Source organism: Pseudomonas sp. TE31087, assembly GCF_057284075.1.
Genome location: NZ_JBXVNN010000001.1, coordinates 3,386,596 through 3,443,078 on the forward strand (window position 1 = coordinate 3,386,596; position 56,483 = coordinate 3,443,078).

Sequence of the window (56,483 nt, forward strand, 5' to 3'; positions counted from 1 at the left end):
CCCACCAACAGCCCGCGGTTGTAGTTCTGGCTGGCCAGCAGCGGTCGAGGCAAGGTCGCCATCAGCGAACACATCACGCCCATCAGGATCACCGCCGAACGCGCGCCATCCCAGGCGCTCTCGATCCACAACCCGCCAATCAGCAACAGGGCCAGGCAGGCGCGCACGGCGTTCATCGCCGCCAGCGGCCAGTCCAGGTGCAAGGCGCTGGCGCGCCCCTGCTGCTGGGGACAACTGGCCAGACGGCCCTGCTGGATCGCCTCGTTCAGCTCGATCAGCTCGTCCAGTTGCTGCAGCAGGCGCGCCTGCTCCCAGCGCAAGGCCCAGGCCAGGGCGCGCAGGTGCGGGGGCAATGGCTCATTGAGAAACTCCGCACGGTCGGCGGCGTCATCGAAGCCCTTGTGCAGGGTGCGCAGGGCCTCGCGATCCGCTGCCGAGAGCGCCATACCGTCACGTGCCAGCGCATCCAGGCTCGCCAGTTCGGCGTCGCGCAGCAGCTGGATATCCGCGGGCAGCGGCCCCTGCCAGTGCGCCTTGATCAGTTCACGCTGCTGGCGCAGCACCAGCAGTCGCGAAACCAGCAGCACCAGCTGGTTGGCGAACAGTTGCACCAGTCCATCGCCGCTGCGCAGGTGCGGGGCATCGAAGTACAGGTGCCGACGCAACCCCTCCAGCGCGCTGACCTCGGCGATCAACCGGGCCTGACGCTGACCGAATGCGGCCTCGTCCTCTTCGGTGCGGATCACCTCGGCGGCATGCTGGGCGATCAGTTTCAGCAGGCTGTCGACTTTGGCGAAATAGCTGTTGGCCACCGCCTGCGGGCGGGCCGTCAGCAGGCTGACCACGGCCACGCAGGCCACCGCCAGCAAGGTCTCGGTAACCCGTGTAACGGCCAGCATGAAGGTGCCCTCGGGCTCGGGTACGGCCAGCATGGCCACCACCACCGCGGTAAAGCCGCTGAGCACGAAGGCATGGGAATCGGTATAGCGCAGCAAGGTGCCACCGGCGGTGCACAGCCCCAGCCACAGCGCCAGGCTGACCAGCAGGGTGTACGGCATCTGCGCGAACAACGCCATCAGCAGCACGGCCACCGCCGCGCCGACCACGGTGCCGAGCACCTGCGCGAGGCTGCGCTTGAGGGTCATGCCGGCCAGCGGCAGGCTGATGATGATCACTGTCATCAGCGCCCATTTCGGTTGTTCCAGGTCGAACAGGAACGCCAGGTAGAGACACAGCAGGCCCGCCACCACCGTGCGCAGCGCGAACAGCAGCACATCGCGTCCGGGGCGCAGGGCAAGCCTGAAATAGGCAATCAGTGGAGCCATCCATTACCTCGTAACCGACAAGGCGGGTCCGGGCCCCGGCACCGGGGCCCGGACACACCGTCACTTGGCCAGCTTGCTGTAGCTGGTCATCAGGTTACGGTAGTCGGGAATATGGTTGGAGAACAACGTGCCCAGCCCTTCGATGTCGTTGCGCCAGTCGCGGTGCAGCTCGCAGGCCACGCCGAACCAGGTCATCAACTGCGCACCGGCGGCCTCCATGCGACGCCAGGCCGAGTCGCGGGTCAGTTCGTTGAAGGTGCCGGAGGCGTCGGTGACCACGAACACATCGAAACCCTCCTCCAGCGCCGACAGCGCCGGGAAAGCCACGCACACCTCGGTGACCACGCCGGCGATGATCAGCTGCTTCTTGCCGGTGGCCTTCACCGCCTTGACGAAGTCCTCGTTGTCCCAGGCGTTGATGTTGCCGGGGCGGGCGATGTAGGGCGCATCGGGGAACTGCTCCTTGAGCTCGGGCACCAGCGGGCCGTTGGGACCGGTCTCGAAGCTGGTGGTGAGGATGGTCGGCAGCTTGAAGTATTTGGCCAGGTCGGCCAGCGCCAGCACGTTGTTCTTGAACCGGTCCGGGTCGATATCGCGCACCAGCGACAGCAAACCAGTCTGGTGATCGACCAGCAGGACTGCGGCGTTGTTCTTGTCCAGACGCTTGTATTGGAATGCCATGGTGGATCTCCTTGCTTGGATAGGGAACAGCCAGGTTCAGTTGCGTTGCGAGTCTAGTTGCTCATGACCGGTGACGACGGCCTGGGCCTTGGTGTAGCTCTCGATCAGCAGTTGGTAGTGCGGGAACACCGCGCTGTAGGCCTCGGCCCACTGGGCGGCGTCCGGACGGTTCCAGGTGCGTTGGACCTCGGAGCAGACGGCGGCGGTGTCCATCGGCACCACGCCGGCCTGGACCACCCGCGCCAGGGTCACTTCCTGGGCCATCTTGGAGTAGGTGCCTGACGCATCGATGACAGCGAACACCTGGTAGCCGGCGGCCACCGCGCTGATGCTGGGGAAGGCCATGCAAACGCTGGTGATGGTACCGGCTATGATCAGCTGCTTGCGCCCGGTGGCCTTCACCGCGGCGACAAACTCGGGATTGTCCCAGGCGTTGATCTCACCCTTGCGGGCCACGTATTGCGCATGTGGCGCGGCCTCGTGGATTTCCGGGATCAACGGGCCGTTGGGGCCCTGGGGTACCGAGGCGGTGGTGATGACCGGGATCTTCGCCAGGCTGGCGACCTTGGCCAGGGTGATGGCATTGGCCCGCAGCTCGGTCATGGGCATGTCCTTGACCGTCTGGAACAGGCCGCTCTGGTGGTCGATCAGCAGCATGGTGGCGTTGTCGGGGTCGATGCGTGGCACCTGGCCTTCGAAGTTGGCGGCTTGCGAGAAATTGCTCATCGTTCTCTCCTTCAGGTGTGGAGAACAGGCCATCCTGGCCGCTGCGGTCTGGCCGCGCCCCACACATCCACAGTGGGGACTATGAGAGTAGGCAACGCAGGCTGAACGAAGCGACCGTCAGTCGGCGAGCCGTGGGAGATGCCCGTGCGGCCTGGGGCCAGACGGGCGACAGGGCTAACGGTAGAGAGGAGAGACGCGGGCCGGTAGACCCATGGGTGAACCCTCAGAGTTGCGCTGGGGGAACGATGATGAAGTGCCTGCCCCAATCACCAGCCTGATGGATCGGCAACTTTTAGCAGCGCTACTTGGTCGGTTACTTGGTCGGTTACTTGGTCGGTCAGCCCATTGGTTCACGATTTCCTGAACTGATTATTTGCCCACAGCGATTTTTCCCCTCGCCCACCGCCACCAGAATCGCTTCACCAACAATCACAATAAACCGTGAGGCCACTCCCGTGGACCAGACACTCCAGGTACGGCAGGCCGCCGCCGACCTCGTCGCCGCCTTCGCCAGCAACGACAGCGCCCGCTACTTCGCCTGCTTCAGCGAAGACGCCACCTTTCTCTTCCACACCGTGCCGCAACCGCTGCTGTCACGCCGCGCCTACGAAGAACTCTGGGCCAGCTGGCAGGCGGGCGGATTCGCCGTGCTCGGCTGTGAGTCCAGCAACGCGCAGGTGAGCCTGAAGGGCGACGTGGCGATCTTCATGCACGATGTAGCCACGCGCCTGCGCGTGGCCGGCGAAACCCTCGACCTGAACGAGCGCGAGACCATCGTCTTCCGCTTGCACGGGGAACGCTGGCTGGCCTGCCACGAGCACCTGTCGGTCATCTCGCCGGCCTGATTCCCTTAAGCGGCCCTGCCGCACTGCCATCGCACCCACAACAAGGCCGCCCGACGGCCGACAACATTCGCGCTGGAGCACCACCATGAGCCACTCGACCGGTATCGAGACCAATGGCGTCGAACAGATCCCCGACGATCAACGCGACGCCGCCCCGCTGGACCTGTTCCGCCTGATCTTCGGCGGCGCCAACACCTTCGCCACCGCCGTGCTGGGCAGCTTCCCGGTGCTGTTCGGGCTGTCATTCCAGGCCGGGGTCTGGGCGATTTTGCTCGGCGTCGGCGTGGGCGCGCTGATCCTCGCGCCGATGGGCCTGTTCGGCGCGCTCAACGGCACCAACAACGCGGTATCGTCCGGCGCGCACTTCGGCGTGCACGGGCGTATCGTCGGCTCGTTCCTGTCGTTGCTGACCGCCGTGGCGTTCTTCTCGCTGTCGGTGTGGAGCTCGGGCGATGCCCTGGTCGGCGGCGCCAAGCGCCTGGTCGGCCTGCCGGAAACCGACCTGACCCTGGGCCTGGCCTACGGCCTGTTCGCGGTGCTGGTGCTGGTGGTGTGCATCTTTGGTTTTCGCTTCATGCTGTGGGTCAACAAGATCGCGGTGTGGGCCTCGAGCCTGCTGTTCCTGCTGGGTATCTTCGCCTTCGCCGGGCCCTTTGACGCGGGCTACGCCGGCAGCGTCAACCTCGGCCAGGCCGGTTTCTGGGCGGCGTTCGTCGGCGCGGCGATCCTGGCCATGAGCAACCCGGTGTCGTTCGGCGCGTTCCTCGGCGACTGGTCGCGTTATATCCCGCGCGAAACCGCCAAGTCACGCATCATGCTGGCGGTGATCCTGGCCCAGGCCGCCACGCTGATCCCGTTCCTGTTCGGCCTGTGCACCGCCACCCTGGTGGCCAGCCAGGCGCCGGACTACATCGCCGCCAACAACTACGTCGGCGGCCTGCTGGCGATCTCGCCGGGCTGGTTCTTCCTGCCGGTGTGCCTGATCGCGGTGATCGGCGGCATGTCCACCGGCACCACGGCGCTGTATGGCACCGGCCTGGACATGTCCAGCGTGTTCCCGCGCCTGCTCAGCCGCGCCGCCGCCACCCTGCTGATCGGCGTGCTGGCCATCGGCTTCATCTTCGTCGGCCGCTTTACCTTCAACCTGGTGCAGAGCGTGTCGACCTTCGCCGTGCTGATCATCACCTGCACAAGCCCGTGGATGGTGATCATGATCCTCGGCCTGATCACCCGCCGCGGCTTCTACCACGCCGACGACCTGCAGGTGTTCACCCGTGGCCAGCAGGGCGGTCACTACTGGTTCGACCATGGCTGGAACTGGCGCGGCATGGGCGCGTGGGTCCCCAGCGCGGCCATCGGCCTGTGCTTCGTCAACCTGCCCGGGCAGTTCGTCGGCCCGCTGGGCGAACTGGCCGGCGGCATCGACCTGAGCCTGCCGGTGACCCTCGGCATCGCCGCCGTGCTGTACCTGATCCTGCTCAACCTGTTCCCTGAACCCGCTGGCGTGTACGGCCCCCGTGGCCCGCGCTGGGTGCGCTGCAAAAGTACGCCCGTAAAGCCCGTGACCACCGCCGAAATGGCCTGACTGGAATCCGACCATGACCACACCTCACTACATCGACGGCCGCTGGGTCGAAGGCCAGGGCAGCGACTGCATCGTTGTGCACAACCCGTCCGACGGTCAGCCGTTCGCCGAACTGATGGCCGCCAGCAGCGCCCAGGTCGACCAGGCCGTGGCCGCCGCGCGCCGTGCTCTGGCATCGTGGAAGACGGTCAGCGCCGCCGAGCGCGCCACCTACCTGCGCGGCTTCGCCGAACAGCTGGGTCAGCGCCGCGACGAACTGATCGCCCTGCAGATGCGCAACAACGGCAAGCCGCGCCACGAGGCCGAAATCGACCTGGACGACGCCATCGCCACCTTCGCCTATTACGCAGACCTCGCCGAGCAACTGCCGGCGAAGAACCGCGACGTGCCCCTGGCCGCGCCGGGCTTCACTGCCCGCACCCGTCTGGAACCGGTGGGCGTGGTCGGCCTGATCGTGCCGTGGAACTTCCCGCTGGTGACCAGTGCCTGGAAGCTCGCCCCGGCCCTGGCGGCCGGCTGCACCGTGGTGCTCAAACCTTCCGAGGTCACCCCGCTGATCGAGCAGGCCTACGGCCAGATCGCCGAGGTGCTGGGCCTGCCGGCCGGCGTGCTGAACATCGTGGGCGGCAAGGCCGAGACCGGCGCCGCCCTGAGTGGCCACAACGGCCTGGACAAGCTGTCGTTCACCGGCAGCAACGGCGTTGGCAGCCAGGTGATGCGCGCCGCCGCCGCCCAGTGCCGGCCGGTGACGCTGGAGCTGGGCGGCAAGTCGGCCATCGTGGTGTTCGACGATTGCGATGTCGACCAGGCGGTGGAGTGGATCGTCGCCGGCATCACCTGGAACGCCGGGCAGATGTGCTCGGCCACCTCGCGCCTGCTGGTGCAGGACGGCATCGCCGACGCCCTGCTGCCGCGCTTGCAGGCGGCGCTGGAAGCATTGCGCGTGGGCAACCCGCTGGCGGAAGAAGTGGACATGGGACCGCTGACCAGCCAGGCGCAGTGGCTCAAGGTCGCCGGCTATTTCGCCACCGCCCGCGAAGAGGGCCTGAAGTGCCTGGCCGGCGGCAAGGCGCTGGACCGTGACGGCTGGTTCGTCAGCCCGACGCTGTACGTGGATGTGCCAGTGAGCAGCCGCCTGTGGAGCGAGGAGATCTTCGGCCCGGTGCTCTGCGCACGGCGCTTCGGCAACGAGGCTGAGGCCATCGCCCAGGCCAACGACAGCCGTTTCGGGCTGGTGGCCACCGTCTGCTCCGCCGACCTGGAGCGCGCCGAGCGCGTGGCCGACGCGCTGGAGGTCGGGCATGTGTGGATCAACTCGGTGCAGGCGGTGTTCGTCGAGACCTCGTGGGGCGGGACCAAGGGCAGCGGGATTGGGCGAGAGCTTGGGCCTTGGGGGCTTTCGGGGTATCAGTCGGTGAAGCATGTGACGCGGTGTTTGGGGTGAGTAGCTGAGCCCTTTCACAGGGTGCGTGAGGCTGGCAGGTGTTCGACGGCAGCCTTGCAGCGCCTGCGAGATCGAGCGCCGCCCGCGCGGCGCATCGCGACGCAAGGCCGCTCCCACATTTGTTGCAACGTACCGAACCTGTCAGGCCATGGTTGCCCGCCTTGGTGCCTGTCTTGAGACAGGTGAGGCGCCAGTGGTGCCTACACTGAAACCGCGTCGTACCAACAAGGCGGACCCGGTAATGGCACAGGATTGACTGGCCCGAAACAGATGTAGGAGCGGCCTTGCGTCGCGATGCGCCGCGCGGGCGGCGCTCGATCTCGTAAGCGCCTCAAAACAAACGTCGTACACCTGGACGCCGGCACGCGACAGTCTTCAGTATCCTCGAAAGCCCAGCCCTCCATTCCCATCGAGGGCCAAGCCCGCTCCCACGACAACCCGCGCTACTTCTGCCCAGCCTCATTGATCCAGCGGGCAATGGCGCACTTGCGATCTGATCTTTTGCATCACCTGCCACACTCAAATCCAACGCTTCGGCCTACTCAAAAGGTTTTGAAGGCATTGGTTTTCCTTGGGTGGGTAATATCCGAGGTTGTCGATGAACGCTTCAAACATCTCATCACCGACCACGAATGGCTGAGGCTCCAATTCATCCACCTCCGAGACAGGATTGTTCGGCCTTTCGTCATACGCAAGATTCGTGTCTTTCAAAATCACCTCCTTGGAAGCAATGACCAGAACCACATCGCCAGGCCAATCATTCTGGCCAATCTCAGAGCGATAAAAACCCTGCCTGTGCAAATCAGCCTTGCCTGTCAGAGATTTCCGAACCTGAAACAAAGTGCTTCAAAGCAGAACAGCTTGGGAATTACCCTACGCACGCTGCCGACGCGTCTGAATTGTCGAGGACCAACAGCAGGACTAACTTCCCTAGGTCGTCTTACCGGCGACCAGGGGTGAGAGCCTGCCACCGTCGAAATGAAGCACGCAGCACTGCCATGGCGGCTGTGCGCGGGCAGGCCCAGGCCTGGCCGGCATTTGCTCATTTCGACCGGTCTCTCACCCCGCGTACGGCTGCCACCCTCATCCTGTGAGAGGGATCTGGAGGCGGCACCTTTCCAATCGAAATGAGTGCTTCCCATGAAAAAGATCGTTCCTGATCCACCCCCTGCCAAACCGCTCAACCGCCCCTTCTTCACCATCAACGACGATATGCCCACCACCGAGGCGCTGCTTCACGCCATCCAGCTGATGCGTGGTATCGAAGACACCATCGACGAGTACTGCTGCGCCCTGGCCGGCGAACCCGGACTGGGAATGCTGGTGAACGCCGCGCACAACGTGCAGATGGGGCGGGCGTTGGCGGAACATGCGCTGAACCGCTGCTCTTGCGGCTGACGCCAGGAGACCTGCCCTGCACGATCCCTGTAGGAGCGGCCTTGTGTCGCGAAAGGGGCGCGAAGCGGCCCCAGGGTCTGCGCCACAAGACAGATCGCCGGGGCCGCTTCGCGGCACAAGGCCGCTCCTACACAGGCAGGTGTAATTCCCGAACACGCGGCCCCGGCACCCCGTGACTTTTGCCCCGCCCTGCGAAGTCACACCTCCTGGTAGCCCCACAATCACAACACCAGGCCAGCCCACCCATGCATCCTCTTCGCACCGCCCTGCACAACGAACTGCACGCCCGCCCGTCGCTGTATTTCGACGACCCGGCGCATGTCTACCACCTTGCCGTGCTCGGCGACGCCAACGCCTGCCAGGCCCTGCTGCAACGCTGCTGCCCCGAGGCCCCCGACACCCATTCGGCCCAGGGCATCACCCGGCTGGACGGCCACCCGTTCAAGTGGGAACGCCACACCGAATTCTTCACCCTGACCCTGGTGGTGCCCTGCACGACCCACGACAGCGACTGGCAACCCCTGCCCGCCGTGCTCGCCGAGGCCATCGCCCCACAGGCGGCGCAGGTGATCAACGCCGTGCAGGTGCTGGTACGCGACGAGAAGGACCTGGACCTCGCCCGTTATGGCTTCAAGGACCCCTGCGGCTCCAGCGTCGGCGGTGGCGATGCGGTGGTGTGGAGCGATTTCCGCCTGACCGAGGACGGCACCAACCGCTTGCTGTTCATCAACCGCCGGCTCAACGCCTATCGCCAGGGCCGCATGATCCGCCGCCTGCTGGAGATCGAGACCTACCGCATGATGGCCTCGCTGACCCTGGACACGGCCAAGGCATTGAGCCAAGAGCTGGACGGTTTCGACGCCACCCTGGTGAGCCTTTCCGAACGCGGCGCCAGCAGCGCGGCCCACGATTCCAAGGCCCTGCTCGAAGCCATCGCCCACCTGTCGCGCCAGGTGGTCGACCGCACGGTGCAGACCCGTCACCGCTTCGGCGCCAGCCAGGCCTATGCGCAACTGGTGTTCGAACGCCTGGGCGAGCTGCGTGAGAGCCATGTCGCCGACTGCCAGCGCCTGGGGGTGTTTATCGAGCGGCGATTCAAGCCGACCCTGCGCTACTGCGTTGCCACCGAGCAGCGACTGGAGCAGCTGGCGAAGAACGTCGCCAACCTGGGCGACCTGCTGCAGGCGCGGGTGCAGGTGGAGATGGAGGAGCAGAACGCCGAAATCCTGCGCAGCCTCAATGCCCGGGCCGACGCCCAGGTGAAGATCCAGCGGGCGGTGGAAGGCTTGTCGATCATTGCCATCACCTATTACCTGCTGAACCTGTTCAAGCTGCTGTATGGCGGGTTGAATGTGCTGGGGGCGGGACTGACGGCGCGGGAGGCGATGCTGGGCATGGCGCCGGTGGCGGGGTTGGTGCTGCTGGTGATCCTGATGAGGATTCGGCGGGCCAAGCAACATTGAAAACGGCGCGGAGCCAACCCGCGTCATCAATTCTTGCACGATTTCTGTAGGAGCGGCCTTGTGCCGCGAAAGGGCCGCGTAGCGGCCCCAGATTTCAGTGTTGAGCAAAGATCTCGGGGCCGCTTTGCGGCCCTTTCGCGGCACAAGGCCGCTCCTACAAGAGCCGAGATGGCCTCACGCCGGCTCGTCGGCCGGTCGCCCATTTTCCTGCACCAACACCATGCTCTGCGGCGACGACAGTGCAATGCCTTCGTCTCGCAAACGCCCGAGGATGGTGAACAGCAGGTCGCTGCGCGTGCCCGACACCTGCCGGGGCGACGCCACGTAACCGCTCACACCGATCACCATGCCGCTGCTCGTCAGGTCCTTGAAAGTCACCGACGTGGCCGGCGCATCAAGGATCGACTCATGCTCCTTGTACGCCGCCAGCAGCAGCTCGCGCACATGGTTGGCATCGGTTTCCAGCGGCAGCGTCAGGGTAACGCTGACCACCCCCAGGGCATTGGCCATGGTCACGTTGCGCACGTTCTGCGAGATGAACTGCGAGTTGGGCACGATCACCGTCGAGCGGTCGGACATCTGGATTTCGGTGGCGCGCACGTTGATCCGGCGAATATCACCCTCGACACCGGCCAGGCTCACCCAGTCGCCCACCTTCACCGGACGCTCGGTGAGCAGGATCAGGCCGGAGATGAAGTTCTGCACGATCTGCTGCAGGCCGAAACCGATACCCACCGACAGCGCACTGACCACCCAGGTCAGGCTGGTCAGGTTGATGTGCAGGGTGGACATCACCAGCATGGCCAGGAACAGGAAGCCCAGGTAACCGACCAGGGTCACCAGCGAGGCACGCATGCCGGCGTCCATGTCGGTCTCCGGCAGCAGGCGCTCGCTCAGCCAGCGCTTGACCACGCGGATGGCGAACCAGCCACCGAGGAAGATCGCCACGGCCAGGAAGATGTCCTGGGGCACGATGTTCAGGTTGCCCAGCACCTTGCCGCCGGTGCCGTCCCAGTCCGCCAGGCTCAGCAGCAGCTCGCCCGGGCTGGTGCCCGAAGGCATGAACACCAGCAACGCGGCGGCGAACAGCAGCAGCGTGCGGCCGATGCCCGCCAGCACGGTGCTGGCCTGGGCCTGGTGGCGTTGCTGCAGGCCGAGCGCCGAGGCCAGCGCCAGGCCACCGGGCTGGCGCGGCGACAGCAGGGTTTCGCACAAATCGCCGAACACCGTGACCAGCAGGTAGGCACAGACCACCACCACGCTGATCCACAGCAGCTTGGCGGTAAGGAAGTAGGCCAGCGTCAGGTAGCCGGCCAGCAGGGTCAGCAGGATCGCCAGCACCCACACCACGATCACGAACGGGATCAGCCCGGCCAGGCCCTTGGGGCGTTCCAGGTCATGCTGGCGGTGGGCACGGCGATAGCGCAGCAGGGCCACGACGAACAGCAGCGATACCACCAGCGCGGTCAGGCCGTTGGTGGCCAGGGTCAGCGCCAGGCTGGTGCCGATCACGCTGTTGATGCGCTCCTGGGTCAGCAGCACCATCAGCGCCAGGGCCAGGACCTTGGGGAACCAGCCCAGGGCACTGGCCACTTCGTCGGCGATCGGCGGCAGGCGCCAGGACGGACGCTGCAACATCAGCATGGCGCGGCCCAGGCCCGAAATGAAGGCACTGAAGATCACCAGGGTGAGGATGTGGTTGGTCAGGCTGGCGAGGTCCGTGCCAAGGTCCGCACTGCTCTCCAGGCCCCAGCGCAGCAACGACACCGAGCCTGAGATGGTGCCCAGGGTCGCCAGGCTGACACTCAGCGCCAGGGCGCTGCGGCGCAGGCGGCCTTCGGGCAGCCAGCGGATCATCGCGTCGGCCAGCAGTCGCTCCAGCACTCGCCGCACCAGGGTCCAGACCAGTACCGCCGCCACCAGAGCTGTGATGAACAGCCAGCGGTGCTCGGCGCTGAAGGCGCTGGCCATGGCGTCCGACACCTCGCCACGCAGGTCGCGCAAGCGCGCCACATCATCGTCGGTGGGTCGGATCAGGCTCGACCAGAACGCCGGGCTCAACGGGCTGGCGGCACGGCTGGTGATCTGCGAGTTGAACAGGCTGCGGCGCAGGTTGACGATCTGCGTCGACAGGTCACGGGCCGACTGGGTCAGCGTGGTGGCGTCCTTCTGCTCGGCGACCACCTTGTTCTTCTCGTCGTTGAGCTGCTTGCGCTGGCGAGTCAGGCTCTCGGCCTCCTCGGCCATCGGCGGGCCAAGCACGTTGAGCTGGTCGTCCAGGCGCTGCACGTCGGCGGTGCGCTGGGTGACCAGCACATCGGCCTGGCGCTGCACCTGCAAGGCCGACTGGCGCAACTGCGCGAGCAGGTCGTCGTTGGCGTTGCTGGTGACGCCCTGGCGGATCTGGTCGAGCCGTTCGCTCAACTCCTCCAGGCTGGCGTTCTCGTCCAGCACCTGCTGCTCGGCCACGGCCAGGCGCGATACCGGCGTGGCCGGCTGGGCCCAGGCCGGCACGGCCAGGCACAACAGCAGGGCGAAAATCCCCGCATAGAATCGGTCAAGGCTGACACGCCTCATCGAATGTTCCTCTACACAACTCGACAGGGCGTGAATTCTACGCGGTCTGGAGGCTCAGGAGAGTGCCGTCTCTCGGTCCAGCAGCTGGCGCTTGCGTTCGATGCCCCAACGGTAGCCGCTGAGGTCGCCGTCGCGGCGCACCACCCGGTGGCAGGGAATGGCCACGGCGATCGCGTTGGCCGCGCAGGCCTGGGCCACCGCCCGCACGGCCTTGGGCGCGCCGATGCGCTCGGCGATGTCGGTGTAGCTGACCGTGGTCCCGGCCGGCACCTCGCGCAGCGCCTGCCAGACCCGCTCCTGGAACGCGGTGCCCTGCACATCCAGCGGCAGTGCCAGGCCCAGGGCCGGCGCCTCGACGAAGCCGATCACCTCGGCCACCAGGCGCTCGAAGGCATCATCGCCGCCGATCAGCTGGGCCTTGGGGAATTTGTCCTGCAAATCCTTGAGCAAGGGCTCGGGCTCGTCACCGAGCAGGATCGCGCAGATGCCCCGCTCGCTCTGGGCCACCAGGATCGCGCCGAGAGCGCATTGGGCCAGGGCGAAGCGGATGGTCGCGCCCTGGCCGCCGGCACGGTATTCCCTGGGGCGCATGCCCAGGCGCTCGCCGGCGCTTTCGTAGAAGCGGCTGTTGGAGTTGTAGCCGGCGTCGAAGATGGCTTCGGTGACGCTGCCGGCGGCGTCCAGGCGCTCGCGCAGACGCTGGGCGCGGAAGGCCGAGGCGTAGGCCTTGGGGGTCAGGCCGGTCTCAGCCTTGAACAGGCGGTGCAGGTGGAACGGGCTGACGTTCAGCTCGCTGCCGAGCTGGTCGAGGTTGGGTGCGTTTTCGCTGGCCTCGATCAGGCGGCAGGCGCGGGCCACCAAGTCTGTGCGCCGGCTGCCCTGCCCGCCCTTGCAGCGCTTACACGGGCGGTAGCCGGCGGCCTCGGCCTGGGCGGCGGCGCTGAAGAACTCGACGTTCTCGCGCTTGGCCAGGCGCGACTTGCAGGCGGGCTGGCAATACACGCCGGTGGTGCGCACGGCGTAGACGAAATGGCCGGTGGCGGCTGTGTCGCGGGCCTGCACGGCGTGCCAGCGTTCGGCGTCGGTGGTGTAGGTGGTCGGGGCGGGCTTCATCAGGGGCCTCTCCTGGGATTCGATACCGTCAGCCTGGCAGGGTGGATGATGCGTGGAACTCCGATTCTTGCGGTGTTTTCACGGGCCCTATCGCGGGGCAAGCCCGCTCCCACGAGAGCATGGTCCATCTTTGTGGGAGCGGGCTTGCCCCGCGATAGGGCCATGCAGGCGGACGACACTTCAAGCCCGCCACAGGTACCAGGCCGCCACGGTGCGATGAGGGCTCCACGCCCCGCCCAATACCCGCATCTGCGCAGGTGTCGGCGCCTTGTCCAGCCCCTTCATGCGCCGATACCCCTCGCGCACGCCAAAATCATCCACCGGCAGGATATCCGATCGTTCCAGGCTGTAGATCAGCAGCATTTCCACGGTCCAGCGCCCCACCCCGCGCAACGCCACCAGGCGTTCGACCAATGCGGCATCCGACATGCGCAGCGCCTCGTCCCGGCTGGGCACCACGCCCGCCACACGCGCCTGGGCGATCCCGTGAACCGTGGCGATCTTGCTCGCGGAGAACCCACAGGCGCGCATCGCCTCCGGCGTCACCGCCAGCAACTGTTCGGGCGCGGGAAACGCCCCCTCCGCAAACAGCGCCAGCAATCGCCCGAGGATCGCCTCGGCCGCCCGCGCGTGCAACTGCTGGTAGGCGATGGCCCGCACCAGCGCCTCGTACGGCTCGCGCCCGGGCGTGGCACGGTGCAGGCAAGGCCCCACGGCGGCAATATGCCGCGCCCAGTCCGGGTCCTGCCCGGCCAGCCAGGCGGCGGCATCGTCAAAGGCCTGCGGGGAAAGGTCTGCAAGGATCATCAAGGGCATTCGCTCACGTCACGATCCTCCAGCCTAGCGCAACCGTTCATCGGTGAAACGCTCAATCTTGCTCATCGAATTACTGGCATACCATTGATCCGCCCGCAACGCCCCGCATAGAATTGAGAACTATTAACAATCACATTATCCGGGCAGGCTCTCCAGACGATGCAGATCGAAGACACGCTGAAACCGGCCGAGGTCGATCTGCTCTATCAGGCGCACCACCGCTGGCTGCGCGGCTGGCTCGGTGCCCGGGTCGGCTGCCGGGAGCACGCCGCGGACCTGGCCCAGGACACCTTCGTGCGCCTGCTCAAGGCGCGCCAGGTCTCGCCGCTCAAGGAGCCACGGGCCTACCTGAGCAGCATCGCCCGCGGCCTGATGATCGACCAGTTCCGCCGTCGCGCCCTGGAAAAAGCCTACCTCGAGAGCCTGGCCAACCTGCCCGAGCTTGAAGCCCCCAGCGAGGAACAGCGCCTGCTGATCCTCGACACCCTCGAACGCCTCGACCGCGCCCTGCAACGCCTCAAGCCACGGGTGCGCCAGGCGTTCCTGCTGGCCCAGCTCGACGGCCTCACCCTCACCCAGGTCGCGCAACGCCTGGACGTCTCCCGGGCCACGGTCGAGCGCGACCTGGCCAAGGCCCTGGGTGTCTGCTACCGGATCCGCTACGCCGATGCCTGACCAAAACCCGACCCAGGCCCAGGTCGACCAGGCCATCGAATGGCTGGTGAAACTGCGCTACGACAGCCCCGGCCCACGCAGCGAGCAGCAGTTCCAGCGCTGGCTGGCCAGCCACCCGCAGCATGCCCAGGCCTGGCAGCGGGTCAGCAGCCTCGGCGACGAACTGGCCAGCCTGCCCGCCGAGCTGAGCCGTCAGACCCTGGCCGGCAGCGAACGCCGCCGCATGAGCCGGCGCGACCACCTCAAGCTGCTGTCGCTGCTGGCGCTCGGCGCCAGCGTCGGCTGGGCCGCGCGCGAGCCCCTGGGCCTGCCGGCGCTGATGGCCGACAGCCGTACAACCACCGGCGAGCGCCGCGAGCTGCTGGCCAGCGACGGCAGCCTGGTCCGCCTGAACACCGCCAGCGCCATCGACCTGCGCTACAGCGCCGAGCAGCGCCGGCTGACCCTGCTGCGCGGTGAGGTCAGCCTGGACGGCAACGCCAACGACAACCGCCCGTTCAGCATCGACACCCGCATCGGCGCCCTGAGCACCCAGGGCGGCCAACTGCTGCTGCGGGAAAATGCCCAGGGCCTGCTGCTGGCCGTGCGCCGGGGCGAGGTGACGCTGTTCCCCGCCTCTGCCGCCGCGCATCAGGTCAAGCCCGGCGAAGTGCTGCAGGTATTCGCCCAAGGCGACTTCCAGCCCGCCACCCTGCACAACGACCCCTGGGGCTGGACCGATGGCGTGCTCAGCGTGCAACAGATGCCCCTGGGCGAGTTCATCGACGAACTGTCGCGCTACCGCCCCGGCCTGCTGCGCTGCGCGCCGGAAGTGGCCGGGCTCAAGGTCTCCGGCACCTTCCAGCTGGCCGACACCGACCAGATCCTGCTGCTGGTCGCCCGCAGCCTGCCGGTGCGCGTCGACTACCGCACACGCTTCTGGGTGAGCATCGACGCCGCCTGAAAACATCGCAAAAAATAAATGAGGTGGAATCTCATTCTCGTCCGGCCTGAAGGAAACAAGCCCGAACAGTGGTCTGCCAACCTTCAGGAGCGCTTCATGATCCGCCCGTGTTCCCCCCGCAACGCCACCCTGCGCCATGCCATCCGCGCCGCCGCCCTGGGCCTGGGCGTGGCCTGTGCCGGCCTGCCGCCGACCCTCGCCCTTGCCGCGCCCGCCAGCCAGAGCCAGCAGCGCGACTGGAATATCCCGGCCGGCCCGCTGGCCGCCGCGCTGGACCAGCTGGCGCGCCAGGGCGGGCTGAACCTGTCGTTCGACGCCACCAGCCTGCGGGGCAAGACCACCCAGGGCGTGCAAGGCCGGCATGACAGTGCCCAGGCCCTGCAGATCCTGCTGCAAGGCAGCGACGTGCAGGTCCAGCAGGAAAGCGACAAGAGCTTCCTGCTGCTCCCGGCCCTGGACGTCGGCGACGCCCTGCAGCTGGGTGCCACCAGCATCTCCAGCAACCGCCTGGGCGAAACCACCGAGCATAGCGGCTCCTACACCACCGGGGCGGTGACCATCGGCAAGACCCCGCAAAGCATCCGCCACACCCCGCAGTCGGTGACCGTGGTTACCCGCCAACGGATCGACGACCAGAACATCACCAACCTCACCAACCTGCTCGAACAGACCCCCGGCGTGGTGGTCAACCTCACCGACAGCGAGCGGGTGCAGTACTACTCGCGCGGCTACCAGATCGACGCCATCCAGTACGACGGCGCCACCGTGGTGCAGAGCAGCGGCGGCGGCTCGTTCATCCAGAGCGACTCGGCAATCCTCGACCGCGCCGAGGTCCTGCGCGGCGCCACCGGCATGCTGCGCGGCGCCGGCAACCCCTCGGGCACCGTCAACCTGGTGCGCAAGCGCCCCACCTACGAGTTCCAGGGCGAAGGCAGCGTCACTCTCGGCACCTGGGACGCCCAGCGCTACGTCGCCGACCTCTCCGGGCCGCTGACCGAGACCGGCAACGTGCGTGGCCGGGTGATCGCGGTGCACGACGAGAAGGACCACTTCCAGCAATCGCGCCAGGAGCGCAAGGACGTGCTGTACGGGGTGATGGCCTTCGACCTCGACGACAGCACCACCCTGACCACCGGCCTGGAATGGACCCAGCTCGACGCCACCGGCGCCTGGGGCAACCTGCCAGCCGACTACGACGGCTCGCCGCTGCCGTTCGGCCGCAGCACTTACCTGGGCGCCGACTGGAACCGCTGGAACCGCAGCAACCTGCAGACCTTCGCCGAGCTCGAGCACCGTTTCGACAACGACTGGACGCTCAAGCTGATGGCCCAGCGCACCCACTTCGAGCTGGACGACAACGGCTTCAAGCAGACCTACTTCAGCCGCGCCACCGGCACCGCCAACCCGACCCGCAACCCTTACCTGATGAGCTACCAGGTGACCGAAGGCGATGGCGGCGAAAGTCTGCAGAACAACCTCAGCGCCACCCTCAACGGCCCGTTCGACCTGCTTGGCCGCACCCACGAGCTGATGCTGGGCGTCGAGCGCATCCGCAACGACTCCTACGCCTCGGCCACCAACAATGTGCAGTCGGGCGTGTTCGACATCCGCACCTGGGACCCGAAGACCAGCCTGGCCAACCCGCACATCGACATCACCGCCCACCCGGTGCGCACCCGCACCACCCAGGAAGGCGCCTATGCCACCTGGCGCATCTCCCTGGCCGACCCGCTGACCGCGATCATCGGCGCCCGCGCCAACTGGTACGACTACGAGCAGGAGAACAACACCAAGGCCAGCGGCAAGTTCAGCGTCGACAACGAGCTCGTGCCGTACGCCGCGCTGATCTACGACCTCAACGAGAACTTCAGCACCTACGCCAGCTACACCGAGATCTTCAACCCGCAGACCAACACCGATGCCGCCGGCTCCGTGCTCGAACCGGTCACCGGCGAAGCGTACGAGACGGGGATCAAGGGCGAGTTCTACGAGGGCCGGCTGAACACCTCGCTGGCGTTCTTCCGCATCTACCAGGTCGGCAACGCGCTGGACGACCTCAGTGGGCCAAACCCGTGCCTGCCCAACTACACCAGCGGCTACTGCAAGGTCGCCGCGGGCAAGAACCGCAGCCAGGGCTTCGAACTGGAGATTTCCGGCGAAGTGCTGCCGGGCTGGAACGTGACCGGTGGCTACACCTACAACACCACCGAGTACCTCAAGGACACCACCGGCAACAACGGCAACCCGATCCGCACCACCGACCCCAAGCGCATGCTGCGCCTGTTCACCAGCTATCGCCTGCCGGGCGAGCTGCAGGCCTGGACCGTGGGCGGCGGCGTGCAGGCGCAGAGCGACATCTACAACCGCAGCGGCAGCGCCGAAGCCTCGCAGTCGGGGTATGCGGTGTACAACGCGATGGTCAACTACCGCTTCAACGACAACTACTCGCTGCAGCTGAACGCCAACAACCTGTTCGACAAAAAGTACTACCGCCAGGTGGCGCCGACGCCGACCGGCTACTACTGGGGCGATCCGCGCAATGTCTCGGTGACCCTGCGCGGCACCTTCTGAAGCGCATTGGCTGCCGCATCGGGAGCCAGCGCGGGTTTCAGACTGCGGCGCGCAACGCCCGCGCCGCCGCCACCATGTTCACCAGCGCCGCTTCGGTCTCCGGCCAGGCGCGGGTCTTCAGGCCGCAGTCCGGATTGACCCACAGGCGCTCGGCCGGAATCCGCCGGGCCGCCTTGCGCAGCAAGTTGACCATCTCGTCCTTGCTCGGCACCCGTGGCGAGTGGATGTCGTACACCCCCGGGCCGATCTCGTTCGGGTAGTCGAAGCGCTCGAAGGCCTCCAGCAGCTCCATGTCCGAGCGCGAGGTCTCGATGGTGATCACATCGGCATCCATCGCCGCGATCGACTCGATCACGTCGTTGAACTCGCTGTAGCACATGTGGGTGTGGATCTGCGTTTCGTCACGCACGCCCGAGGCGCACAGGCGGAAGGCCTCGGTGGCCCACTCCAGGTAGCGCGGCCAGGCACTGCGGCGCAGCGGCAGGCCTTCGCGGAAGGCGGCCTCGTCGATCTGCACGATCCTGATGCCGGCGGCTTCCAGGTCCACCACCTCGTCGCGGAGCGCCAGCGCTAGCTGGCGGGCCTGTACTTCGCGGCTCACATCCTCGCGCGGGAAGGACCACATCAGCATGGTCACAGGGCCCGTCAGCATGCCCTTCATCACCTTGCGGGTCAGGCCTTGGGCGTACTTGATCCAGTCCACGGTCATGGCCTTCGGGCGGCTCAGGTCACCGAATATCACCGCCGGTTTCACGCAACGCGAGCCATAGCTCTGCACCCAGCCGAAGCGGGTGAACACATAACCGTCCAGTTGCTCGGCGAAGTACTCGACCATGTCGTTGCGCTCGGCCTCGCCGTGGACCAGCACATCCAGGCCAAGGTTTTCCTGGATCTGCACCGCATGGCGGATCTCGCTGTGCATGGCCTCGACGTAGTCCGCCTCGGTCAGCTTGCCCTGCTTGAACGACTGGCGCGCCAGGCGAATCGCCGAGGTCTGCGGGAACGAACCGATGGTGGTGGTCGGGTAGGCTGGCAGGTTCAGCCCGGCACGCTGCTTGGCAATGCGCTGCTCAAAGGCGGTTGCACGCTGGCTGTCGGCGGGCTTGATCGCGGCGACGCGGGCCTGCACCGCCGGCTTGTGGATACGCGGCGAGGTGGCGCGGGCGTGCTGCACGGCGCGGCTCTGCGCCAGTGCTGCGACGACATCGGCCGCCTCGGGCTGGTTGAGCGCCTTGGCCAGCAGCGCCACTTCCTGGCACTTCTGTACGGCGAAGGCCAGCCAACTCTTCAGCTCGTCATCGAGCTGGTCTTCACGCGCCAGGTCCACCGGGCTGTGCAGCAGCGAGCACGACGGCGCCACCCACAGGCGATCACCGAGGCGTTCGTGGGCATGGCGCAGCACGTCCAGTGCCTTGTCCAGGTCGCAGCGCCAGACGTTGCGGCCGTTGACCACGCCCAGCGACAGCACCTTGTAGGCCGGCAGGCGGTCGAGGATGGTCGGGTACTGGTCCGGGGCCCGCACCAGGTCGATGTGCAGGCCATCGACCGGCAGGTTGGCGGCCAGGCCCAGGTTGTCTTCCAGGCCGCCGAAGTAGGTGGCGATCAGCTTTTTCAGCGGTGCGCGCTGGAGGATGTTGTAGACGCGCTCGTAGGCGTTCTTCCAGTCCTGCGGCAGGTCGAGGGCGAGGATCGGCTCGTCGATCTGCACCCACTCCACACCCTGCACGGCCAGGCGGTTGAGGATCTGGTCATAGAGTGGCAGCAGGCGGTCGAGCAGCTCCAGCTTGTCGAAGTCGGCGCCCTTGGTCTTGCCCAGCCACAGGTAGGTCAGCGGACCGATCAGCACCGGCTTGACCGCGTGGCCCAGGGCCTTGGCTTCCTCAACCTCATCGAACAACTGCTCCCAGCTCAGGGCGAACTGCTGGTCGGCGGTGAATTCGGGGACCAGGTAGTGGTAGTTGGTGTCGAACCACTTGGTCATTTCCTGGGCATGGGCACCGCCGCAGCAGTTGTCGCTGCCCTTTGTTCCTACGGCACCACGAGCCATGGCGAACAGGGTCTGCAGGGTCGGTTTGGCACCGTCGTTGGCACGGAAACGCTCGGGGATCACGCCGAAGGTCAGCGAGTGGGTGAGCACCTGGTCGTACCAGGCGAAGTCGCCCACCGGCAGCAGCTCGATGCCCGCGGCCTGCTGCACCTGCCAGTGCGCGGCGCGCAGGCCACGGCCCACGGCACGCAGGCCGGCTTCGTCCAGCTCGCCCTTCCAGAAGGCTTCCTGGGCTTTCTTCAGCTCGCGGTCGCGGCCAATGCGCGGAAACCCCAGGTTGTGTGCCAGTGCCATGTTGTCGTCCCTCGAGCCTTGAATGTGAATGAGGGGATTCTGGGCGCTGTAACAAGGTGAGACAAACTCATTAAATTTGAGATGAACTCAAGATTTGTTCATGATGACTGGCAGCAATGATGAACCCTGTAGGAGCGGCCTTGCCGAGGCGTCGGACCGGTCGGAAAGGGCCGCAAAGCGGCCCCGGCGATTTATGCATGAACGCTGAAATCCTGGGGCCGCTGCGCAGCCCTTTCCGACCGGTCCGACGCCTCGGCAAGGCCGCTCCTACAGGGGTCTGCGTCGCCTGATAGAGCCTTGTGGATGTCTCAATCAACACATTCCCCCGCGCAATCAGACATGCCCCACCCGCCAATCTGCCGCACACTGCCACCCTGCCCCAACCCGGTAGCCCGCACCCCATGAGCCTGCTGAAAACGACCCTGGACGCCAACGCCTTCGCCTGCATCCTGGAATTCGTCCCCAAGCCCGGCGCCGAGCGTTTCGCCACCCTCGAAACCCTCATGGCCCGCACCCGGCTGTGCGGCTGGCCCATGACCGTGGCCATCGGCGACCGCGTCGCCAGCGCCCTGGACATGTCGCCGCTGGACGCCTTCAGCAGTCTCTCGAACCCTGTCCCCGCCCTGCTGCACTTCTCCGGCAAGGACCGCGAACGCCGCGACCTGCTGGCCCAGCTGCAACGCATGGATGCCGCCGGCCTCGACCAGCTCCTGCTGCTGACCGGCGACCGCCTGCCCGGCCACAACCCGGGCGAACGGCCGGTACGCTACCTGGAATCCGTGGCCGCCTTGCAGATCGTCCGCCAGGCCCGCCCCCACTGGCTGCTGGCCGCCGCGCTCAACCCATTCAAGTACCAGGAGGCCGAAGGCGGCGCGCAGTACTGCAAGGCCGAAAAGAAACTCGCCGCTGGCGCCGACCTGTTCATCCTGCAGCTCGGTTTCGATATCGACAAACACCGGGAAGCCTTCGACTGGATGCAGCGCCAGCCCCGGCCCAAGCCGCTGATGGCCTGCATCATGGCGCTGACCGAAGGGCGCGCCGGGATGCTCGATCATGTCGCCGGGGTGACCGTCACGCCGTCGATGCGCGCGCTGCTGGCCGCCGAAACGGCGGTGTCCAAGGCCTACGCCAGGGAACGCGCCAACCATCGCCTGGCCTTGCAGGTGATCGGCCTGAAATTGATGGGCTATGCCGGCGTGCACCTGTCCGGTATCCACGAGGTGGCGCAGTTCGAGGCGCTGGAGCAGGCCATCGACGCGTTGCAGCCGCAGTTCACCTCACTGCAGGACTGGACCCCGGCTTGGCAAGCAGCCTGGCAGGAACCCGGCCTGGCGCCGGTCACCTTCCATCCCCCCGGACACGCCTGGCGCCTCGGGCAATGGCAGATCACCGCATCGAACAAGGAAAAGGTTCGCTATCACCTGCTCTCGGCGATGCACCATCAGCTGTTCAGCCGCACCACGGCCTTGAGCAAGGCCTTCGGCTGGGCCGTGACCCGGCCGCTGTGGGCCAACCCCACGGCGGCGCAGTGGCTGCATCAGCTGGAGCGACGCATCAAACGCCCGCTGGTGGGGTGCGATACCTGCGGCAGCTGTCGGTTGGAGGACACGCTCTACATCTGCCCCGAGACCTGCCCCAAAGGCCTGGCGAACGGCCCCTGCGGAGGCACGAACCTGGACCGTTGCGAGTTTGGTGACCGGGAGTGCGTGCACAGTGCCAAGTATCGGCTGGCGGTGAGCGTGGGCCGGACCGAGGTGTTGCGCGAGCGGTTGATTCCTTGCGTGCAGATGGAGAACCGGCATCGCAGTTCGTGGCCGGTGTGGTTCGAGCCTGCACCACTTGCCACTGCCGAGCCCACACCGATGAGCGACGACGACCTGCTTGCCAAAACGCGGCAGCGCCTGGCTGCGCCACAACGAGTGAAGGTCTCACTGGACGACCTGTAGCCAGGCACCAGCGGATCAGCCTGCGTGCTGAGCCAGTGAAACCTCCACCCCCTGCCATTCCCCACCCTGACCAGAAACAACCAACAACCGATTCCCGGCCCCTGAAGCTGCCACGACACACCGCCCCTGCTCGTCCCAGAACGCGCTGCGCCCAGCTGCCGCCCAGCCGCCCGTGGTGCCGCCATGGTTGGCCATGAGCACGGCCATGGCATGCCGCTGTGCATAACCCTGCAGCAACGCGCTATCCGCCGGATACCCACCCTCCCCAATCAGCACACCCGTCGCATACACCTGCGCACCGCGCTGCGCCGCCTGGGCAGCATGCTCCGGATGGCTGAAATCGGCGCACACCGACAAGGCCACGGACAGCCCGGCGACGGACAAAAGCTCGCCGCCGCTCCCCGCACTGAAGAACACGTCCTCGCCGGTATGCAGGTGCTGCTTGGTATAGACCGCAATCGAGCCATCCGGGTGGAGGATGCAGGCCGCAATCCGCGGCTTGTCCTGGCCCGGCACCTTGAGCGGCATGCCGACCACCGTGGTCATGCCTGCTGCCTGGGCCAACTGGCGCAATGGCGCCAGCAGCGGCGTGTCCAGGTCCTGCGCCAGGCCACTGGCCAACGCGGGGGCGTAACCCGTGAGCGACAGTTCGGGGAAGAGCAGCAGGTCCACGCCATGCTCATGGGCCTGGCGCATGAACGCCAGGTGCAAAGCCAGGTTGGCAGGGAGGTCGCCATCACGAATGGCGCATTGGGCGGCGGCAAAAACGGCTGGTGGCATGGGCGTCTCCTGACAAGGTAGGCAGACTCTGCTCGGCTGCCGCTCAAAAGACAACCGTTGCATCAACGGTGGGATCAGCGTGGGAGCGGGCTTGCCCCGCGATGGCCCGCAAAACGCAATGCTGCTCGACGCTCAGCCCTGTAACTTGCCCACCACATCCAGCATCCCGAGCCCGGCTCGAACCCTGCCTTTTACCCAAGGTATACTCCCGCCCCGTCGCGCCCAGAGTGGCGCGTTGCCTTCATGCGCAGGATGCCCTATGTCAGTTCAGCAACACGTTGCCGCCGCCGATACCACCCTCACCGCCACGTCCGAATCACTCAGCCGCGCTCTTGAACAGGTACAGCAGGCCGAAGCCAGCCTGCACCAGCGCAGACGCCAGGTCACCCTGGCATTCATGGGTGTACAGACAGCCTACTGCGGCTACCTGATGCTCAAGTGGATCTGGCAGGGCCATTACATCGGTGGGCCGATCTATGCCGTGTTGCTCTGGTGCCTGTTGTGGCTGCTGTATTACCCGGTGTCGGTGCTGTGGTACCCGCGCCAGCGCGCGCTGGACAAGGCCTGGCGCACGCTCGATGCGGCGCGGATGGAGGAAGGCAAGGCGTTCCTGGCCAGCAAGGCCTTGGGCGCGTATCGCTGGGTCTGCCGCGGTGGGCGCATGCTGGCGGTGTTCCCCGACAGCCGTATGCTGTATGTACTGGCCCCGGAGGTTGGCGAGCGCCATGCGCTGATGGACGCGCCACGAGTGGTCAAGCAAGTGCGCGTGGACGAACAGGCCGTCACCCGCAGCACCACCCAGACCACCACCAAGCACGGCTGGCGCAACGTCTACGCGTTCAACAATCAGTTCGGCATGATCGGCGGCGGCAAGTCCCGCTCCACCTCGACCACCACCCACGACACCGTGCGCACCTTCACCCTGCACGTGCAGTTGCAGAGCGCCGGCCAGCATCCCTACTGGATTCAACTGCCCTTCGCCGATGACTGGCAGGAAGCTCGCAACTGGCAATTGCTAATCGAGCAGGCAACCGCCCGCTGACCCCTTGCATCGCCCCCTGTAGGAGCGGCCTCGTGTCGCGAAGGGCCGCAAAGCGGCCCCGGCGATCCAGCGGCCAATACATGACGGGCGCACAGGTTGAACAGCCCACTATCGATAGAACTCATCCAGCCGCTGATGGGCAACCGCCCAGGGTAGCCGCCGCGCATTCGCCCGCATCCTGAGGTAGGCCTCATGGGCCTGATCAACCGTGATCACCTCGCTTCGCACAAGCTCCTCGACCACCCAGAGCGTGCCCTTCACCTCAACCTCTTCCAGCAAAGCCGCTTTGCGCAACGCCTCGTCCCCGGATAGCAACGGGCATTTCTCCTGCCTTGCCAGCGCCAACGCGAAGCAATCGTTACGGCTAGGCCCCCTGACCCGGCCAACCAACTCCACGGCATAGAGCATGGTGGCAGGGTTGAGCTCAGCCAGCTCGAGCCCCAGGCCCAGCAGATGCGCATGTTGGGCTTCAAGCTCATCGAAATAGAGGATATCCGGCACAGTGAACTGGTAAGGCAGCGTGAAGAGTTGAGCCAGCAGCTCGCCCTCTTCGAGATCTATCAGGATGTTGGCATCACTGATGAGCATCTGCATCCAGTAACTCCAGTTTGCGAGCCTGGTGGAACTGATAGACCGTCATGCCCAGCAGCTCCGCCGCCTTGGACTCGCCGACAATCCCCTCCCCCAGCGCACGGTAGACCAGTTGCTGGAACAGCCGCGTGGTTTCTTGCCGATAAGCCGCCCCCGGCTCCTGCTTGCGCCAACCCTGTTTGACGAACACCATGAACAGCCGCTCGCGCACAGCGTGCGGGATGATCTCCAGGTCGCCAGCGCGATACAGGCAACCCTGCATGCTGAGGCCATATTCCGCCTTGAGCAGATACAACTCGCGCACCTCCAGCATGTGGCGTTTGTTGCCCAGATGCTGCCGCATGGCGCTGGCCGGCACCAGCAATGCCGAGGCGAAACGGTTACAGGCCTTTTCCTCGTCCAGCCCTTCGGCCAACCGACCGTGCATCAGCAGGTGGCCGAGTTCGTGGGCCAGGGTGAAGCGTTGCCGGTCACCCGGCCAGTCCGCCGACACCACGATGACCGGCTGCCCCGCCACACTGGCCTGCAAACCATCGAACTTCGCCTGCGCATCGACCTGGGTGATGATCACCAGAATCCCATGCGTCTCCAGCACGTCGATCAAATCGGGAATCGGGCTCGCCCCCAGGCCCCACAGCTGCCGCACATGGTCCGCCAGGCTGTCGACCGCCTGCAGCGAGACCAACTGTGCGGGCAGCCCTGCCGGCGCGCTGAACGCCTGCACGGGATAGTCCGGCCACAGGTTGATCAGTTCCTGCCAACGCTCCGCCTGATCCAGCACATCGGCCTCGATGCGCTTGAGGATCGCCTTGGGCGTGCTGCAACGCTTGCGATACTCGACACCCGCCAGCTCGACCTTGGCAGGGCGGAAGAAATACTCCGCGCGCACCGACAACGCCTTGCACAAACGCAAGAGCACGCCAGAACTGGGCATGCTCTGGTCATGTTCATACTTCTTGATCATGTTGGCGCTCACGCCCACCTGATCACCTAACGCCTGCATCGACAGGCCAGCAGCAGCGCGGGCACGTTTGAGCCGCTCGCCGATCATCGGCTGTCTCCCTCGGTTTATGATTCCATAAAATTTCAAAGAAATATAAACCCGATACGCTTACCCGTCGAGACATGGGCGACGACCGCCCTACCGTGTCCAGCTTGGCATCGCGCAACAACCCCCTGATTCATATACATCGCCAAAGCCTGTATAAAGCGCCAGCAACCTGCGCCCCCGACGTCTGCCAAAGGAACCCCCGCCATGCTTCGGCCCTTGATGCCAGCCCTGCTCCTGCTGCTTGCCGGCTGCGCCACCAAGCCCCCGGCCAACCCCGACAACCTCTGCGAGATCTTCCGCGAGAAGCCGAAATGGCACGAGGCGGCGCTGAAGATGCAGGCGCGCTGGGGTGCGCCGGTGCAGGTGCCGATGGCGATGATGTACCAGGAGTCCTCGTTCAAGCACGACGCCCTGCCGCCGCGCTACTACTTCCTCGGCTTCATCCCCTGGGGCCGGGTCAGCAGCGCCTACGGCTACGCCCAGGCCAAGGACGAGACCTGGGCCGACTACAAGCGCGATGCCGGCGGCTGGGGCGCCGCCCGCGACGACTTCGCCGACGCGATCGACTTCATGGGCTGGTACATGCAGAAGAGCCAGCAGGTCAACGGCGTGTCCAAGTGGGACGCCTATGGCCAGTACCTGAATTACCACGAAGGCTGGGGCGGCTACCGCAACCGCAGCTATGACGCCAAGCCGTGGTTGAAGAACGTCTCGCAGAAGGTCCAGACCCGCGCTTCGGTGTTCGGGGCGCAGTATCGGAGTTGCGAGCAGGAGCTCGCGCGGGGTGGGTGGTTCTGGTAGACCCGCCTGGCGATACGTTGCCGATCGCTACCGTCAAACCAGAAACGAAAAAGCCCGCTGTCTGGCGGGTTTTTCGTTTCCAGCGGTGATCGCCTGTTCCTGGCATCCACTTGCGGGCTTGGGTGGGCTCACTTCAAATGCACTTTCAGCGCCTCGCCAGCCTGCAGCATTGCAGAACGTACCGCCGGCACCTGGCTGACCACGTTCAGCAAGCCATAGTCATGGATCATCCCGTTGTAACGCACCGCCGTGACCGGCACACCGGCTTGGTCCAGCTTGCGAGCATAGGCTTCCCCCTCATCACGCAGCACATCGGCACTCGCGGTCTGCACCAGCGCTGGCGGCAGGCCTTTCAACTGCTCGGTGGTCGCGCGCAGCGGCGAGGCGTAGATCTCGGCACGTTGCTTGGGGTCGGTGGTGTAGTTGTCCCAGAACCACTTCATCATGTTGCGGGTGAGGAAGTGCCCCTCGGCGTACTGGTTGTACGACGCGGTCTCGAAGTTGGCGTCGGTCACCGGCCACAGCAGCACCTGGTACTTGATGGCCGGGGTGCCTTTGTCCTTGGCCATCAGGCTGACCACCGCCGCCATGTTGCCGCCGACACTGTTGCCCGCGACCGCCAGGCGCTTGCCGTCGACATTGATGTCCTTGCCGTGCTCGGCCACCCATCGGGTTGCCGCGTAGGCCTGGTTGATCGCCGTCGGGTAGTGCGCCTCAGGGGACGGGGTGTAGTTGACGAACACCGCCACCGCCCCGGAGCCGACGACCAGGTCGCGCACCAGGCGCTCATGGGTCGGGAAGTCGCCGAGCACCCAGCCACCGCCGTGGAAGTACATGAACACCGGCAAGGTCCCCTTCACACCCGCCGGGCGCACGATGGTCAAGCGGATGGCCTGGCCATCGACGGTGATGGTCTTCTCGCTGACATCCGCCTTGGGCAGCGTCAGTTTCACCCCAGCCTGGGCGCCGCTCAGCACCGCGCGGGCATCCTTCGGCGAAAGCTGCTCGATGGGTTTGCCACCGCCCGCGTTCAAGGCATCGAGGAATGCCTGGGTGTTGTGCTCGACGCCAGCGTCGGCGAATGCGTTACCGATCGACAAGGCAAGGAGCGAGCCGGCGAGGGTTTTGGTCAAAACGTTCAATTCATTTCCCCTGTTTCTGTTGAGGCAGTAGTCAGATGGTCACGTGCAGACGGCTTGTTGCTGCCAAGCCTTCGGTGTCATGCCTTCAGCCTTCACGAAGGTGCGGCAGAAGTGAGATTGATCGCAGAAGCCGCATTCCAGCGCGATCTCTGCGAGCAACATCGTGGAAGTCTTCAATAGCTCCCTGCTCTTCATCACCCGCTGTTCACGCAACCATTGTTGCGGGGACATCCGGGTACTTTCCTTGAACATGCGTGAGAAGTGACTGCGCGACAATGCGCACGCTTCGGCGATTTCAGTCACTGATAGGCAGGTATCCAGCCTGTCCAGCATCAGCTGTTTGGCCGTTCTCAACTGCCAGGATTTGAGCTGCCCTGTCGAAGCCAGAGTGAGCGTCGCCAGCACGGTAGAGTTGTCCTTGTTCATACACACCCATCAATCCAGGTAGCAGGATGCGAGCGCCTGACGCGAACAGCGCTGGGCGCTGGAAACCCCAGAGGTTCCAGGCCAGGCTCGTTGATTCGGATCAGCCCACTGCGCACCCTTCGCACGTCAGTGAACAGCCCCCAGGGCAGGGGCTGGCAATGGCTCAGACAGCAGCGACAGGCGCCAAGGTGGGGCCATGCTGAACGCGCTCAGGCGCCTTGTGCACCATGGTGTAGGCGTAGTCGACGCCCATGCCATAGGCACCGGAATGCTCCTTCACCAGCGCCATAACGGCGTCATAGGTGTCGCGGTTCTTCCAGTCCCGCTGCCATTCCAGCAGCACCTGCTGCCAGGTCACCGGTACCACGCCGGCCTGGATCATGCGCTGCATGGCGTAATCGTGGGCTTCCTTGGTGGTGCCGCCGGAGGCGTCGGCGACCATGTAGATCTCATAGCCGGCATCGTTCATTGCCGACAGGGCGAAGGTGGCGTTGCAGACCTCGGTCCACAGGCCGGAGACGATGATCTTGTTGCGGCCATTGCGCTTGAGGGCGTCGCGCACCTTCTGGTCATCCCAGGAGTTCATCGAGGTACGCTCCAGCAGCGGGGCGTCGGGGAACACCGCGAGCAGCTCGGGGTAGGTGTGGCCCGAGAAGCTTTGCGTCTCGACCGTGGTGAAGGTGGTGGGGATATTGAAAATCTTCGCGGCCTTGGCCAGGCCAACGGTGTTGTTCTTCAGTGTTTGCCGGTCGATGCTCTGAACGCCGAAGGCCATCTGTGGCTGCTGATCGATGAAGATCAGTTGGCTGTTGAACGGGGTCAGGACTTCAGTCTTAGGATTGCTCATTGTTGTTTCCTTTCAATTTGATGAAGTTCGATCGCACCCGTTTCGGGGCCCACACGTTGCGGGCATCACCGTAGCCACGAGTGCTCGCCTCAGCGTCGTTGCTTGAGGACGAGCAAAAGATAACGAAACAATGCGCCTCTCGGTGGCGCACTTTTGCGCCTCTACCGGCTCATTTTTGCGCCATTGAATACGCAGCCGCGCTGCTAGCATTCGCCGTTCCATTCGGATCAAGCCGGTCCGTCATGTGCAGGAGAATGCAATGGCAGCTTCACAACCGTTCAACAAGCAGACCGCCTACTGGGGCGTTTCCTGGGAGGAGGCGTATGGCTATCCGCAGGCACGGCGGGTAGGCAACGAGATCTACGTATCAGGCCAGTTCAACCATGACGAGGCCGGTAATCTGCTGGCCCCGGCGCCGCTGAATGCCGACGGCAAGCCCAGCGATTTCTCGTCGATGGGCGAACAGATGCAGGTCGCCTACGACAACATCTCAAAGCTGCTCGCCTTGTATGGCGCGACGCTGCAAGACGTTGTCGAGGAAACGCTTTATGTACTGGACATGGACGCCGCGTTCGCGGTGGTCGGCAAAGTGCGCAAGGCGGCCTATGGCACTGAGCGGCCTCAGTGCGCGAGCAATATCATTGGGGTGTCGAGGCTTGCCCAGCGCCCGCAGTTGATCGAGATCGCCTGCAAGGCCGTGATTGGCGCCCGGGAAATCTAAGCTGCACTCCCGGTTGCGATCAGTTGACCGGGAGTACCGACTGCCCCTCGACCAACGGCTTTTGACTGGCCACGGCAGCGGCGCAGAAGGTCATGAATGCTTTGACGCGCCACGACTTGCGAATGTCCTGGTGCGTCAGCAGCCACAACTCGTCCTGAAGCTCTGGCACCACTGGGCCTGCGCGTACCAACCCCGGGGTGATGTCGCCCAGCATGCAGGGCAGGAATCCATACCCCAGGCCCGCCGCGATGGCGACGCTTGCGGCTGCAACAGAGTCGGTGCGGTAGGCAATGCGCTCAGCGGCGACCCGGTTTTCGACATAGCTGGTCGCCCTCAAACCGCGGAGCGCCGCCGAGTACGACACCCATGCCTGCCCCTCTTCGAACAAGGCCTCGCCAGTCACCTGCTTGGCGCTGCAGTAAGGTGCCCAGGCAATGTTCGCCAGTTTACGGCCCACCAGGCTCTCAGCAGGTTTTCTCGTCGCGCGGATGGCGATATCCGATTCATCCCGGGCGAGGCTGAGGGTTTCATTGCCCACCAGCACCTCGAGGCTGATCCCCTCGTTCAGGGCCTTGAAGTCCGCGATGATCGGGGTGAAGAAGTACAGCAGCAGCGAGTCGCTGGTGGTAATGCGAAGTTTCCCCAGCGGGCCTTGACCTGAACGTGAAACACGCCGCGTGACGCTGACAATATCCAGTTCCACGCGCTCGGCGAGTGCGCGCAATTCCGCGCCCTCGGCGGTGAGCAGATAGCCTGATTTGCGGTGGTCGAACAACGCGATGCCGAGGGTTCGCTCGACCTGGGCAACCCGGCGCGAAACGGTGGAGACATTGATACCAAGCTTCTTGGCCGTCGCCGCACGGTTGCCGCAATCACTGAGCGTCTTGATGATGCGCAAGTCGTCCCACGAGAGCTGATTGACAGCCTCGGCGACGTCCCACTTCGGCCCATCAGCGGCAGTTGGCGCTTTTCCAGTTGGCGATTTCACACAGTTCGTTCCGGATGCGAAGGCGCTGATGATACGAGAAGGGGGTGGGTGAAGCAGCCATATTGTTCTGGTGATTGGTTGAAACCTGGGCGGGGCAAGTGGCGCCCGATCAGGGCACACCACGCAGTAGGGCCGCAAAGCGGCCCCGATGATGCGCGGCATCAGTTTCCAGAAACACTCTCTTCTTTCATCGCCTCCAGCTTGCCGAACTGCTCGCTGGCCAACCGGCTGATGATCCGGATCGCTTGGTGAATCCCCGCTGTGTTGCGAAAGCTCAGTTGCGGGTTGTGCTCGCACTCCAGCACCTCGTCGTGCTGGACCAGCGCCTCGCCGAGCAGTTCGAGGGTCCAGACGTAGCTCTGGAGGGTAGACAGGCGTTCATGGTCAGGCATGGGGCACCTCCCGGTTGGCGCGAGTGGCGAGGGAGTGGCTGTCGATCGGGTAGAAAGTTGGGGATGGGCTGGCCGCGGGGGTTGGGCGGCGGAGAGCGGATGCGAGGATCCTGTACAGACGTGTGATGGTCATGCATGAGACTCCAAGTTAGGTTGGAACCACCACGCACTGTCGCCAAACAATGGGTGGCAGCTGTACGCAGGTTGGCGAACCGGGAACTTGGAACCCGGCAGACCCGAAGGTCTCCCGCGCACAGCCGCCATGGCACGAGGCTGCGGACGCAAAAAAAGCGCCTGCAATCGTGTGGGGCGCTGCTGCGCCAAGTTTATCCGGGTCGCCAAACCCGGTCGCGGGATTTGCCGCGACTGGTAGGGAATTTATTCCTTGAGGGCTTCTAGTGCAAGGTTCTGGGGCCGGGAAATGGCGATTGAAAGCGTAGGAAATGGCTTGCACGAAGGGGCTGGGTGGCAACAGCACGTGGGTTGGCTAACCGGGACGAAAGGGACCGGCACACCTGAGGTGTCCCACGTACTGCTGCCATGGTGAAAACGTGCTCTTTATAGATAGCGCTCTGGGTGGTGAGGGTGGCAGCTGTACGCAGATTGGCGAACCGAGGAAAAGATAACCCGGTAGACCAGATGGTCTTCTGCGCACAGCAGCCATGTAACAGCAGACGCGTGCAGGTTAGCTGCATCTGGTCATTGATGAGGCCTGCTGAGATGGCTAGAAACAAAACGCCCGCACAGCAAGGACTGCGGTGATTTCTGGGTGCTGGTACGGAGACAGACGGACGGTCGTTGGCCGTGAGGGCCCCTCTTTCGCAGGGCTGAAATTCGGTGGTTTTTTTGACGTACCTCATAAGGTATCTATAAAAAACAGCTAGTTATGGCTTTCAATGGAATCGAACTGGGAATTTTTTAGGCTCCAGTGAGGACTACGACCACCCGCTTCAGGGCTAGATGGAGAACGGCAGAGAACGCCACGTAGTCATCCAACCAATTTAAACCGTGGGCACCCTAGATCAGTCAGCTTTGCGGCTCCGCTCCTGCATGGTTATCTCCGCCGAATACGTCACCGCTGAGCTATCCCACTCGGCGGAATGCTGATCTCGAAATGTGCCCTAATTTCCCGTGCCCTGACGAGTGGTCAAAAATCAGTCTGATCCTGATTGGCAAGCACCTGCATTCGACTTGAGTCAGGCCTCAACTATGGCCTGGGGGCGAGTACCTCATCCGCTGCTGAGCCAGCATATTGCCCTTATCTCTTATTACTGAAAGACTAGAACCCACTTGCTTAGCCGGAAAGGGATTTCACGGGTCGTATGCGTGAGTTCCCCCTTCAATAGAGAGCTCACATGACAGACCAAATACTGTTCAACGACGTTTCATTCGCCGACAACCCTGAGCCAAGGGTCCCCTGCCTTCTCCTTTTGGACGTTTCGGTAAGCATGCGCGGCCGCCCGCTCACTGAACTGAACGCAGGTCTACAGCAACTCAAGGACGAACTCGCTGCCGATTCGCTCGCAATGCAACGCGTGGAGGTTGGCATTGTCACGTTCGGACCAGCAAAAGTGGAGACGCCATTCACCACCGTCGATGGTTTTTACCCTCCGAACCTAGTGGAGCAAGGCGACACTCCAATGGGTCAAGCCATTACCATTGGCCTGGACATGCTCGAGAGCCGTAAAGCGCAAATACGAGCCGCAGGGGTTTCACTTTTCAGACCGTGGATTTTTCTCATCACTGATGGTGGTCCCACGGATGAGTGGCGAGCTGCTGCTGCCGCGATTAGAGAGGGTGAGGCTGCCAAGAAGTTCGCGTTCTTCGCCGTAGGTGTTGAAGGTGCAAACTTTGATGTGCTCTCACAACTGAGCGTTCGCGAGCCGTTGAAACTCCAAGGGCTGAAGTTTCGGGAGCTTTTCCAGTGGCTGTCGGCATCGATGAAGAGCGTGTCGCAGTCTACCCCAGGGACAGCAGTGAAGCTGGAGGCACCCACCGGATGGGCAGAGGTTTAACTTGGGAGTATGCCAGCGCCGCTGTCGTCGGCACCTCTCACCTTGAGCGCAACGGTGTCTGCGAGGACAGATGTAGCGCGGCCATTACTCTTCAAGGCGTTCGCCCGTGGCTATCGATGTTCGTGGCCGATGGCGCAGGCAGTGCGAGTTTTGCCGATGTCGGTGCTCAGCTGGCCGTTGATACTGCTAATGAGGTTATAAGCACCCTCATGCAGCAACCCGAGTTTGCACTTGACGACTCGCTAGCTGTCGAACTTGTGAAGCAAATCCGCGAGGTCATTTACAGCCGAGCTGAAGGTTCGGGCCACACCGCCCGTGATTATGCCTGTACCTTCCTCGGCCTGGTGTCTTCTGAACTAGGCACCCTAGTCCTGCAAATCGGGGACGGTGGTATCGTCTTCGATGTAGGTAATGGACTGGAACTAGCTTTCCAGCCCATGTCTGGCGAATACGCCAATATGACACACTTCGTCACCGATCCGGATGCGCTGGATACACTGGTCACCAAGCAATTCCAAAGCATCGTACTGCGCGCAGCAGCATTCTCAGACGGCCTTCAGCATCTGGCGCTCGACCTACCTAACGAAAGCCCCCATGAGCCCTTCTTCCAGCCGTTCTTTAACGTACTTGGGACATTGAAGCCCGACGCGCGAAAGCAAGTGCCTGACGCACTCGCCGCTTTTCTGGGAAGCGAAAAAGTTAATGAACGGACTGACGATGATAAGTCTATCGCCTTAGCCGTTCTCAGGGGTTAAGGGGGCGCTGATGTCCATGTTGTTCTACAACGCGGCCGGACAGCGGCTGAAGCTCTTGAAAGAGATAGGTAAAGGTGGCGAAGGGTCCGTCTATACAATTGAGGGCGTGAAGCATCTGGTAGCGAAGGTCTACCACAAACCGCAAGACGGAGCGAAGCAATCCAAGCTCCGTCATATGGCCCATCAGCGGGATGAGCAACTGCTCAAGTACACCGCATGGCCACAGGACACCCTTCACGCCAAAGTCGGCGGATCGGTAGTGGGCTTCGTGATGGCGAAGGTCGAAGGTATGACGCCGATTCAAACCGTCTATAGCCCTGCCCATCGCAAGCAGGAGTATCCCCAACGTGCCTGGGACTTCCTGCTTTATGTTGCCAGGAATACAGCAGCCGCCTTCACCACGTTACATCAGCATGGAACAATTCTAGGGGATGTAAATCACGGGAATGCATATGTTGGCCAAAACGCCGCTGTGACCCTGATCGACACCGACTCATACCAGCTAACTCAGGGAAGTCTCGTGCACCTTTGTGAAGTCGGTGTTTCCCACTTTACTCCCCCTGAGCTACAAGGAATGTCGTTCAATGGTCTCACTCGAACCACGAACCACGACGCCTTCGGCCTCGCGCTCCTAATCTTTCACCTACTATTTGGTGGAAGACATCCCTATGCAGGTGTACCGCAGAAGGACAATGTGGGGGACTCACTAGAGGACAACATCAAGCATCTGCGCTTTGCCTACTCCAAAACAGCAAGTCAGCGATACCTGACAGCACCACCAAATTCCTTACCGTTGTCATTGGTTCCCCCTGCCCTATCAAGCATGTTTGAGTCCGCCTTCACCGAAGAAGGCAGGAGCGGGAGACGTCCGACGGCAAGACAGTGGCTTGACGAGCTTGACAAACTTCGCAACTCTCTGCGGAAGTGCTCGAACAGTATGCACGTCTTTTCAAACCATCTGACTGCTTGCCCTTGGTGCGCACTAGAGGCCTCGGGTGTGGTGTATTTCCTTTCGGCATCAGTTTTCACCGTTTCAGCGCCAGGCCATACGCCGGTCAAAGTTGCAGACATTTGGCTCGCCATAACCAAGATATCAGCACCGGCGGACGTTGCCATCCCTAACGCTAATCAGTTCAAGGGGAGCGTAAAGGGCAGACCACTTCCAGCAGGAATTCTTAGCAGCCCGCTCCGCAAGTTCGGAATATTTGGCATCGTTGCTACCACACTTGTTAGCTTCACAGCCCTCCAAGGACCACCGCTGCCCTACATCATCATCGCTGGACTATTCATTTTTTGTCTTTGGAATTACGGAGCAACCGAGCTCAAAAAAGAACGTAGGACTCGTTCAGACACTCGTAACACTGCCTTGAAGCTTTGGAGCAATGCAGTCGAGTCGATTAAGCGGGAGGTGGATCCTCACCACTTCCACCTTAAACGAGACGTACTAGCGAAACTCAAAAGCGAGTTCGACTCTCTGGCAGCGCGTGAGCAAAATGACATCAGAGCCTTAAGCCAGAACATGGAGAGGCGGCAGCGGCAACGCTACTTAGAGGCCTTTTTCATTGATCGGGCGAATCTCTCAGGCATAGGCCCGGCCAAGCGGGCAGCCCTCAGTAGCTTCGGTATAGAAACCGCAGCTGACGTAGAGTGGAACCGTGTTCGCCGGATAAAAGGTTTTGGCGAGGTACTAACACGTACACTGGTAGATTGGAGAAAGGGGCTTGAACGGGGCTTCAAATTTAATCCCACACAGGCAGTCACTCCGAACGACATCAACAATGTTAGGCGAAATATTCAGAACCGCGCCCAAGAGATCGAAGAGCAACTGCGTAAAGGCTTGGCGGAACTTAAACAGTTCCAGGCGCGGCAAGAAAATGCAGTTCGACACCATATGCCTATCGTTAGAAATGCTGCTCAGCAACTCGCCCAGGCAGAAGCAGATCTATCCTGCTGCGTATGAATTGAAATAGCCTTACGGGTGGAGCCACCGTATCTGGTCAAGCTGATCCCAACTGAGGAAGGTGCAGAACCGGACTACTGCATGTACGACTGCGGTGATCCTGAGTGCCGCGAATGGCGGGTTGCCGAAGTCCTCGATGACCAGGCACGCCCGACAGGTAGCCGAATTTATCACGTTGCTGAGTGCCTTCTCAGCGACCCAGCCAGTTAACGGAAACGCCGCCGATCATCAGCCCGCCTAGTGCGGGCTTTGCCAGTACCAGAGGGCGGTTTTCGCACCTCACCTGCGACGGAATGAAAGGCACCATGTATTACCTAGGCCCCATCGACTTGACCCTGATCTACAGCAGCCCTGGGCTTGAAACTACAACCTGCCACCCTGGCGTCCCCGCTACCCTATTCTACAACGAGCCGCAACGTGCCTGGTCGATTATGGTTGACCATCCGGACAACCTTGTCCGCGATGGGCTGATTCGCGCAGAAGTAGTTCTGCCCGATGGCCGCAAGCTTGTCGGCGCTGCGCGCCGCCCGTCAATTTTGGGCAACAGCTTCGAACTGATTGAAGACGGCCGCCAATAACCAGAAAAACGACCAGGTACACCCCACTCCCCGGCCACGAGCCGGGACCGAGGCCTTAGAGAGAAGCGCGATTCCCGCGTACAGGATTGAGCAGAGAATTCGCCCATCCGGATTAGTGCGACCATGGATCTTAATGAGCTCGGGTTGTGTTTATGTTGGACGAATCTCGCCGCGTTAAGCCCAAACTGGTGGAGAAATTTATATGACGAGAACCATCGACAAAGAGTTCGTGCGGCAACTCGACGACGAACTGATCGCGCAAGGCTTGAAACTGCACCAGCGGCCGTTTCACGTAGCGATGGCCTGGATGAAGGCCAACGGCATTTCCGGCGATCTGTTCGACAAGGCGATGTGGGGCCCGCTCATGGCGATCTACCATACGCTCTATCCGGCAGGTGATTTCTCGATGCCAGCGGTGCTCAAGGGCGGCGTGGCACTGCGTGACCAGATGTATCCGGTTCGAATCGCCGTCGGATATGGGGACGTCTCGATTAACCCCATCGACTGCATTGAGATACCGCACGATGAGCTGAAACTTATATTCGAACAATATCCAGAACAGGGTTGGCGTGCCCTTTACGGAGTCGCCGACCTGTGGGATTTCGCCTATGGGGTCAGTGATCTGGAGCATGTGACTGGTGATGCGCCTCAGCTACTCGCTAACGCGCGCTCGTCCCTCTCGGCGACCGCTCGCATCCTCGCCGGTGACATCGATATCGACGCGGCCGTACAGACGACCTGCTTGACCGCCGAACTGGCACTCAAAGGGGCACTTGCCGCGCGCGGCTGGACCGAGGCGCAATACCGTAAATTGTCGCACCACCTTGATAAGCTAGCCGACGCGCTGATCGGCGAGGTATCGACTGCGCACGACGATCGCCTTCGCGGCGCTATTGCGCATTTCCCTGACTATGTCGGTACCCGATATGCATCGCACGGCATGACTCGGATCGAGCTGATGGTACTTGCGATGCGCGCTCAGTTTGTTGCAGCCGAGGCGTTGCGCCGTGTGTCTGATCGCGATCTCGCGTCGATGCTAGAAGCTGATCCTCGCAACTGCCCGCGACCAGTTCTTTGGTGATGATGGGGTTGCGCGCTGTGCTGTCGTCAATGAACGTCAGATGTTCAGGTCATTCCTCACGATTGCAAACGGTCTTCTACTGACAATCGCTGAAAGAACGGAAATCACCCAGGTACACCACAGCCCCTCAGTCAGGGCGATATTAGGATGTAGCAAAAATGTTTGGCACTTACGCTATGTGCTTTGTATTGAGCTGTATTGCGGTTTTCCTCGCCTATGAGGCCGGACAATCGCGTGGCTCAAAGATGTTGAAGAACCGTGTCCTGAGAGCATTGGAGCAGCATGAGGTTGATGTGTCTCACGGGTACTCGGAGGGCTATTCGGGCCTTGGCCTTGCACGGATCATCAGGAACATCATCAGCTGAGGAAAAAACAAGGAAAAATGTGGTGAGACAAGCAAAAGGAAGTATTCGAACTCCAATGCAGGCACTGGTTGTAGGGGTTGCTCTGGCCGCCGGCGCGACCTTTGCCCTGGCTGAGTCCAAACTCTGGGTTACCTCAGATCGCTTGGAACGAAGAACCTGCCCCTCGGAAGAGTGTGGGTCTGTCGGCCAGCTGATGTTCCGAGAAAGCGTCACCGTGTTCGAGGTCAACGGGATATGGAGCCGCATCAGCAAGCCCTACTCGGCGTCCTGCAATTCATTCGGCAATAGCCAATATGTTAAACGTGGAAACAAAGCTTGCACCCAGGCCAACGGCATCGTAGGTGGGGACTTCGCGGAGTGGGCGTTATCCAACCAGCTCAGTTCCGAACGCCCAGCAGATCCGTCAGAAGGCGCCAGCGGGGACGCGGAACTGGTCAAAGATTCAGACGATTTCCGCCTGCACCAGGCACAGTTCGCCACCGCGGCCCAGAAGTTGATCGATGCCCGCACCTGCACAGTGGATGACTTCCTGGAGATGGGTGGATGGATGAAGTCCACCAGCCAAGGGCCCAATGCCTACTTCACTTACTGTGGCGGCATGACCAACAGCAACAAGGTCTATCTGGACGTCAGCACCGGCAAGACTACCCGCTAGGCTGCTCAGTGACACGGACAATCTGGTTGCGTGTGGTCTGAGAATAGACTAATGGCACGTACCGGATAGCCCGACGATGGCCTTGCGTTTCCAGAAACCCGTGAGACGCAGAGCCACAATGAATAACGAGGAAATCGTTCATTGTCCAATCAAGCTGGCCAGGGACAATCATGGAGCGCTTTACCAATACAGCTACGACACGAAAGAAAAGGAAGCAGCAACATGATAGGACTTCGAGCACGTCATTCGTTTGCACAGTTTTTAGAACTGCAACCCCCAACCGTTTCAGCTGTTCTCTTAAGCAAGTATGGGGTTCAGCATCTTTCACTGCCGCATGACCATTTGCTGTCAGCTTTACTTAACATTCTGCGTTCGCTCGACGAGCGGACCATTATGCAAGTACTTGCCGAGGTCATAGCAACCCCAGGCGATCTGCGTGCAAGGGTCAACCCGAAATATCGCTTTGACGAGCGTATGCATGACCTTACGCAATGCCTGTTGCTGGATGGTTATATCGTAACCAATAAGACGCTCATTAAAGGAGACCCGTCCATCACCAGCGCACCACCGATAGAAGACGATCTGATCTTGGCGCTTCAAAACTCGGGGGCTCCTCGCAAAGACGACATTATTGCGCGGATTAATGATTCAGCCTCTGCATTTCGTGCGACGCCGCCTGATTTCAACGCTTCTCTCGTGAATGCGCGAGTGGCACTTGAAACACTGGCAGTCGATATCGCCGCTCATGTAGCTTCACGGACGACAAACCCACCTCCCTACGATCCTTCAAAATGGGGGATGGTTATCCAGTTTTTACGCACAAGTGGTGAGATCACAGTTGAGGAGGAGAAGGGACTTGCTGGTGTATTCGGCTTTTTAAGCCCAGGCGCTCATCGGCCAGTCGGGATTCCCGAAGATCAGATGACACGGCTCGGGCGGTCATTTGCGCTCAATATGTGTTGGTTCTTGCTCAAAAATCACTTGGCGTAAGTGACACCACGCCAGACGTATTGAAAAGGGTGACAGATCTATTTTCTGACGGTGCAGGGGTAGAAGCATAAAACTGAAAGGTTTCAGCCATAACTCCATTGCGCAATCAGCATCACCGCCACCACATGGACTACCCTTGGCTCCTTTCCAAAGAAAAGCCCGACTTTTAGCCGGGCTTCGTGTAACGCATTTTTGATCACACGCTCTTTTCTTGGGCTGCAACCATGATTTCGTTCTGTCGCTTAGTGGCTTCAACCAGGACGGCTGTGTAAACGCGCTTCTTCTCGCCAGCTTTCGCATTGCGAATGAATTCGGCGAAGGGGCTCTTGACCTTCTCAGAACGCGACTTGAACAGGTTCATGGATACCTCCTAGGCATCGCGTACCCGAGCGTAGCAACCAGCCACTCACAGACTAAACGCCTTGCCCGATCTGAAAAGCAAAAAACCGCCCGAAGGCGGTTCATCAGCCCGATAGAGTAACTGACCACTATCGACATTTCTGGTGCCGGAGACAGGAATCGAACCTGCGACCTTCGCGTTACGAGTGCGCTGCTCTACCGACTGAGCTACACCGGCGTGTTGCGCAACGTACCATTGCCGTGTCCGTTACGCAAACCTCTGTTTCACCTCACTTTCACGGCGCCTTGCAGCCATTCGGCGCGAGGTCTTCCTCCACCGTGGTCACGCAGCTCCACCCGGCCTGGGTGCGGGCCAGGGTCACGGTCTTGCCCAGCACATTGGCCGGTGCGTCGGCCAGGGTGCAGGCGATGCTGGCGGTGCCGTCGGCCGCCGTGCCGCTGGCGGTGATCGCGCAATGGGCGGTGGCGGGCTGGCCGCCGAGGCTGGCGACGTCGGGCACGTCCTTGCCTTCGTTCAGGCGGATGTCCATCGGCGTCTTCAGCGCGGAGATTTCCAGCAGCGCCGCCGCGGCCTTGGCCCGGGCCTGGTGGTTGGTGTACATGGGGATGGCGATGGTCGCCAGGATGCCGATGATCGCGACAACGATCATCAGTTCGATCAGGGTGATACCTCGTTGCCCTTTCATGAACGGTCTTCCTTCGTAATACATGGAGGCGCGGTCGGCGCATTTCATCTGGGGTTGCGCCCCGGCCGGCAGGCGCGCAGTAGGCCTGAACCGACACCTTTTGTCACCCCTGCACGGCAGGGCGTCATCTTCGCTGAACTACTCTAGTGAGCGTCATGGAAACGCACCCGCCCTCGGGCCCGGCAAGCTGTTACGGGGCTTGTCGCCGCACTGCAAAGGACCTTCGCATGCCACCGTCTACCCGCCTCTACGCCTGGGAGGGCATCGATGCCTCCGGCGCTCGTCAACACGGCCAGCAACCGGGGCGCAGCCCGGCGTTCGTGCAGGCCTGGCTGCAACGCCAGGGCATCCGGGCCACGCGGGTGAGGTTGGCGGGTGGGTTGCAGTGGCGCTGGCCGCAGCGGGCAGGCAAGGCGGATGCGCCGGGGTTCAGCCGGCAGCTGGCAACCTTGCTGACGGCGGGGGTGCCGTTGTTGCAGGCGTTCGAGGTGATGGCGCGTAGCACGGTGGACAGCGGCATGGCGGCGTTGCTGGCGCGGTTGAAACAGGATGTGGCGGCGGGGCTTGGGCTGGCGGAGGCGTTGCAGCGGCATCCGGCGTGGTTCGATGCGCTGTACTGCAACCTGGTGCGGGTGGGCGAGCAGTCGGGCACGCTGGACCGGCAGTTGGAGCAGATGGCGGGCATGCTGGAGAAGCGCCAGGCGCTGCGGCAGAAGGTGCGCAAGGCGATGCTATATCCGGCGCTGTTGCTGCTGACCGGGCTCGGGGTGGCGGCGTTGTTGCTGCTGGAGGTGGTGCCGCGCTTTCAGGGGCTGTTCGCCAGTTTTGACAAGGCGCTGCCGGCGTTCACCCAGTGGGTGATCGATTTATCCACAGGGCTGGGCAATCACGTGGGATGGCTGGTGCTGTTGATAACTGTGCTTGGGGTTGGCGGGCGGGAGGTTTATCGGCGGCATCTGCCGGCGCGGCTGTGGATGGTGCGCTGGGGGCTGCGGGTGCCGGTGGTTGGCACCTTGCTCGGGCAGGCTGCGTTGGCGCGGTTTGCGCGCAGCCTGGCGACTTCTTATACAGCCGGCGTGGCGTTGCTGGATGCGCTGGCAACGGTGGCACCGGTCAGTGGCAACTGCCTGCATGAGCGGGCGATCCTGGCGTTGCGCCAGGGCGTGGCCAATGGGGCGAGCCTGCAACAGGCGATGGAGGCGGAAGGGCTGTTCCCGCCGCTGCTGCGCCAGCTGGTAGCGGTCGGTGAGGCCAGCGGCACCCTCGACACCATGCTGGACAAGGCCGCGCTACATTACGAAGAGCAGGTGAGCCAGACGCTGGGGCAGTTGACCACGCTGCTGGAGCCGGCCATCGTGCTGATCCTCGGGCTGCTGGTGGGGGGCCTTGTCGTGGCGATGTACTTGCCGATCTTCCAGTTGGGTAGCCTGATCTGAACATGAATGCCTGGGCCGTAATCGTCGATCATCCGCCGTTCTTCTACACCCTGGCCGCGGTGCTGGGGTTGCTGGTGGGCAGTTTTCTCAATGTGCTTGTGTACCGGCTGCCGCTGATGCTCGAGCGCCAGTGGCAGCGGGAGGCGCAGGAGGTGCTGGGGCTGCCGCAGGCCGAGCACGAGCGCTTCGACCTGTGTTTGCCGGCGTCGCGTTGCCCGCATTGCCAGCGCCCGATCCGGGCGTGGGAAAACATTCCGGTGTTGAGTTACCTGGCCTTGCGCGGGCATTGCTCGGGGTGCAAGGCGCGGATCAGTGCGCGTTATCCACTGGTGGAGCTGGCAACCGCCCTGCTGTCGCTGCTGGTGGCGTGGCATTTCGGGCCGGGCGTGGAGGCGCTGGCGGTGATGCTGCTGACCTGGGGGCTGATCGTCTTGAGCCTGATCGATGCCGAGCACCAGTTGCTGCCGGATGTGCTGGTGCTGCCGCTGTTGTGGCTGGGGTTGGTGGTCAACGCCTTCGGGCTGCTGGTGCCGCTGGCCGACGCGGTGTGGGGCGCGGTGGCGGGTTACCTGAGCCTGTGGACGGTGTACTGGGTGTTCAAGCTGGTGACCGGCAAGGAGGGCATGGGCTTTGGCGATTTCAAGCTGCTGGCCATGCTCGGGGCCTGGGGCGGTTGGCAGGTTTTGCCGCTGACCTTGATGCTGGCCTCGCTGGTGGGGGCGCTGATCGGGCTGACGCTGGTGCGTTTGAAGCGCACGCAGATGGGCGCTGCGCTGCCTTTCGGGCCTTATCTGGCCATTGCGGGGTGGATCGCAGTGCTCTGGGGTGATGAAATAGTCGCTTCTTACCTGCAACTGCTTGGAACCTGATGAGCACAGCGCCTTTCACCCCCTGGATTCTCGGCCTGACCGGCGGCATCGGCAGCGGCAAGAGCGCCGCCGCCGAGCGTTTCGTCGAGTTGGGCGTGCACCTGGTCGATGCCGACCAGGCCGCGCGCTGGGTTGTCGAGCCGGGGCGCCCTGCCCTGGCCAGCATCGTCGAACGCTTCGGCCCGGGCGTGTTGCTTGAGGACGGCCAGCTCGACCGTGGCGCCCTGCGCCAGCAGATCTTCGCTGACCCTGCGCAACGGCAATGGCTGGAGCAGCTGCTGCACCCGTTGATCGGCCAGGAGATCTTCAGCTACCTGGCCAAGGCCGAGACGCCCTATGCGGTGTATGTGTCGCCGCTGTTGATCGAGTCGGGGCAGTTCAGCAAGACCCAGCGCATATTGGTGATCGATGCGCCGACCGAGTTGCAGGTGCAGCGCACCCTGCAGCGCGACAACACCAATCCTGAGCAGGTGCAGGCGATTCTCAAGGCCCAGCTGGCCCGGGAAGAGCGCCTGCGCCATGCCGATGACGTGGTGGTCAATGATCGTGACCTGCAATCGCTGCACGACGAGATCGACCGCCTGCACCACTTTTACCTGACTTTGCGAGGAGGCCAGCCATGAGCCAGCCGATGACCGTTGATTGCCCGACCTGTGGGGCGCCTGTGGAATGGGGGGAGAAGAGCCCGTTCCGACCGTTCTGCTCGGACCGCTGCAAGTTGATCGACCTGGGGGCCTGGGCGGCCGAGGAGCATAAGATCGCGGGGGCGGAAGAGTCGGAGGATGAGCTGTATTCGGGGGATCTGGAGCCGCGGCATTGAGGTAGGCGTTTTTAGAACGCTGATTGGTTCGACGTTGTTGGGGCCGCTTTGCGGCCCTTTCGCGGCACAAGGCCGCTCCTACAGGGGAATGCGACCGCCTGTAGGAGCGGCCTTGTGCCGCGAAAGGGCTGCACAGCAGCCCCAGAAAACATCACCGTTCTTCATCCTTCCACGGCGCCTGCAAATAACGAGTGCGGTTGAACGTCTCCAGCCACTCGGGGCAGAACACCACCAGGGCACTGATCACGGTGCCATTGATAAACGCCTCGGGGAACATCATCAGCCACAGGTAGCCAACAAAGTCGCTCAGCCACTCGGGCATGGCGAAACGCTCGTCCATCCACAACACCCCCAGCCCAGCCGCCAGGCACACCAGCACGGTCAGTGCGGCGGGGAAGAACCCGCAACAGAAGATATACACGAACAGGTTACGTGGCTGAGCACGCTCGACCAGGATCGCGCACACCTCGGTGACAAGCACTGGCAAGCCGACGATCAGCAGGCCGTTTACACCAATAGCGGCAAGGTCCTGGCGACCGAGCAGCAACAGGCCGAGCTGAGCCAGGAAGCCACCGAGCACCGCCAGCGGCCAATCCAGCAACAGGGTCACGGCGGTCATGCCGATGAAGTGGTACGACACGCCAGTATCGAAATCACGCCGCACCAGCCACAGCACGAACAGGCAGAACACCGTGCCGAACAGCAGGTGCTGGCGGCGGGTGTCAGCGAACAGCTCCACCCAGCGCGTGCGGCTGGCAGCCCAGATCAGCAGGGGCACGTAACCGAGCCAGCCAAGGGTGAGGCTGGTGCTGGACAAGACCTGTGCGCTGATCACCTGAACAATATCCCTGTCGGCCATATGGACAAGCCTGAGTCTACACCCATTCTCCCATTCGTCCGGTTGCTATAGGCTGACACCTCCTCTCGCTGCAGGACGCATCCCCGATGACCGAAGGCATCAATCTGCCCTTACTGTTGGGCGCGCTGTTCAGCGCCATCGCGGGGGTACTGCACCTGATGGTCATCGCCGTGGGCCCGCGCTGGTACCGTCTGTTTGGCGCAGGCGAACGCATGGCCCGGGCCGCCGAACAAGGGCGCGCCTACCCTGCCCTGGTCACCCTGCTTATCGCATCGGTGTTGCTGGTCTGGGCCGCCTACGCGCTGTCGGCAGCCGGTGTGATCGCGCCCTTGCCGTTGCTGATGCCGATCATCTGCCTGATCACCCTGGTGTACCTGGCCCGTGGCCTGCTGGGGCCGCTGTTGCTGGCCGGCACCGGGCGCAGCCGGCGCTTCATCGCGGTCAGTTCGGCGATTTGTGTGGGTGGCGGGCTGCTGCACTTGTTCGGAGTCGTGCAGCAGTGGCTGACGCTGGGCTGATTCCCACGCACAAACAGCATCTTACCGTCATCAATTAGCGACTAAGCTTGTCCCCATGGATGACTCAGACTACCTGCGCCTGCTTACCATCCAGGCCGAACAAGCCAATGCGTTCCTGTCCAATGCCCGCAAATGGGAACGCGAGCGTTGGGTCTGCCAGCGCCTGCTGCAAGGGCTGAACATTCCCTACCGCAGCGAGGACTTCACCCCGGCCGGGCAGGAGCCACCAGACGTGCTGTTCCGCGACGCGGCGTTCGAGGTGTTCTTCGTGCTCGACGAGGGGCGGCGGCTCAACGATGAATGGCGCGAGGAGCTGCAACGGCGGCGCAGCGCGTTTTCCCTGGCCCAGCTGGTGCGCCGCGAGCAGCGGCCCCGGCGGATCAGCGCCCAGGAACTGCTGGCACGTCTGGCGCCGACGCTGCGCAAGAAATCACACAACTACCGCGAACGCGGGCTGGACCTGGGCGAGCTGGACATCATCGCCTTCTCCAGCCTCAAGCGCGAAGTGCTCGACCTCAACAGCCATTTCCCGCCGCCCACCGAATACCTGCGCCAGGGCTGGCGCTCGCTGTCGCTGGTGGGGCCGACCTTCGCCAGGGTGTTGTTCGCCCACCCGGACGCGCCGGATTTCCTGCGCGGCAACCTGGGGCGCAGCATCGTGTTCGACGTAGGCATCAGTCTTTGATCCAGTGCCGGGTGTGTTTGCGATCACGTACACTCGGCGCCAGGGATAGAAAGCATTATCATTCGATCCATGCGTTTGCGTGAACGCTGTGGCGTACACGCAGTCACAAACGTCTATCTGACGAGGCCCACCATGACCAGCCGCCTGAATCCCGAAGATCAGCGTCGCGTCGATGAGTATCTGAGCGCCCCCCAGCATCAAGTCGAGCGCAGGCCCTTCCGGCCGTTGCTGCTCCTGTTGCTGGTGGTGGCCGTGACCATCGGTCTGGGCCTGTTGAGCCGCCTGCTGAGTGGACTGGTGCTATGAGCTGCCTTGCGCTCGCCCGCCCCTCATGCCGGACGCGGCCGGACCTTGTGTCCACGAATTCCGTAAAACTTGTGAGATATCCCCATGACTCATCGCATCGTGATTGTCGGCGGCGGCGCCGGCGGCCTGGAACTGGCGACCCGCCTGGGTAAAAGCCTGGGCAAGCGCAAACAGGCCGAGATCACCCTGGTTGATGCCAACCTGACGCACATCTGGAAGCCCCTGCTGCACGAAGTGGCGGCCGGTTCGCTGAACTCCTCGGAAGACGAACTGAACTACGTGGCCCAGGCCAAGTGGAACCACTTCAACTTCCAGATGGGCCGCATGAGCGGCCTGGACCGTGAAAGCAAACTGATCCAGCTGGCCGCGACCCTCGACGACGAGGGCCGTGAGCTGTTGCCTGCGCGCACCATCGGCTACGACAGCCTGGTAATCGCCGTGGGCAGCAACACCAACGACTTCGGCACCCTGGGCGCGGCGCAGCACTGCCTGTTCCTCGACAGCCGCAAGCAGGCCGAGCGCTTCCACCAGCAACTGCTCAACCACTACCTGCGCGCCCACGCAGGCGATGTGGCCAGCGAGAAGATCAGCGTGGCCATCGTCGGTGCCGGCGCCACCGGCGTGGAGCTGGCGGCCGAGCTGCACAACGCCGCCCACGAGCTGGCGGCCTATGGCCTGGACAAGATCCAGCCGAAAGACATGCACATCACCCTCATCGAGGCCGGCCCACGGGTGCTGCCGGCGCTGCCGGAGCGCATCAGCGTGCCGGTGCACAAGACCCTGGAAAAACTCGGCGTGATGGTGATGACCAACGCCGCGGTCAGCGAAGTGACCGAGGATGGCCTGAAGACCGCTGCCGGCGAAGTGATCCAGGCCAGCCTGAAGGTCTGGGCGGCGGGCATTCGCGCGCCGGGCTTCCTCAAGGACATCGATGGCCTGGAAACCAACCGCATCAACCAGCTGGTGGTGCGCCCGACTCTGCAGACCACCCGCGACGACAATATCTTTGCCTTCGGTGACTGCGCCGCCTGCCCGCAGCCGGGCAGCGACCGCAACGTGCCGCCACGGGCCCAGGCCGCGCACCAGCAGGCGTCCTTGCTGGCCAAGAGCCTGAAGGCGCGCCTGGAGAACAAGGCGCTGCCGACCTACGAGTACAAGGACTACGGCTCGCTGGTGTCGCTGTCGCGGTTCTCGGCGGTGGGCAACCTGATGGGTAACCTGATGGGCAGCGTGAAGCTGGAGGGCTGGCTGGCGCGGATGTTCTATGTGTCGCTGTACCGGATGCACCAGATGGCGCTGTATGGTTTCTTCCGCACGGCGATGATGATGCTGGGTAGCAAGATTGGGCGGGGGACTGAGCCGCGACTCAAGCTGCATTGATAAAAAAGCCTGGCAGCGCACTCAGCGCTGCCAGGCTTTTATTTGCCGGATTTGAACGAGGGTGAACGCGCTATCTGGAAACAACTTGGCGCGGTTTGACTATGTCGATCCGGACGTCCTGTTCCGACATCTCAGCCATGACCTGAGAAAGCTCGAGGATAGGCACGACAGCCTCTACCGTCTGCCCCGACACAGACAGGCTGCCTTCTATCAGCTCCGCACCGTGAATGGCCAGCCGCTGCTCCAGCTGCCGCTGCCAATCGACCAGCCGTGAACGCAAGTCTTCACGCGTCAGAACCTTGCCAACCTGGCGGCACTGCGCGGTCACCCTGACGGCCTCGGCACCGCCCGAAGTGTGCTCGGTCAGGCCCAATTGGCGCAGTTTTTCCACCTCTCGCATTTCCAGCATGAGCTCACACCTCATACATCAGTATTACCAATAACCATATCACGCTGGCGGCTCACGCCAGGTTTATCCGACCAGCGCCTACGACGTTCACCGGCAATGCCATGTTCGTCACCGCGCTCAGGATAGCCTTGCGCATGGCCGGCCCCGAGGTGCTCAGATTCTTCAGGCGACGATGCTGGAGAATAAGGGCGGCCACGCCCGCAACAATCGGAGTGGCCATGGATGTACCACTCAAGCGACCAAACAGGTCGGAGCGCGACGCCCCCTGGGCAAGAGACCCGTCAGGCATCCGAGGCGCAGGGATCGTGGACATGATATTGACCCCAGGTGCCACCAAATCGGGCTTTTCCAGCCCATAGGCCGTGGGGCCCCGGCTTGAAAACTCCGCCGGAAGGAACGTGCGCTTGGTGATCGCGCCCACCGTAATGGCCGAGCGTGAATGGCCAGGGCACGCTACCTCGGTATCGAATGCACTGCCATACCCCATTCTGCGCAGCGCTTCGGCCCGCATATGCTCGTTGCCTGCGGCAACACAGACGATCGCCCCGAACGTTGACGCATTGTCCACCGCAGTGCACAACGGGCAATGGCCATCGGCGCAAGCCCATCCATGCCCACCGTCCGCCCAGGCGGGGAGATGGTTGAAGCCCAGACTCATCGAGATGATATCGGCCTGCCGGTCCAAGGCGGCATCCACACCTTGAAGTATGGAGGTATGCTGGCCACTGCCATCCTGCCTCAGCACCTTCACGTTGATCAGATCCACATCGGGGGCGATCCCCCGGTAAATGGGATCATGCGAGGCAATGCTGCCCGCACAATGGGTGCCGTGGTATCCGGGAATTAGGTAGTCCTCACCACAGGTGGAGATGGAGTCCGCCACGACCAGGAAAGGATGTCGTACATCGATTCCCGAATCCAGCACCGCAACTCTCACGCCGGCCCCGGTCAGCAGGCCATGCTGATTCCTGAAGTTGTCGAGCCCTACATCGATCGTGGCGTCATCCATGAGTGTCGGATTGACGACGGGGTCGAGCTCGATCAAGTCAACTTCGTTCAACTGCGCAATGTCTTTCAGGCGATCGGGCTTGAACGCGGCTGCCAGCGAGCCGGCCAGGTACAAGGGGCGGGCCTGGCCACCGCTTACAGCATCCTTGAAGGGAGACACTTCATGATCGAACCGTTCCTTGAACTCAAGCCAGCTTTCGCCGGCGCGTGCCTTTTTCGCGTTCATCTTCACGACAACAGGCAGCCGGCCTGACTCGGCGGCTCCCCCTACATGTGCAGCGAGCAGTTGCATCTCCTGCGACTGCGAATCCTGAGTACTCCTTTCAATCCGGCTGAGCACATTGCGTAGCAGCGGTCCTAGCTTGGCCATGACAAATATCCTTATGGGCACGGTGGTGAGAAAGCAAAAAGCCATCAATTACCACAATAGCGAAGATCAGCTATTGCCCCCAGGCAAGTCCGCCGGTCGAACACCCGCTCAGCGCACCACGCGATATGTACTCTGCACAAACCCGCTCTCGTAACTCGTCGTGCGCATGTGCTGCAACAGCACATCCTTCGCCAACCCGCCGAACAACGGAATCCCCTGCCCCAGCAGCACGGGAATACGGGTGATGGTCATCTCGTCCACCAGTCCCTCGCGCAAAAACCCCTGGATCAGCTTGCCGCCATCCAGGTACAGGCTTTTGGCGCCCGTCGCCTGCAGGTGCTCGAGCAATGCCGGAATCGGCCCCGGGTGCAGTTCGACCTGCCCCGATACTACCTTGGGCAAGGCCTCGAGGGTGCTGCTGACCACCACCACTCGCGTATCAGGATACGGCCACTCGCCAAAGGTCATGACCTTGTCGAAGGTCCCACGCCCCATCACCAGCGTATCGACGCCCGCCATGAACCCCGCGTAGCCATGGTCGTCGGTGGATTGGGTGGCGCCCATCAGCCAATCGAGGCCGCCGTCTTCACGGGCAATGTAGCCATCCAGGCTGGTGGCGATGAAAACACGGGCTTTGAGGGACATGCGTGGCGCTCCTGCGGGCAAAGGCCACAGGGTAGCAAAGGGCGGGGATATAAATCGCGGACAAAAGAAAAAGGGCATCTCAGTCGAGATGCCCTTTTTACATGGTGGGTCGTGTAGGATTCGAACCTACGACCAATTGGTTAAAAGCCAACTGCTCTACCAACTGAGCTAACGACCCGGAAAATGGTCGGGGTGAGGGGATTCGAACTCCTGACATCCTGCTCCCAAAGCAGGCGCGCTACCGGACTGCGCTACACCCCGAGATTGGCTCCGCGACCTGGACTCGAACCAGGGACCCAATGATTAACAGTCATTTGCTCTACCGACTGAGCTATCGCGGAACTGAACTTCGGTACATCTTTACTGCTTCGAAGTCTGTGTTAGCTTCGAACTCTTTAGCTGCTTCGCTTTCGCGTTGTCGCTGCTGAGGCCGGCTATTCTACATTCTTCGTTTTGCTTGTCAACCACTTTTTTTCGTTCAACTTACTGATTTGTAAGTTGTTTTGCGATCTCCGATGTTGCTGGTGATTCGCTCAGTGCCTGACAGCGGGGCGAATATTAGGGGCACTCCGAATTTTGTGCAAGCACTTTTTTCAAAATTTTCAGCAAGTTAGGTAGGAAGCCGGAAAATCAGGGGTTTGCGGCGCCCGCACTGGCCTTATCGCGGGGCAAGCCCGCTCCCACGCTGATCGATCCCACGCATAGGGTACATGGTGGCACCGATCTGCGTGGGAGCGGGCTTGCCCCGCGATGGCGTCGGGATGACCCACATAAAAAAGCCCCGCTTTCGCGGGGCTCTTCATGACGGCAGTGATCAGCCGAAGACAATCTCCTCGCCCTGCACCTTCGCGGTGATCGCCGCGCCAGGCAGGAACTCGCCGGCCAGGATCAACTGCGCAAGCGGGTTCTCGATCCAGCGCTGGATCGCACGCTTGAGCGGCCGTGCGCCATACACCGGGTCGTAACCGACGGCGATCAGCTTGTCCAACGCCTCCGGGCTCAGGCTCAGGCTCAACTCGCGCTCGGCCAGGCGACCGCGCAAGCGGCCGAGCTGGATCTCGGTGATGCCGGCGATCTGATCGCGGCCCAGGGGCTCGAACACCACCACCTCGTCGATGCGGTTGATGAACTCCGGACGGAAATGCGAACCCACCGCGTCCATCACCGCCGCGCGCTGCGCCTCACGGTCACCGGCCAGTTCCTGGATCTGCGCCGAGCCCAGGTTGGAGGTCATCACGATCACCGTGTTGCGGAAGTCCACGGTACGGCCATGACTGTCGGTCAGACGGCCGTCTTCCAGCACCTGCAGCAACACGTTGAACACATCCGGGTGGGCCTTCTCCACCTCGTCGAGCAGCACCACCGAGTACGGCTTGCGGCGCACGGCCTCGGTCAGGTAGCCGCCCTCTTCATAGCCCACGTAGCCTGGTGGAGCGCCGATCAGGCGAGCCACGGAGTGTTTCTCCATGAACTCGGACATGTCGATGCGCACCATGGCCTCTTCGGTGTCGAACAGGAACTCGGCCAGCGCCTTGCACAGCTCGGTCTTGCCCACCCCGGTCGGGCCGAGGAACAGGAACGAGCCGCTGGGGCGGTTCGGGTCGGACAGCCCGGCGCGGGAACGGCGCACGGCGTTGGCCACGGCGGTCACCGCCTCGTCCTGGCCGATCACCCGCTCATGCAGCAGGCTTTCCATCTTCAGCAGCTTCTCGCGCTCGCCTTCGAGCATCTTGGCCACCGGGATGCCGGTCCACTTGGAGACCACTTCGGCAATCTCTTCCTCGGTCACCTTGTTGCGCAGCAACTGGTTGTCGGTCTTGCCGTGCTGGTCGACCATCTGCAGGCTGCGCTCCAGGTCCGGGATCACCCCGTACTGCAGCTCGGCCATGCGGCTGAGGTCGCCCTTGCGGCGGGCGGCTTCCAGCTCCTGGCGGGCCTGCTCGATCTTCTGCTGGATCTGCGCCGAGCCCTGTACCTCGGCTTTTTCCGAGGCCCAGATCTCTTCGAGGTCGGCGTACTCGCGCTCCAGGCGGTCGATTTCCTCGGTCAGTTTCTCCAGGCGTTTCTTCGCCGCTTCGTCCTCTTCCTTCTTGAGTGCCTGGGACTCCACCTTCAGCTGGATCAGGCGACGGTCGAGGCGGTCGAGCACTTCCGGCTTGGAGTCGATCTCCATGCGGATACGGCTGGCGGCTTCGTCGATCAGGTCGATGGCCTTGTCCGGCAGCTGGCGGTCGGTGATGTAGCGGTGGCTGAGCTTGGCCGCGGCAATGATGGCGCCGTCGGTGATGGCCACCTTGTGGTGCACTTCATAGCGCTCTTTCAGGCCGCGCAGGATGGCGATGGTGTCTTCCTCGCTCGGCTCCTCGACCAGCACCTTCTGGAAACGACGCTCGAGGGCGGCGTCCTTCTCGATGAACTGGCGGTACTCGTTGAGCGTGGTGGCACCGACGCAATGCAGCTCGCCACGGGCCAGGGCCGGCTTAAGCATGTTGCCGGCGTCCATGGCGCCCTCGCCCTTGCCGGCGCCGACCATGGTGTGCAGTTCGTCGATGAACAGGATGATCTGGCCTTCCTGCTTGCTCAGTTCGTTGAGCAGGCCTTTAAGGCGCTCTTCGAACTCGCCGCGGTACTTGGCGCCAGCAATCAGCGCGCCCATGTCCAGGGCCAGCAGGCGCTTGCCTTTCAGGCCGTCGGGCACCTCGCCGTTGATGATGCGCTGGGCCAGGCCCTCGGCGATGGCGGTCTTGCCCACGCCGGGTTCGCCGATCAGCACCGGGTTGTTCTTGGTACGGCGTTGCAGCACCTGGATGGTGCGGCGGATCTCGTCGTCACGGCCGATCACCGGGTCCAGCTTGCCTTCTTCGGCGCGCTTGGTGAGGTCGACGGTGTACTTGTCCAGGGCCTGGCGCGATTCCTCGGCGTTGGCATCGTTCACCGCCGCGCCGCCGCGCAGGTTGTTGATGGCGTTTTCCAGGGCCTTCTTGCTCACGCCCTGGCCGAGCAGCAGCTTGCCGACCTTGCTGTTCTCGTCCATGGCGGCGAGCAGCACCAGCTCGCTGGAGATGAACTGGTCGCCCTTCTGCTGGGCCAGGCGGTCGGCCTGGTTGAGCAGGCGCGCCAGGTCCTGGGACATGTTCACATCGCCCGTGGGGTTCTGGATTTTCGGCAGCTGGTCGAGCTCCTTGGTCAACGCCTTGCGCAGGCTGTTGATGTCGAAGCCGACCTGCATCAGCAGCGGCTTGATCGAGCCGCCCTGCTGGTCGATCAGCGCCTGCAACAGGTGCAGGGGCTCGATGGCCGGATGGTCCATGCCCACGGCCAGGGATTGGGAGTCGGATAACGCGAGTTGCAGCTTGCTGGTCAGTCGGTCTATTCGCATGGGGGATACCTTCCTTTAAAGGGCAGGCGGAGCGATGGACAGCACCTGTAATGAAGAACCTGCCTGAGATGACCAATAGATAAGGGTGATTCTGGAAGATTCAAGCGTAGCGGGGTTGACAGAGGTCAGCACCAGTGACGTGAGACAACGTGGGAGCGGGCTTGCCCCGCGATGGCGTCAGCAGTTGAGATTGAGGTGGCAGGGCCTGCGCTATCGCGGGGCAAGCCCGCTCCCACGCGATGTCCGCGTGGGCCGGGTAAGGTCAGCGCGGCTGCAGCCAGACCAACGAAGCAAAGCGCCCACCCTGCGGGGTGCGACGATAGGAGAAGAAGCGTGGATCGCTGACCGTGCAGAAGCCCCCACCATAAACGGCGGTAACGCCACGTGCCGCCAGGCGGATCCGCGCCAGCTGGTAGATATCGGCCATCAGCTTACCCGGGCGCTCACCCTCGACAAACGCCGAGGCCGTCTCGGGATGCACGGCGGTAAAGGCATCGCGCACTTCCATACCCACCTCGAACGCCTGCGGCCCGATGGCCGGGCCCAGCCACACCATGACCTCTTCAGGCGCCAGCGCCAGGCGGTCAAGTGTGGCCTCCAGCACGCCACCGGCCAGCCCGCGCCAGCCGGCATGGGCAGCTGCCACACGGGTACCGGCACGGTCGCAGAACAACGCAGGCAGGCAATCGGCGGTCATCACGGTGCAAGCGATGCCCGGCTGGTCTGTCCAGCTGGCATCGGCTTCGGCGACCACGGTGGGATCGGCATCCGCCACCACCAGCCCATGCACTTGCTTGAGCCAGGCGGGCTGGATGGCGAATTCTTCGCTCAGGCGACGACGGTTCTCGGCGACCGCCTGCGGGTCATCGCCCACATGGTCGCCAAGATTGAAGGATTCATAGGGCGGCAGGCTGACGCCGCCCTCGCGGGTGGTGACGCAGGCGCGAACCGAGGCCGGGGCCGGCCAGTCGGGGAGGATCAGCGACTGCGCCAGGCCACTCATCCGATGAAGCTCTCGCGGTCCTGGTCGAGCAGCGACAGCAGCCACTGGAAGTCATCCGGCAACTCCGACTTCCATTCCATGCGCTCACCCGTGGTCGGGTGGTCCAGCGCCAGGAAACGCGCGTGCAGGGCCTGACGCGGGAAGTGCTTGACCGCCTCGACCATGGCCACGCTGGCAGCCGGCGGGATGCGGAAGCGTGCACCGTAGGTCTGGTCGCCGACCAGCGGATAGCCGACATGCGCCATGTGCACACGGATCTGGTGGGTGCGGCCGGTTTCCAGCTTGACCCGCACATGGGTGTGCGAACGGAAGCGCTTGAGCACGCGGTAGTGGCTGACGGCCGGCTTGCCGCCCTCGGTCACCGCCATGCGCTGGCGCTCGCCGCCGTGACGGCCGATCGGCGCGTCGATCTTGCCGCCGGCGATCACCACGCCGACCACGATGCACTCGTAGATGCGGCTGACCGAACGTTTTTGCAGCTGGTCGACCAGGTTGGTCTGCGCCTGCAGGGTCTTGGCCACCACCATCAGACCGGTGGTGTCCTTGTCCAGGCGGTGCACGATGCCGGCGCGCGGCACGTTGACGATGTCCGGGACATGGTGCAGCAGGGCATTGAGCAAGGTGCCGTCAGGGTGACCGGCCGCCGGGTGGACCACCAGCCCGGCGGGCTTGTTGATCACCAGGATCTGGTCGTCCTCGTAGACGATGTCCAGCTCGATGTCCTGAGCCACCCATTCGCCCTGGGCCTCCTGCTCGGCTTCGAGGGCCAGGATGGAGCCGGTGTGGACGGTGTCGCGCGGTCGCAGCACCGCGCCATCGACGGTCAGGCGGCCATCCTTGATCCACGAGGACAGGCGCGAACGCGAGTACTCGCCGAACAATTGGGCGGCGACCTGGTCGAGGCGTTGGCCGCCCAGTTCGGACGGGACCTCTGCGCTAAGTTGAATGATCTCGGACATGCTCGAATCGACGGGCGTTCAGCCTTTGGTTTCGGCTGCGCGCTTGTGGTTAAATACGGCTTCTTTTGCCCCGGGGTTTGGCCCGGGGGCGCTCATCATAACAGGACGGCACCGCCCAAGACAGCGGCCGTCAAAGGGACGCAAGCCGCCATGCAAGTGAAACACCTGCTGCTGATCGCCATCCTCGGGCTCACCGCTGCCTGTTCCTCGAACAAGGAAGTCATTGACGAGAACCTCAGCGAGGCCGAGCTGTACCAGCAGGCGCAGGCCGACCTGGACAACTCCAGCTACACCAGCGCCGTGAACAAGCTCAAGGCCCTGGAATCGCGCTACCCGTTCGGCCGCTACGCCGACCAGGCCCAGCTCGAGCTGATCTACGCCAACTATAAAAACTCCGAGCCCGAGGCCGCCAAGTCCGCCGCCGAGCGCTTCATCCGCCTGCACCCGCAGCACCCGAACGTCGACTACGCCTACTACCTCAAGGGCCTGACCTCGTTCGACCAGGACCGTGGCCTGCTGGCGCGCTTCCTGCCGCTGGACATGACCAAGCGTGACCCGGGCGCCGCCCGTGACTCGTACAACGAGTTCGCCCAGCTGACCAGCCGCTTCCCCAACAGCCGCTATGCCCCGGACGCCAAGCAGCGCATGATCTACCTGCGCAACCTGCTGGCCTCCTACGAAATCCACGTGGCCAACTACTACCTGAGCCGCGAGGCCTATGTGGCCGCCGCCAACCGTGGTCGCTACGTGGTCGAGAACTTCCAGGAAACCCCGTCGGTGGGTGACGGCCTGGCGGTGATGGTCGAGTCGTACCAGCGCATGCACCTGGACGAGCTGGCGGCCACCAGCCTTGAGACCCTCAAGCTCAACTACCCGAACCACCCAAGCCTGGTCGATGGCCAGTTCGTCGCCAAAGTGGATGAAAACGGCAACCGCTCGTGGCTGTCCAAGGCCACCCTGGGCCTGATCGACACCCAGGCGCCGCTGCCACCGGGCGAGACCCGCGCCAACCAGGACGTGGTCAAGCAGTTCCAGGATGCCCGCTCCGAGATTCCGCAAGAGCTGCTGCCCAAGGACGAGAACGGCGACCCGATCCTGCCGGAAGGTCCGAAGGAAGCCGAGAAGGACCGCTCGTGGTTCAGCTACATGACCTTCGGTCTGT

At 63.3% G+C, this 56,483-nt stretch carries 52 protein-coding genes and 4 tRNA genes (2 of these 56 only partly in view); 28 read left to right on the top strand and 28 right to left on the bottom strand.

Features of this window, described 5'->3' with window-relative positions; translation table 11 throughout:
* The 3 genes in view from ACZ899_RS15215 to ACZ899_RS15225 are tightly spaced (at most 60 nt apart) and all read right to left on the bottom strand, a layout consistent with a single transcriptional unit that may run on beyond the window.
* Nucleotides 1-1,325, bottom strand: partial view of an FUSC family protein gene (locus tag ACZ899_RS15215; RefSeq protein WP_234561332.1) — the 5' portion only. 832 nt of this gene lie to the left of the window's left edge; only the first 1,325 of its 2,157 coding nucleotides appear in the window; its start codon is at nt 1,323-1,325; its stop codon lies beyond the left edge, outside the window.
* Nucleotides 1,326-1,385: 60 nt separating this feature from the next.
* Complete coding sequence (ycaC, locus tag ACZ899_RS15220; protein ID WP_110735902.1) at nt 1,386-2,006, bottom strand: isochorismate family cysteine hydrolase YcaC; 621 nt, start codon at nt 2,004-2,006, stop codon at nt 1,386-1,388.
* A gap of 36 nt (nt 2,007-2,042) precedes the next feature.
* The gene (locus ACZ899_RS15225) at nt 2,043-2,732 is read right to left on the bottom strand and encodes a hydrolase (RefSeq protein WP_110735903.1); all 690 of its coding nucleotides are present in this window, start codon (nt 2,730-2,732) and stop codon (nt 2,043-2,045) included.
* 455 nt (nt 2,733-3,187) lie between these two features.
* Between ACZ899_RS15225 and ACZ899_RS15230 the strand changes: the two genes are divergently transcribed.
* The 5 genes from ACZ899_RS15230 to ACZ899_RS15250 all read left to right on the top strand — a co-directional run bounded on the left by ACZ899_RS15230 (nt 3,188) and on the right by ACZ899_RS15250 (nt 9,467).
* Complete coding sequence (locus ACZ899_RS15230) at nt 3,188-3,577, top strand: YybH family protein (protein ID WP_234561331.1); 390 nt, start codon at nt 3,188-3,190, stop codon at nt 3,575-3,577.
* Between the two features lie 85 nt (nt 3,578-3,662).
* Nucleotides 3,663-5,162 (top strand): purine-cytosine permease family protein, encoded by a 1,500-nt coding sequence (locus ACZ899_RS15235; RefSeq protein ID WP_110735906.1) that lies wholly within the window; start codon nt 3,663-3,665, stop codon nt 5,160-5,162.
* Between the two features lie 13 nt (nt 5,163-5,175).
* Entirely contained in the window at nt 5,176-6,606 is a 1,431-nt protein-coding gene (locus ACZ899_RS15240) for an aldehyde dehydrogenase family protein (RefSeq protein WP_186714170.1), read from the top strand.
* 1,140 nt (nt 6,607-7,746) lie between these two features.
* Nucleotides 7,747-8,004: a hypothetical protein gene (locus ACZ899_RS15245; RefSeq protein WP_062572794.1), complete on the top strand. Its 258-nt coding sequence runs from the start codon at nt 7,747-7,749 to the stop codon at nt 8,002-8,004.
* Nucleotides 8,005-8,249: 245 nt separating this feature from the next.
* Nucleotides 8,250-9,467 carry a DUF3422 domain-containing protein gene (locus tag ACZ899_RS15250; RefSeq protein WP_234561330.1) on the top strand — a complete coding sequence of 406 codons (1,218 nt, stop codon included), beginning with the start codon at nt 8,250-8,252 and terminating at the stop codon, nt 9,465-9,467.
* 174 nt (nt 9,468-9,641) lie between these two features.
* Here the strand turns inward: ACZ899_RS15250 and ACZ899_RS15255 are convergent, their stop codons facing one another.
* The 3 genes from ACZ899_RS15255 to ACZ899_RS15265 form a co-directional block, all read right to left on the bottom strand.
* Entirely contained in the window at nt 9,642-12,044 is a 2,403-nt protein-coding gene (locus ACZ899_RS15255) for a DUF3772 domain-containing protein (RefSeq protein ID WP_234561329.1), read from the bottom strand.
* A gap of 54 nt (nt 12,045-12,098) precedes the next feature.
* The gene (gene ada, locus ACZ899_RS15260) at nt 12,099-13,157 is read right to left on the bottom strand and encodes a bifunctional DNA-binding transcriptional regulator/O6-methylguanine-DNA methyltransferase Ada (RefSeq protein WP_234561328.1); all 1,059 of its coding nucleotides are present in this window, start codon (nt 13,155-13,157) and stop codon (nt 12,099-12,101) included.
* A 180-nt stretch (nt 13,158-13,337) separates the two neighbouring features.
* On the bottom strand, nt 13,338-13,964 hold the full coding sequence (locus ACZ899_RS15265) for a DNA-3-methyladenine glycosylase family protein (RefSeq protein WP_234561327.1): 627 nt from the start codon (nt 13,962-13,964) through the stop codon (nt 13,338-13,340).
* A gap of 168 nt (nt 13,965-14,132) precedes the next feature.
* Here ACZ899_RS15265 and ACZ899_RS15270 point away from each other — a divergent pair, with 168 nt between their 5' ends.
* The 3 genes from ACZ899_RS15270 (at nt 14,133) to ACZ899_RS15280 (ending at nt 18,162) form a co-directional block, all read left to right on the top strand.
* A complete protein-coding gene (locus ACZ899_RS15270) occupies nt 14,133-14,648 on the top strand; it encodes a sigma-70 family RNA polymerase sigma factor (RefSeq protein WP_234561326.1) in 516 nt (171 codons plus the stop codon).
* Nucleotides 14,641-15,591: a FecR domain-containing protein gene (locus ACZ899_RS15275; RefSeq protein ID WP_234561325.1), complete on the top strand. Its 951-nt coding sequence runs from the start codon at nt 14,641-14,643 to the stop codon at nt 15,589-15,591. The genes ACZ899_RS15270 and ACZ899_RS15275 overlap by 8 nt, the downstream gene beginning before the upstream one ends.
* A 96-nt stretch (nt 15,592-15,687) precedes the next feature.
* Nucleotides 15,688-18,162 (top strand): TonB-dependent siderophore receptor, encoded by a 2,475-nt coding sequence (locus ACZ899_RS15280; protein WP_234561324.1) that lies wholly within the window; start codon nt 15,688-15,690, stop codon nt 18,160-18,162.
* A 37-nt stretch (nt 18,163-18,199) separates the two neighbouring features.
* On the opposite strand, the gene metE is transcribed toward ACZ899_RS15280, so the two are convergent.
* Nucleotides 18,200-20,503 (bottom strand): 5-methyltetrahydropteroyltriglutamate--homocysteine S-methyltransferase, encoded by a 2,304-nt coding sequence (gene metE / locus ACZ899_RS15285; RefSeq protein WP_234561323.1) that lies wholly within the window; start codon nt 20,501-20,503, stop codon nt 18,200-18,202.
* A gap of 401 nt (nt 20,504-20,904) precedes the next feature.
* Between metE and ACZ899_RS15290 the strand changes: the two genes are divergently transcribed.
* Complete coding sequence (locus ACZ899_RS15290; RefSeq protein ID WP_234561322.1) at nt 20,905-22,449, top strand: methylenetetrahydrofolate reductase C-terminal domain-containing protein; 1,545 nt, start codon at nt 20,905-20,907, stop codon at nt 22,447-22,449.
* A gap of 15 nt (nt 22,450-22,464) precedes the next feature.
* Here ACZ899_RS15290 and ACZ899_RS15295 read toward each other — a convergent pair whose 3' ends face one another.
* Nucleotides 22,465-23,229, bottom strand: a complete 765-nt coding sequence (locus tag ACZ899_RS15295; protein ID WP_234561321.1) for a carbon-nitrogen hydrolase family protein — start codon at nt 23,227-23,229, stop codon at nt 22,465-22,467.
* A 259-nt stretch (nt 23,230-23,488) separates the two neighbouring features.
* Between ACZ899_RS15295 and ACZ899_RS15300 the strand changes: the two genes are divergently transcribed.
* On the top strand, nt 23,489-24,271 hold the full coding sequence (locus ACZ899_RS15300; RefSeq protein ID WP_234561320.1) for a hypothetical protein: 783 nt from the start codon (nt 23,489-23,491) through the stop codon (nt 24,269-24,271).
* 108 nt (nt 24,272-24,379) lie between these two features.
* On the opposite strand, the gene ACZ899_RS15305 is transcribed toward ACZ899_RS15300, so the two are convergent.
* Both ACZ899_RS15305 and ACZ899_RS15310 read right to left on the bottom strand, forming a co-directional pair.
* Complete coding sequence (locus tag ACZ899_RS15305) at nt 24,380-24,865, bottom strand: PIN domain-containing protein (RefSeq protein ID WP_234561319.1); 486 nt, start codon at nt 24,863-24,865, stop codon at nt 24,380-24,382.
* Nucleotides 24,846-25,913 (bottom strand): helix-turn-helix domain-containing protein, encoded by a 1,068-nt coding sequence (locus tag ACZ899_RS15310; RefSeq protein WP_234561318.1) that lies wholly within the window; start codon nt 25,911-25,913, stop codon nt 24,846-24,848. Before ACZ899_RS15310 ends, ACZ899_RS15305 begins: the two co-directional genes overlap by 20 nt.
* A 204-nt stretch (nt 25,914-26,117) precedes the next feature.
* Here ACZ899_RS15310 and ACZ899_RS15315 point away from each other — a divergent pair, with 204 nt between their 5' ends.
* Complete coding sequence (locus ACZ899_RS15315) at nt 26,118-26,714, top strand: transglycosylase SLT domain-containing protein (protein ID WP_326491845.1); 597 nt, start codon at nt 26,118-26,120, stop codon at nt 26,712-26,714.
* A 128-nt stretch (nt 26,715-26,842) separates the two neighbouring features.
* Here ACZ899_RS15315 and ACZ899_RS15320 read toward each other — a convergent pair whose 3' ends face one another.
* The 3 genes from ACZ899_RS15320 to ACZ899_RS15330 all read right to left on the bottom strand — a co-directional run bounded on the left by ACZ899_RS15320 (nt 26,843) and on the right by ACZ899_RS15330 (nt 29,129).
* On the bottom strand, nt 26,843-27,856 hold the full coding sequence (locus tag ACZ899_RS15320) for an alpha/beta hydrolase (RefSeq protein WP_234561317.1): 1,014 nt from the start codon (nt 27,854-27,856) through the stop codon (nt 26,843-26,845).
* A gap of 39 nt (nt 27,857-27,895) precedes the next feature.
* Entirely contained in the window at nt 27,896-28,282 is a 387-nt protein-coding gene (locus ACZ899_RS15325) for a helix-turn-helix domain-containing protein (protein WP_234561316.1), read from the bottom strand.
* Nucleotides 28,283-28,445: 163 nt separating this feature from the next.
* Nucleotides 28,446-29,129: a hydrolase gene (locus tag ACZ899_RS15330; RefSeq protein WP_186714192.1), complete on the bottom strand. Its 684-nt coding sequence runs from the start codon at nt 29,127-29,129 to the stop codon at nt 28,446-28,448.
* A gap of 259 nt (nt 29,130-29,388) precedes the next feature.
* Between ACZ899_RS15330 and ACZ899_RS15335 the strand changes: the two genes are divergently transcribed.
* Nucleotides 29,389-29,850 (top strand): RidA family protein, encoded by a 462-nt coding sequence (locus tag ACZ899_RS15335; protein WP_062575164.1) that lies wholly within the window; start codon nt 29,389-29,391, stop codon nt 29,848-29,850.
* Between the two features lie 19 nt (nt 29,851-29,869).
* Here the strand turns inward: ACZ899_RS15335 and ACZ899_RS15340 are convergent, their stop codons facing one another.
* Nucleotides 29,870-30,838 carry a LysR family transcriptional regulator gene (locus ACZ899_RS15340; protein ID WP_234561315.1) on the bottom strand — a complete coding sequence of 323 codons (969 nt, stop codon included), beginning with the start codon at nt 30,836-30,838 and terminating at the stop codon, nt 29,870-29,872.
* A 161-nt stretch (nt 30,839-30,999) separates the two neighbouring features.
* Nucleotides 31,000-31,230, bottom strand: a complete 231-nt coding sequence (locus ACZ899_RS15345; protein ID WP_234561314.1) for a hypothetical protein — start codon at nt 31,228-31,230, stop codon at nt 31,000-31,002.
* Nucleotides 31,231-32,585: 1,355 nt separating this feature from the next.
* Between ACZ899_RS15345 and ACZ899_RS15350 the strand changes: the two genes are divergently transcribed.
* From ACZ899_RS15350 to ACZ899_RS15380, 7 genes are all read left to right on the top strand, one after another.
* A complete protein-coding gene (locus ACZ899_RS15350) occupies nt 32,586-33,245 on the top strand; it encodes a vWA domain-containing protein (RefSeq protein ID WP_054886127.1) in 660 nt (219 codons plus the stop codon).
* Complete coding sequence (locus ACZ899_RS15355) at nt 33,230-34,000, top strand: PP2C family serine/threonine-protein phosphatase (protein WP_234561335.1); 771 nt, start codon at nt 33,230-33,232, stop codon at nt 33,998-34,000. Before ACZ899_RS15350 ends, ACZ899_RS15355 begins: the two co-directional genes overlap by 16 nt.
* A gap of 10 nt (nt 34,001-34,010) precedes the next feature.
* Nucleotides 34,011-35,960 carry a helix-hairpin-helix domain-containing protein gene (locus ACZ899_RS15360; protein WP_234561313.1) on the top strand — a complete coding sequence of 650 codons (1,950 nt, stop codon included), beginning with the start codon at nt 34,011-34,013 and terminating at the stop codon, nt 35,958-35,960.
* 329 nt (nt 35,961-36,289) lie between these two features.
* Nucleotides 36,290-36,538 carry a hypothetical protein gene (locus ACZ899_RS15365; RefSeq protein WP_234561312.1) on the top strand — a complete coding sequence of 83 codons (249 nt, stop codon included), beginning with the start codon at nt 36,290-36,292 and terminating at the stop codon, nt 36,536-36,538.
* Nucleotides 36,539-36,740: 202 nt separating this feature from the next.
* Entirely contained in the window at nt 36,741-37,619 is an 879-nt protein-coding gene (locus ACZ899_RS15370; RefSeq protein WP_234561311.1) for a hypothetical protein, read from the top strand.
* Between the two features lie 420 nt (nt 37,620-38,039).
* On the top strand, nt 38,040-38,639 hold the full coding sequence (locus ACZ899_RS15375; RefSeq protein ID WP_234561310.1) for a hypothetical protein: 600 nt from the start codon (nt 38,040-38,042) through the stop codon (nt 38,637-38,639).
* Nucleotides 38,640-38,861: 222 nt separating this feature from the next.
* A complete protein-coding gene (locus ACZ899_RS15380; protein WP_234561309.1) occupies nt 38,862-39,629 on the top strand; it encodes a hypothetical protein in 768 nt (255 codons plus the stop codon).
* 196 nt (nt 39,630-39,825) lie between these two features.
* On the opposite strand, the gene ACZ899_RS15385 is transcribed toward ACZ899_RS15380, so the two are convergent.
* The 3 genes from ACZ899_RS15385 to ACZ899_RS15395 form a co-directional block, all read right to left on the bottom strand.
* Nucleotides 39,826-39,990, bottom strand: coding sequence for a hypothetical protein (locus ACZ899_RS15385; protein WP_234561308.1), 165 nt, complete (start codon nt 39,988-39,990; stop codon nt 39,826-39,828).
* Nucleotides 39,991-40,130: 140 nt separating this feature from the next.
* Nucleotides 40,131-40,206, bottom strand: a tRNA-Thr gene (locus ACZ899_RS15390).
* 58 nt (nt 40,207-40,264) lie between these two features.
* Nucleotides 40,265-40,675, bottom strand: coding sequence for a pilin (locus ACZ899_RS15395; protein ID WP_062575174.1), 411 nt, complete (start codon nt 40,673-40,675; stop codon nt 40,265-40,267).
* A 227-nt stretch (nt 40,676-40,902) separates the two neighbouring features.
* On the opposite strand from ACZ899_RS15395, the gene ACZ899_RS15400 reads away from it, so the two are divergent.
* From ACZ899_RS15400 to yacG, 4 genes are read left to right on the top strand one after another with little or no spacing between them, the layout of a single operon-like run.
* Nucleotides 40,903-42,111, top strand: a complete 1,209-nt coding sequence (locus ACZ899_RS15400; RefSeq protein ID WP_234561307.1) for a type II secretion system F family protein — start codon at nt 40,903-40,905, stop codon at nt 42,109-42,111.
* Between the two features lie 2 nt (nt 42,112-42,113).
* Complete coding sequence (locus ACZ899_RS15405; RefSeq protein ID WP_234561306.1) at nt 42,114-42,980, top strand: prepilin peptidase; 867 nt, start codon at nt 42,114-42,116, stop codon at nt 42,978-42,980.
* Nucleotides 42,980-43,603, top strand: coding sequence for a dephospho-CoA kinase (coaE, locus tag ACZ899_RS15410; protein WP_028689885.1), 624 nt, complete (start codon nt 42,980-42,982; stop codon nt 43,601-43,603). Before ACZ899_RS15405 ends, coaE begins: the two co-directional genes overlap by 1 nt.
* A complete protein-coding gene (yacG, locus tag ACZ899_RS15415) occupies nt 43,600-43,800 on the top strand; it encodes a DNA gyrase inhibitor YacG (RefSeq protein WP_011535705.1) in 201 nt (66 codons plus the stop codon). The genes coaE and yacG overlap by 4 nt, the downstream gene beginning before the upstream one ends.
* A 151-nt stretch (nt 43,801-43,951) precedes the next feature.
* On the opposite strand, the gene ACZ899_RS15420 is transcribed toward yacG, so the two are convergent.
* Nucleotides 43,952-44,659 (bottom strand): energy-coupling factor ABC transporter permease, encoded by a 708-nt coding sequence (locus ACZ899_RS15420; protein WP_234561305.1) that lies wholly within the window; start codon nt 44,657-44,659, stop codon nt 43,952-43,954.
* Nucleotides 44,660-44,745: 86 nt separating this feature from the next.
* Between ACZ899_RS15420 and ACZ899_RS15425 the strand changes: the two genes are divergently transcribed.
* The 4 genes from ACZ899_RS15425 (at nt 44,746) to ACZ899_RS15440 (ending at nt 47,548) form a co-directional block, all read left to right on the top strand.
* Nucleotides 44,746-45,177 carry a hypothetical protein gene (locus ACZ899_RS15425; protein WP_234561304.1) on the top strand — a complete coding sequence of 144 codons (432 nt, stop codon included), beginning with the start codon at nt 44,746-44,748 and terminating at the stop codon, nt 45,175-45,177.
* A 55-nt stretch (nt 45,178-45,232) separates the two neighbouring features.
* Nucleotides 45,233-45,862: a DUF1780 domain-containing protein gene (locus ACZ899_RS15430; protein ID WP_110739751.1), complete on the top strand. Its 630-nt coding sequence runs from the start codon at nt 45,233-45,235 to the stop codon at nt 45,860-45,862.
* Between the two features lie 132 nt (nt 45,863-45,994).
* Nucleotides 45,995-46,168: a DUF3094 family protein gene (locus ACZ899_RS15435; protein ID WP_050703672.1), complete on the top strand. Its 174-nt coding sequence runs from the start codon at nt 45,995-45,997 to the stop codon at nt 46,166-46,168.
* A gap of 84 nt (nt 46,169-46,252) precedes the next feature.
* Nucleotides 46,253-47,548 (top strand): NAD(P)/FAD-dependent oxidoreductase, encoded by a 1,296-nt coding sequence (locus ACZ899_RS15440; RefSeq protein WP_234561303.1) that lies wholly within the window; start codon nt 46,253-46,255, stop codon nt 47,546-47,548.
* Nucleotides 47,549-47,618: 70 nt separating this feature from the next.
* Here the strand turns inward: ACZ899_RS15440 and ACZ899_RS15445 are convergent, their stop codons facing one another.
* The 9 genes from ACZ899_RS15445 to rluD form a co-directional block, all read right to left on the bottom strand.
* Complete coding sequence (locus ACZ899_RS15445) at nt 47,619-47,957, bottom strand: hypothetical protein (RefSeq protein ID WP_234561302.1); 339 nt, start codon at nt 47,955-47,957, stop codon at nt 47,619-47,621.
* A 52-nt stretch (nt 47,958-48,009) separates the two neighbouring features.
* Nucleotides 48,010-49,335: a S8 family serine peptidase gene (locus ACZ899_RS15450; protein WP_234561301.1), complete on the bottom strand. Its 1,326-nt coding sequence runs from the start codon at nt 49,333-49,335 to the stop codon at nt 48,010-48,012.
* 108 nt (nt 49,336-49,443) lie between these two features.
* Entirely contained in the window at nt 49,444-49,980 is a 537-nt protein-coding gene (locus ACZ899_RS15455) for a dihydrofolate reductase family protein (protein WP_234561300.1), read from the bottom strand.
* Between the two features lie 102 nt (nt 49,981-50,082).
* A tRNA-Lys gene (locus ACZ899_RS15460) sits at nt 50,083-50,158 on the bottom strand.
* A 6-nt stretch (nt 50,159-50,164) separates the two neighbouring features.
* Nucleotides 50,165-50,241 (bottom strand) — tRNA-Pro (locus tag ACZ899_RS15465).
* Between the two features lie 4 nt (nt 50,242-50,245).
* A tRNA-Asn gene (locus tag ACZ899_RS15470) sits at nt 50,246-50,321 on the bottom strand.
* 473 nt (nt 50,322-50,794) lie between these two features.
* Entirely contained in the window at nt 50,795-53,359 is a 2,565-nt protein-coding gene (gene clpB / locus ACZ899_RS15475; protein ID WP_234561299.1) for an ATP-dependent chaperone ClpB, read from the bottom strand.
* 262 nt (nt 53,360-53,621) lie between these two features.
* On the bottom strand, nt 53,622-54,362 hold the full coding sequence (gene pgeF / locus ACZ899_RS15480) for a peptidoglycan editing factor PgeF (RefSeq protein WP_234561298.1): 741 nt from the start codon (nt 54,360-54,362) through the stop codon (nt 53,622-53,624).
* A complete protein-coding gene (gene rluD, locus ACZ899_RS15485) occupies nt 54,359-55,321 on the bottom strand; it encodes a 23S rRNA pseudouridine(1911/1915/1917) synthase RluD (RefSeq protein ID WP_203648040.1) in 963 nt (320 codons plus the stop codon). Before rluD ends, pgeF begins: the two co-directional genes overlap by 4 nt.
* Before the next feature lie 150 nt (nt 55,322-55,471).
* On the opposite strand from rluD, the gene ACZ899_RS15490 reads away from it, so the two are divergent.
* Nucleotides 55,472-56,483, top strand: partial view of an outer membrane protein assembly factor BamD gene (locus ACZ899_RS15490; RefSeq protein ID WP_050703667.1) — the 5' portion only. It continues 8 nt past the right edge of the window; only the first 1,012 of its 1,020 coding nucleotides appear in the window; it begins with the start codon at nt 55,472-55,474; the stop codon falls past the right edge of the window.

Coding starts and splice junctions, on each gene's coding strand:
- ACZ899_RS15295 (WP_234561321.1), bottom strand. CDS start 23,229: ATGCCACCAGCCGTTTTTGCCGCCGCCCAATGCGCCATTCGTGATGGC.
- ACZ899_RS15350 (WP_054886127.1), top strand. CDS start 32,586: ATGACAGACCAAATACTGTTCAACGACGTTTCATTCGCCGACAACCCT.
- ACZ899_RS15250 (WP_234561330.1), top strand. CDS start 8,250: ATGCATCCTCTTCGCACCGCCCTGCACAACGAACTGCACGCCCGCCCG.
- ACZ899_RS15290 (WP_234561322.1), top strand. CDS start 20,905: ATGAGCCTGCTGAAAACGACCCTGGACGCCAACGCCTTCGCCTGCATC.
- ACZ899_RS15305 (WP_234561319.1), bottom strand. CDS start 24,865: ATGCAGATGCTCATCAGTGATGCCAACATCCTGATAGATCTCGAAGAG.
- ACZ899_RS15425 (WP_234561304.1), top strand. CDS start 44,746: ATGACCGAAGGCATCAATCTGCCCTTACTGTTGGGCGCGCTGTTCAGC.
- ACZ899_RS15375 (WP_234561310.1), top strand. CDS start 38,040: ATGCAGGCACTGGTTGTAGGGGTTGCTCTGGCCGCCGGCGCGACCTTT.
- ACZ899_RS15450 (WP_234561301.1), bottom strand. CDS start 49,335: ATGGCCAAGCTAGGACCGCTGCTACGCAATGTGCTCAGCCGGATTGAA.
- ACZ899_RS15455 (WP_234561300.1), bottom strand. CDS start 49,980: ATGTCCCTCAAAGCCCGTGTTTTCATCGCCACCAGCCTGGATGGCTAC.
- ACZ899_RS15270 (WP_234561326.1), top strand. CDS start 14,133: ATGCAGATCGAAGACACGCTGAAACCGGCCGAGGTCGATCTGCTCTAT.
- ACZ899_RS15235 (WP_110735906.1), top strand. CDS start 3,663: ATGAGCCACTCGACCGGTATCGAGACCAATGGCGTCGAACAGATCCCC.
- ACZ899_RS15265 (WP_234561327.1), bottom strand. CDS start 13,964: ATGATCCTTGCAGACCTTTCCCCGCAGGCCTTTGACGATGCCGCCGCC.
- ACZ899_RS15420 (WP_234561305.1), bottom strand. CDS start 44,659: ATGGCCGACAGGGATATTGTTCAGGTGATCAGCGCACAGGTCTTGTCC.
- yacG (WP_011535705.1), top strand. CDS start 43,600: ATGAGCCAGCCGATGACCGTTGATTGCCCGACCTGTGGGGCGCCTGTG.
- ACZ899_RS15280 (WP_234561324.1), top strand. CDS start 15,688: ATGATCCGCCCGTGTTCCCCCCGCAACGCCACCCTGCGCCATGCCATC.
- ACZ899_RS15255 (WP_234561329.1), bottom strand. CDS start 12,044: ATGAGGCGTGTCAGCCTTGACCGATTCTATGCGGGGATTTTCGCCCTG.
- ACZ899_RS15310 (WP_234561318.1), bottom strand. CDS start 25,913: ATGATCGGCGAGCGGCTCAAACGTGCCCGCGCTGCTGCTGGCCTGTCG.
- ACZ899_RS15400 (WP_234561307.1), top strand. CDS start 40,903: ATGCCACCGTCTACCCGCCTCTACGCCTGGGAGGGCATCGATGCCTCC.
- ACZ899_RS15240 (WP_186714170.1), top strand. CDS start 5,176: ATGACCACACCTCACTACATCGACGGCCGCTGGGTCGAAGGCCAGGGC.
- ACZ899_RS15430 (WP_110739751.1), top strand. CDS start 45,233: ATGGATGACTCAGACTACCTGCGCCTGCTTACCATCCAGGCCGAACAA.
- ACZ899_RS15385 (WP_234561308.1), bottom strand. CDS start 39,990: ATGAACCTGTTCAAGTCGCGTTCTGAGAAGGTCAAGAGCCCCTTCGCC.
- ACZ899_RS15335 (WP_062575164.1), top strand. CDS start 29,389: ATGGCAGCTTCACAACCGTTCAACAAGCAGACCGCCTACTGGGGCGTT.
- coaE (WP_028689885.1), top strand. CDS start 42,980: ATGAGCACAGCGCCTTTCACCCCCTGGATTCTCGGCCTGACCGGCGGC.
- ACZ899_RS15360 (WP_234561313.1), top strand. CDS start 34,011: ATGTCCATGTTGTTCTACAACGCGGCCGGACAGCGGCTGAAGCTCTTG.
- ACZ899_RS15380 (WP_234561309.1), top strand. CDS start 38,862: ATGATAGGACTTCGAGCACGTCATTCGTTTGCACAGTTTTTAGAACTG.
- ACZ899_RS15370 (WP_234561311.1), top strand. CDS start 36,741: ATGACGAGAACCATCGACAAAGAGTTCGTGCGGCAACTCGACGACGAA.
- ACZ899_RS15355 (WP_234561335.1), top strand. CDS start 33,230: ATGGGCAGAGGTTTAACTTGGGAGTATGCCAGCGCCGCTGTCGTCGGC.
- ACZ899_RS15315 (WP_326491845.1), top strand. CDS start 26,118: ATGCTTCGGCCCTTGATGCCAGCCCTGCTCCTGCTGCTTGCCGGCTGC.
- ACZ899_RS15275 (WP_234561325.1), top strand. CDS start 14,641: ATGCCTGACCAAAACCCGACCCAGGCCCAGGTCGACCAGGCCATCGAA.
- ACZ899_RS15225 (WP_110735903.1), bottom strand. CDS start 2,732: ATGAGCAATTTCTCGCAAGCCGCCAACTTCGAAGGCCAGGTGCCACGC.
- ACZ899_RS15345 (WP_234561314.1), bottom strand. CDS start 31,230: ATGCCTGACCATGAACGCCTGTCTACCCTCCAGAGCTACGTCTGGACC.
- metE (WP_234561323.1), bottom strand. CDS start 20,503: ATGGCACTGGCACACAACCTGGGGTTTCCGCGCATTGGCCGCGACCGC.
- ACZ899_RS15440 (WP_234561303.1), top strand. CDS start 46,253: ATGACTCATCGCATCGTGATTGTCGGCGGCGGCGCCGGCGGCCTGGAA.
- ACZ899_RS15330 (WP_186714192.1), bottom strand. CDS start 29,129: ATGAGCAATCCTAAGACTGAAGTCCTGACCCCGTTCAACAGCCAACTG.
- ACZ899_RS15395 (WP_062575174.1), bottom strand. CDS start 40,675: ATGAAAGGGCAACGAGGTATCACCCTGATCGAACTGATGATCGTTGTC.
- pgeF (WP_234561298.1), bottom strand. CDS start 54,362: ATGAGTGGCCTGGCGCAGTCGCTGATCCTCCCCGACTGGCCGGCCCCG.
- clpB (WP_234561299.1), bottom strand. CDS start 53,359: ATGCGAATAGACCGACTGACCAGCAAGCTGCAACTCGCGTTATCCGAC.
- ycaC (WP_110735902.1), bottom strand. CDS start 2,006: ATGGCATTCCAATACAAGCGTCTGGACAAGAACAACGCCGCAGTCCTG.
- ACZ899_RS15445 (WP_234561302.1), bottom strand. CDS start 47,957: ATGCTGGAAATGCGAGAGGTGGAAAAACTGCGCCAATTGGGCCTGACC.
- ACZ899_RS15435 (WP_050703672.1), top strand. CDS start 45,995: ATGACCAGCCGCCTGAATCCCGAAGATCAGCGTCGCGTCGATGAGTAT.
- rluD (WP_203648040.1), bottom strand. CDS start 55,321: ATGTCCGAGATCATTCAACTTAGCGCAGAGGTCCCGTCCGAACTGGGC.
- ACZ899_RS15245 (WP_062572794.1), top strand. CDS start 7,747: ATGAAAAAGATCGTTCCTGATCCACCCCCTGCCAAACCGCTCAACCGC.
- ACZ899_RS15405 (WP_234561306.1), top strand. CDS start 42,114: ATGAATGCCTGGGCCGTAATCGTCGATCATCCGCCGTTCTTCTACACC.
- ACZ899_RS15325 (WP_234561316.1), bottom strand. CDS start 28,282: ATGAACAAGGACAACTCTACCGTGCTGGCGACGCTCACTCTGGCTTCG.
- ada (WP_234561328.1), bottom strand. CDS start 13,157: ATGAAGCCCGCCCCGACCACCTACACCACCGACGCCGAACGCTGGCAC.
- ACZ899_RS15300 (WP_234561320.1), top strand. CDS start 23,489: ATGTCAGTTCAGCAACACGTTGCCGCCGCCGATACCACCCTCACCGCC.